Here is a 57671-nt window from a genome sequence, read left to right on the forward strand (position 1 = left end):
TCGGGTTCGGCTCGCTGCTCGGCTTCCGCTTCCAGACCGGCGTGTGGCAGGTGCTCGCGGCGTGCGGCCTCGCGGTGGGGTTTGCGGTGGCGCTGTCGTGGGTGTGGGTGCTGCTCGGCCTGGTGATGAAGGACGCGCAGACCGTGCAGGGGCTGGGTGCGCTGGTGATCTTCCCGCTCGCGTTCGCCAGCAACATCTTCGTCGACCCGGCGACGATGCCGGGCTGGCTGCGCGCGTTCGTCGCGGTCAACCCGATCCGCCACCTCATGGACGCCATGCGCGGACTCATGCTCGGCGGGCCGGTCGCCCGGCCGGTGCTGTGGACGGTGCTCTGGATGGCCGGCTTCGTGGCGGTTTTCGCGCCGCTGGCCCTGACCGCGTACCGCCGCCGATGAGCGCCCTGCGGACCGTCACCGCCTACGAGTCGGCGATGTGGCGCGGGCTGTACCGGTGGATCACCCGGCGCCCCCTCAGGCTCGCGCCCGGCGACGTGGCCTTCGGGCACGCGGGCCCGGTCAAGCCCATCTTCGTGGTCTTCATCGTCCTGTCCGCGCTGGAGATCCCGATCCTCGACCTGATCATCACCCGGCTCGTGGCGTGGCCGGCGGTCCGCTACGTCGCGCTCGCCGCCGGCGTCTACGGCCTCGTCTGGATGATCGGCCTTCTCGGCGCGCTGCTGACCAGCCCGCACCTCGTCGGCGATGCCGGCATCCGGATCCGCAACGGCACCTCGGTCGACGTGACGATCCCGTGGGAGGCGGTCGACCGGGTCGGCCACCGCTACCGCTCGCTCCCCTCCAGCCGCGCCCTGCAGGTCGAGGACGGGGTGCTGCACCTCGGCACGGGCGGCCAGACCAGCGTCGACGTCGCCCTGCGCGAGCCGCTCACGCTGCTGGCGCACACGGTGCGTGAGGTCCGCTTCTACGCCGACGACCCGAAGGCGCTGGTCGCCCTGGCCAGGGAGCGCTGAGCCTCGGGAGGAGCCGCCCCGCTAGGCGGCCAGTTGGACGGTGAGCGCGGCGGCCGCGAGCAGCAGGAACATCGCGGGCGCGGGAATGTGTGAGTACCAGCGGGCCCGCACGACCGTGACCACCGCGGCGGCGAAGTAGACGAGCAGGGCGACCGACGCGGCCACGCCGATCGCCGGCAGCGCGATGCCCAGCAGGAGGCCCGCGGCGCCGGCGGCCTTGGCGAGGCCGAGCGCGGGCAGCCATGAGGCTGGCACCCCGTAGCGGCTCATGTTCTCCAGGACGAAGCGGGCGCGCAGGAAGTCGACGGCGGCCGCGGCGGTGTTGGCGGCGGCGGCGACGGCCGTGACCGCGAGGTAGGTGGCAGACACACCAATAGGGACGACGGGCGGGCTGAAAAGGGGACCGCCGCGCCGCGCCGGCTGATGGACGTCGCTGTCCGCCGGTGGGAACATCGGCTGGCCAGCCGCCGAGAGGAGCCGCGCCATGCGCCGACGTCACGTGTCCCGCGCCGCCGTTGGCGTCGCCGCCGCCATGACCTCGCTGGTCGTGGCCGCGCCCGCCACCGCGACGCCCGGTGCCGGGTCGGCGGGGCTCGGCGACCCGTACTTCCCGCTCGCCGGCAACGGCGGCTACGACGTGCGGCACTACTCCCTCGACCTCGACTACGTGCGCGCGGACAACTTCCTCGACGCCTCCACCACGATCACCGCGCGGGCCACGCAGGACCTGCGGCGCTTCAACCTCGACCTGCGCGGCTTCACGGTCACCCGGGTGACGGTCAACCTGCTGCCCGCCACGTTCACCCGCGAGCAGGAGCAGGAGCTGGTGATCACGCCGCGGGTTCCGCTGCGGCGGGGCAAGCCGTTCGTGGTGAAGGTGGAGTACCGGGGCGAGCCGACCGAGGTGATCGACCCGGACGGCAGCAGCGAGGGGTGGGTGCCGACCGCGGACGGCGCGTTCGTGGTCAACGAGCCGCAGGGCTCCCCCGGCTGGTACCCGGCCAACGACAACCCGCGCGACAAGGCCACGTACGACATGGCGATCACGGTGCCGAAGGGCATCACCGCGATCGGCAACGGGCGGCTGCTGTCCAAGCGGGACCACGGCGGCAAGACGACCTGGCGGTGGTACGAGGACTCGCCGATGGCCCCCTACCTCGCCACCGCCACCAACGGCGTCTTCGAGCTGCGGGTCAGCAAGGCCGGGCGCATCCCGCTGTACCACGCGGTCGACCCCGCCGAGGCACCCAACGGCGCCTTCGACGTGCTGGCCATCGAGGCGGAGGTCATCGAGTTCTTCTCCGACCTGTACGGGCCGTACCCGTTCAGCAGCGGCGGCGGCGTGGTCGACCACGCGCCCGAGGTGGGGTACGCGCTGGAGTCGCAGACCAAGTCGCAGTACGACAGCACGCCCGGCGAGGGCACGGTGGTGCACGAGATCTCGCACCAGTGGTTCGGCAACGCGGTGAGCCTCACGGTGTGGCCGGACATCTGGCTGAACGAGGGCTTCGCGACGTTCTCCGAGTGGATCTACGACGAGAAGCACGGCGGCCAGAGCGCGCAGGCCTCGTTCGACCAGGTGTACGCGCGGCCGCCGACGAGCTCCATCTGGACCCGGCCGCCGGGCAACGTGGGCGGGCCGGCGTTCCTGTTCAGCGGCACGGTGTACGACCGCGGCGCGGCGACGCTCCAGGCGCTGCGGGTCAAGGTCGGCGACCGGACGTTCTTTCGGATCCTGCGAGAGTGGTACGCACGGGGCCGCGACGGCAACGTCACCACCGCCGACTTCGTGCGCCTGGCCGAAAAGCGCAGCGGCCGGCAGCTCGACGCGTTCTTCGACACCTGGCTGTACCAGCCGTCGAAGCCGACCACCTGGTAGCGGCCCGGCGCCGATTGTCCTCCCCCACGGCGTGACGCGCGGCGGCTTCCCACGTTTCCGGCCACCGCCCGCCCCGCCCGGCGGACGCTCGGGGTTATGTCCGCCATCAGGTACAGCGCGGCCGCGCTGCTCGCCTCCGCCCTCGTCGCGCCCGGCGGCACCGCCCACGCGCCGGTCGGCGTCGGCACCGTCACCCACATCTCCGACGGCGACACCATCGTCGTCTCCACCGTCGCCGAACCCGTGCGGCTGCTCGGCATCGACGCGCCGGAGGACCCCGCCGACTGCGGCGGCCCCGACGCGACCCACTTCGCCACGATCACGCTCGAAGGGCGCGAGGTCACGCTCACCACCGACCCGACGCAGGCCAGCCACGACAGGTACGGGCGGCTGCTCGCGTACGCGACGCTCACCGACGGCACCAACTACTCGGTCGCCGCGGCGGAGGTCGGCGTCGTGCGGGCGTACACGTTCGAGAAGCCGGTCCAGCTCGCCGGCGAGATCGCCGCCGCGGAACAGCGCGCGAAATCCGGCGGCCTGGGGATCTGGGGTCCACCCTGCTACGCGGAATGACCGATCGCCTGGTCGAGGATCTCCAGGCCGAGCGCCAGCTCCTCCGGCGTCGCGGTCAGCGGCGGTGCGATGCGGAAGGTGCCGCCCATGCCGGGCAGCTGCACCACGTTCAGGTGGAGGCCCAGCTCAAGGCAGCGGCGGGTGATGCGGCCGCCGAGCGCGTCGGCGCCGCCATCCACTGTGGACAGCTCCAGGCCCTGCATGAGGCCACGGCCGCGGACGTCGCCCACGGCGGCGTGGCGGTCCTTTATGGACAGCAGGCCGGCGCGCAGGTGGTCGCCCAGCTCGCGGGCGCGGGCGTCCAGCTTGTCGCGTTCCAGCACGTCGAGCACGGTGTTGCCGACCGCGGCGACGAGCGGGTCGCTGACGTGGGTGGTGTAGAAGAGGTACCCGCGCTCGTGCGCCCGCCGCTCGATCTCCTCGCTGGTCACGACGGCGGCCAGCGGCAGGCCGGCGCCGAGGGTCTTGGAGAGGGTGATGATGTCCGGGACGATGCCGTCGCGCTCGAAGGCGTACCACGTTCCGGTGCGGCACAGTCCGGTCTGCGCCTCGTCGACGATCAGCAGCATGCCCCGCTCGCGGCACTTGCCGGCCAGCGCGGCGAAGTAGCCCGGCGGCGGCTCGATCACGCCGCCGGAGCTGAGGATCGGCTCGACGATGCACGCGGCGAGGCTGCCGGTTGACTGCGCGTCGACCATCGCGAAGCCGTAGTCGAGCTGCCGCCGCCAGTCGAACGCGCCGTCCGGCGTGGTGAAGTCCGGCCGGTACGGGTTCGGCGCCGGGATCGCGAGGTTGCCCGGCGGCGTCGGCCCGTACCCCTGGTGGCCGGCGCTGTAGGTGGCGGCCGCCGCGGCCTGCGTCATGCCGTGCCAGGATCGGGCGAACGCCACCACCTCGTGCTTGCCGGTGACGAGCTTGGCCATGCGGATCGCGGCCTCGTTGGACTCGGCGCCGGTGGTGAGCAGCATCGCCTTGGTGAGCGGGTCGGGCAGAGACTCGGCGAGGCGGCGGGCGAGGTCGACGACCGGGCGGGAGAGCATGCCGCTGAAGAGGTGGTCGAGGGTGCCGATCTGGCGGCGCACCGTGGCGACGATCTCCGGGTGGCTGTGCCCGAGGATCGCGCTCATCTGGCCGGAGGTGAAGTCGAGGATGCGGCGGCCGCTCTCGGTGTAGACGAAGCTCCCCTCGGCCCGCTCGATGATCTCGGGTGTCCACCCGCCGCCGTACCGGATCAGGTGGCGCTCGGCGTCGGCCCAGAAAGTCATGACCCCACGCTAGGGGCGTCACGGCTGTGCGGAACAGCTCCGGTTTGCGGCTAGGCTGTGCGGAGATCATGCACAAGGAACCCCGGCTGCACACCGGCCGCCTCCAGATGCTGAGCCTGCTCGACAGCCTCGGCACGGTGCGTGCCGTCGCCGCCGCCCTGCACATGAGCCCGTCGGCGGTGTCGGCGCAGCTCGCCGTCCTGGAGTCCGAGGCGGGGGTCGAGCTGCTGCGGCGCTCGGGCCGCCGGGTGCGGCTCACCACCGCGGGCCGCGCGCTCACCCGCCACGCGCGGGTCATCCTCGACCAGGTCAAGGCCGCGGAGGCCGAGCTCGACGGGCTGGCCGGGCGGCCGACCGGGCCGGTGCGGCTCGCCGCGTTCTCCAGCGCCGTGCGCCGCCTCGCCATCCCGCTCGCCACCCGCCTGCGCGAGACGCACCCCGGGATCGCGCTGGAGATCAGCGAGCTGGACCCGGGCGCCAGCCACCCGGCGCTGCGGCGGGGCGACTTCGACATCGTCGTGACCGCCGACTTCGCCGACGGCTCGCTGCCGGTCGACCCGGACGTCCGCGCGGTGCCCCTGTTCGCCGACGCGATCGTGCTGGTGACCGCCGCGGACCGGGCCGAGACCGGCCCCGCCGACCTCGCCGACCACGCGCACGCGGCCTGGGCGCTCGACCTGCCCGGCACCTACCTGTCCAACCTGATCCTGGCCACCTGCCGCCGCGCCGGCTTCGAGCCGTCGGTCGCCGGCCGCTTCGCCAGCTACGAGCTGCTGCTCGCGCACGTCGAGGAAGGGCTCTCGGTCTCACTGCTGCCCGGCCTGGCCGTCGACCCGCGCTACAAGGTGACCGCGCGTCCCCTCAAAGAGCCGATGACCCGCCAGGTGTACGCGGCGGTCCGCGGCCGCGCTCCCCTCACCGCCGCCACCCGCGCGGTGCTGGACGAGCTTTGCGACCTGGCCGCGCGTAATTTTCCCGGCCCGGCCGGACAGTACCTGGTGTGAACGAAACCGAAGAGCGGTTCGTGGCGCTGTGGCAGGGCTACTCCCACCGCGTCATGGCGTACGCGCTGCGACACCTGGACGCCGACACCGCGCAGGACGTGGTGTCGGAGACGTTCCTGGTCGCCTGGCGACGGCTGGCGACCGTACCGGACGATCCCCTCCCCTGGCTGCTGGTGGTCGCCCGCAACACCATCGCCAACCTGCGCCGCTCCGGCCACCGCCAGGCGCGCCTCGCCGCCGAGCTGGAACGCCTCCGGCAGGTCGCCGAACCGGCGGCCGCCGCCGACGTGCTCGCCACCGAGCGGGCCGCCGTGCTGGCCGGGTTGGCCGCGCTCACCCCGAAGGAGCGGGAGGCGCTGCTGCTGGTGGCGTGGGACGGCCTGACACCCGAGCAGGCGGCGAAGGTTGCCGGCTGCTCGCTGCCCACCTTCCACGTACGCCTCTACCGCGCGCGGCGGCGCCTGCGCACCGGCGGCGAGCCGGACGCACCGGCGCCCGCCACCCATCCGCTTCCGGCCCCTGGAGGTGCCCGATGAGCAGGGAAACGACGATCCTCGAGAAGCTGCGGCCGGTGAGCGCTGTCGACACGGCGTGGCCCGCCGAAGCCCGCGCCGCCGCACTGGAGAAGCTTCTGCGCGACGGCACCGCCGAGCCCGCGGCGGCGCCGCGACGGCCGGGCCGCCGGCGGCTCGTGCTCACCGCCGCGCTGACCACGGGCATCATCGCCGCCGGTGCAGGGGTGGCCACGGCGGGCGGGCTGCTGCCGGAGTCGTTCACCGGACCGCTCTCGTTCTGGACGAGCGAGACGGGCGGCGAGGTCGACGTACAGACCGCACGGCGGGTGGCGCAGGGACCGGGCCCGGACGGCACGGTGCTGTCGGTGTGGACGGGACGGAGCCCGGCGGGCACCGTCTGCGTCGCGCCGATGTTCGAGGCACCGGGCCCGATCGACCGGCCGGCGCCAGGGGACTTCCGCCTCGCCGGGGGCCAGTGCGCGCCTCCGGGCGCGCGGCCGCAGCCGTTCGGCTCGCTCGGCGGGTCGTCGACGCCGGACGGGGTGCACACCACGTGGGCCACCGCCGGCGACGCGGTGCGGGCCGAGCTGCGACTGCCCGGCGGGTCCGTCCGCCCGGCGCTGTTCGCCGAGGGTCTGTTCTTCTTCTGGTACGAGGCCATCCCGGACGTGGCGCCACCGACGCTGGTCGGCTACGACGCGGCCGGCGCGGTGGTCGCCGAGCGGCAGCTGCCGGACTGGGACAGGCTCGGCAAGTAACCGCGTGACGGGCGGCGCCACCCGGGGGCTGGGGGCGCCGCCCGTCACGCTGGGCGCTCGACGTCAGTCGACGTCGCCGTTGATGCGCCGCTGTACCCATTCGTAGGCCAGGTCGCCGAACTGCGTACCGAACTCGATCGACCGCTCGATCGTCTTCCTGAAGTGCACGCCGCCCCACACACGGCTGATGGCACACGTCCGCACGAACTCGTCCCAGGTGGCGTAGCTCAGCTCGAGGTCGGTGGCGGGGGTGAGCCCGGGCTCCACCGCCGTGGAGCCGGCGCGGACGGGCCACGTCAGCTGGAGGACGTCGTCGCCGAGGTACCGCCGTGCCGCCTGCGCCTCCGCGGAGCAGAGCGTGGTGGAGCCGGACGGGTACTCGGGATGGTCTCCCACATTGAGGTAGCTGGCCCACTGGTCGGCGGGTATGTCGTGCACAGTGCCGACGCCGGGTCCGCCCCAGGCGGTCACCCGCCGGCTGCCGTACACGTGCCGGACCGCACTGAACGGCCGCACGGCGTCGTACTTCGCCTTCTGGTGCCAGGCGGCGATCAGCGCGTCGAAGATCGCTACCGAACTGGTGAAGAGCACGTGGATCCAGTCGTTCAGGTCCAGCTGTGCGTCGTGGGCCTGTGCCGCGTAGCCCACCGACACCCCGATGCCCAGGATCTTGTTGTCGAAGAACTCCGCCGTTGCCTTCTGCACGTCGGTGAGCGCGGCCGACGCCTCCAGGATCTCGTCCACCGAGCGCTTGTAGTCCCTGGCCCGCGTGTGGTCGCTGAACTGGGGCGGGGCGAGCTTGAGCTGACCCGGGTCCCGGTAGGTGTGCGCCTTGATGAGCCGCATCTGCGGCGTGACGAACTGCTGGACCGTGTAGATGCCGAGGTCGCCCCCACCGCCGCCGTGACGGCGGTTGTGCGTGGTCAGCTGCGGCTGCCAGCGCGACGGGTTGGTGAGGGAGAAGGCGGTGTTGACGGGCCGGTAACCGGTGTAGTCGCCATAGGGCCGGGGGTTGTAGCGGCGCCCCACGGTGCCGAGCTGGTTGAGGCCGTCCCGCAGGGCGGCGGCGGCGACCGCCTTGCCGGCCAGGTTGCCGATGCCGACCGGGCTCGTCGGGTCCTCCGACTCGTCGTCGGGGTCCAGGCCGACCGAGATCAGCAGGTCCCGGAAGGCCGGCCCCCGTCCCAGCGGCTCCACGCGCTTCACGACCTGGTAGTTGGCGTGAAGGGCGGCGATGGTCTTGTTCCGGTTGGTGGCGGCCTCGCTGGAGGGACGGCGCCCGAGCCGCGAGTGGACCCCCACAGCGGTCGGGTGGTACGGCGCCGTCGCGTCGAACCAGGAGGTGATCGAGTAGTGGATGAACCGGTGCAGCAGCGTCACATCCATGTTGGCGAAGACGTCCCGCGGCGGATGGAACGGGCCGATCAGCTCCTTGATGAAGTTGCCGGAGTCGAGGTCGAAGGCGACCGGCGCCACCTCGGCCGCCGGAGCCGCGGCGGCCGCTCCGCCGTGCCCCAGGGTGGCCAGCGCCGTGGCCGACGCACCGCCGAGACCACCGAGCAACAACGATCTTCGACGCGTCGAGAACTCCGCGATCGGACCTCTTTCGCCGCTTGTCATAACTGTTCCTCCTCGCCAAAAAAGCCGGAACTGGTCACATCGCACTGACACACGAGGGACCGGAATGCGTTTCTCAAAAATGAGGCTAGTGAATTTAAACGTCCCGTCCACTACTCACGCGAGTAGTCGACAGCGGTCGCCGAGCGGGCTTACTCTCCCGCGCTACCTGCGTTTTCGCGCCCGAGAGAGCGAAGGCGACTATTAGGGTTCACAATCCCGCGAGAGCGGCGAGAAAGGGACAGACCAGCGCGAGCTAATCGCAATATCTCCAGAATGGAGTCGAGCAGAGAAAAGCGGTGAGTCCACCGGCCCCGAGGGCTGCCGGCGGAGGGCGACGCGCCGAAGAAACACCCGTTGGACGTTTGGGCCACCGGATTGCGGCCATCCCGTGCGAGACCGGGCGACCAGAGGGACGTGGGTGATGTTGGAGGAATCGGCACGGGTAACCGCCGCGACCGCGACCGCTGCGGACCGGGTCGTGTGCCCGGACAGCCTCACCCGGGTGCTCGTGACCGCCGCCGCCCGGGCGCTGCACGGCCGTGACTGCGGTGACGTCGGGCGGCAGCCGATGCTGGCCCGCTACGGCGGTGTGCTGCCGCCCGGGGCGCGCCGGGCCGCCGCACGCAACGCCAGCCAGGCGGCGGTGCCCCTGGCTGCCACCGGGAGCGTCGACGCGGACGAGGTGGCCCGGTGGGTGGTCGGGCAGTACCCGCGGCGCGAGTACCCCGCGGTCGTCATCGGCTCCGCGCACGGAGCCGCGGTGCACCTCGCGGCCGCGACCGGCGTGCCGTGGCTGCCCTCGGGTTTCGAGATGGCGGTGCAGTGGCCGGACGGCTCGCCCGACGACCCCGGCGCGGCGCTCACCCACGGCGCGGCGGTCGCCGCCCGCCTGCTCGCCGCCAACCCGTCGCTCGCCGTCCGCCAGGTGCACGACCCGGTGCTGCGCGGCGTCCTCGCCGGTTCCACCATCTCGCTGCACCCGCGGTGGCAGCAGCTGCCCGACCCGTACCGCGAGTTCCTGTCCGCGCACCTGGCCCGGGGCGCCGCCGTGATCGTCGTGCGCGACATGCGGACCTGGCCGGTGCTCGACGTGAGCGCCGGCCACACGTTCCAGTTGGGCAGCCCGGCCAGCGGGCTTGTCGCGGGCGAGTTTCGCACCGCCGGCCCGCAGCTGTGCCAGGCGCTGCGCTATCTGGACGCGGACCGCACGAGGTGGCAGCCACCCACCACCTCGTGCCCCGAGCGGTACACCGAGAGCGGTGTCGACGCCGGCTTCGAGGAGAGCGTGCGCTCGTGGGCGCGTACCCGCCGGCTCCACCTGCACCGCGTGCTCTTCGCCGCGCCCGAGGCGTTCAGCGCGGCCGTCGCCGACCTGTACCGCCAGTGGTTGCGCGGCGCCGGCAAGACCGGCAACCGGCTCGTCGTGGAGAGCGGGCGGCTGCTCGACCCCGCGCAGGTGCTGCGCGCCGGGCTCGTGCCGTACTGGTGCGAGACGCCGTCCAGCCGCGCCGCGAACGCGCTGTCGTGGTGGCTGGCCGGCAGCACCACGTTCAGCTCGGTCGACGTGCTCGTCGACGGCTTCGGCGTGCCGACGGCCTCGACCGCCAACCCGTCCCAGTGGCACGCGGCGGCCCGCTTCGGCTCCCGGCGCGCGCACGTCGACCCCGCCGCCTCCAACCTCGGCATGTTTCCGCTGCCGGTCAAGCACGCCACCGGCGTACTGCGCGGCCAGGCGGCCGACCTTCCCCCACCCGCGCCGCTGGGGGCGGAGGCCGCGATGGAGGCGATCGGCGGGTGCGCGGCCACTCCCGCCATCCTCGTCTGCTGAGCGGGCCCCCGAACAGGTCGGATAAACCCGCCGCGCCTGGGTAGGAAACCGGCATGAGCGACGAGTACCCGCACCTGCTCTCCGACCCCGAGGCGCTCGGCATCCCCGACGTCGCCGACGACGACTCCACCGCGCGCGACGAGGTGGAGACCGTCCGCGAGGCGGACGGGCCGGCGCCGGCCGCGATACCGCTGGACCGCGACGACCGTCCCGAGGGCATCGACGCCTTCGGCAACACGGCCGAGGAGCAGCGTGAAGGCGAGTCGCTGGACGACAAGCTCACCCGGGAGACCGCCGACCCGGCGCTGCGCAACGTCGACGAACGCCGCGACGTCACACCCTCCCCGATCGCGGTGGAGGCGTTCGACCCCGAGCCGCTGACCGAGGACCTCGACCGCGTCGACGGCGAGACACCGCTCGACGACACCGGCCCCGTCGACCCGCACACAGGCTCGCCCGTCTCGCTCTACGACACCGGGCCAGCCGGCGGCGAGGTGGGGCGCCTCGTCGAGCCGGACGAGGGCGTCCGCGCGGATACCGAGGCCTCGTCGATCGCCCGGGACGCCGGCGCCGCCGGTGGCGCCCCGAGCGCCGAGGAGGCCGCCATGCACGAGGTCGAGGAGCCGTAGCCCCCATCCGCGTTGATCAGGGACTTCGTGGGTGGACACGCCGGCCGGCACGCCCACCAACTCCCTGGTCAACCGCTCAGGGGCGGACCTCGCCTTGTGGGGGTGTGTAGGGGGCGTTGTTCGTGATGCCTATGTGGTGGAGGGTGGGGGTGCGGCCGGGGCGGACTGTGGTCAGGTCCACGCGGTACTGGATGTAGCGGGAGTTGGACTTGATGCGGCCGCCTTGCGCGACCGGGGTCCACGCTGACCAGGAGGCGTCCGGGGTCGACGTGCTGCCGGTGCGGACGCTGATCCGGACCGAGCAGCCGATCGGGACCGTCGCACCGTAGGTCAGGCGGTCCCAGGTGACCATCTGCCCGGCGTCGAGCACCCGGGACACGCGGCTGCCGGAGCGGTTGCCCGGTGCCAGCGCCAGCGCGCCGAGCCCGCCGGGGCGTACGGCCGTGCCACCGCCCTTGCCGGTGCGGAACTGCGCGGCCGTGCGGTCGGCCACCCCGACCGGCGCGGAGACGAAGCTGGCCGGCTCGCGCCCGGCCGGCGGCCACACGACCGCGTTGCCGGCCGCGTCGACGCCGCGGATCCGGTAGTGGTACGTCGCGTCGGGCCGCAGGCCGGTGGCGACCACCGTGTGGTCGGTCCCCGTGCCGCTGGCGGACAGCGGCGCCAGCGTGTCCGGCGTGGACCCGATCAGGAGCGTCCCGCTGGTCCGCGTGCCGGTCCGCCAGGACACCCCGGCGGTGCCGTCCGGCAGCGGGCTGACCTCCACATTGGACACCAGCGGTGCGGTGAGCGCCGCCGTCGCCGGCTGGGGCGGAGCCAGCGCGGTGCGGGCCGCCGCGCCGCCGCCCGCGGCGTAGGTCGCGGTGTAGGTGCCGGGCGCGGCGAGGAACATCGCGTACTCGACGCCCTTGACGGTGGTCCTGGTGAACGCGACCGGGCCGCCGCCCACCGCCAGGCCGCTCAGCGTGGTACCGCCGGTGCCCGCGGTCGGCACCATGCCGGTGAGGCCGTTGGCGCCGGCACCCACGTTCACGGTGAAGGTGAGCGTGTTGCCGCTGCGCGTGATCCCGGCGAAGGACGAGCCGTTGCGGCCGTTGAGCCAGGTGAGCAGCTGCCGCGCGGTGATGATCGGCACGCCGCGGGCCTGCGCCGAGGCGAGGACCTGGTCGCTCGGGAAGGTCGTGGCCTGGTCGGTGTGCATGTTGGCGGTGAACGCGCCGTAGTAGCCCAGCGGGCCGAGCGCGTTGTCCAGCAGCGTGTCCGGCGTGAACGGGTAGCTCTGGCCGGACTCGTCGGTCAGCTGCGTGGCCGCCTGGTACGCGTCCAGCAGCGTGCCGGTCCTGCCGGCGAACCGCATCGGCATGCCGGAGCCGGTCATGAAGCCCGGCCGGTCGGACACCCAGGAGCCCGGCCAGTAGTAGTAGTTGGTGTCCAGCCGGATCCCGTTGGCGGCGGCGGTGCTCGCCTGCGACGACCAGTCGGACCAGACGATGCAGTGGGTGCGGTTGGTGACCGGCGCGGGCAGGCTGCTGTACTTCTGCCGCCACTGGCTCAGCTGCGTGGAGTACGTCGAGGCGATCGAGCTCGCCGTGTAGTTGGCGCAGTTGGTGTTGACGTGCAGGCCGATCTCGAAGCCGCTGGCGTTGTACGACGCGGCCTGCGCGTTGCTCAGCGGCGTGCTCGTGTACACATAGGACGTGAAGCGGGGGCACTGCCAGTTGTCCACGACGCAGCCGGGCGGGCTGTTGGCGAGGTACTGGTTGAACCGGCCGGCCGTACCGCCGTTGCCGTGGTCGTCGCCGGTGGCCACCACGACCGCCTTGAGGCTGCGCGGAAAGTACCAGAACCGGGGCAGCGGCGTGCGGTCGAGGTTCATCGCGCCGATCAGGTTGGCCAGCAGCCGCTGCTGCTCGTCGGCCTGCGGGATGGCCACCTTGCCGAGGTCGACCCAGTCGGCGCTGGAGCCGCCGAAGTAGAGGTCGTCCGAGCGGATCGGTGCGGCGCCGTCCCGTTCCTGCCCGTCCCAGGCCGGGTTGCCCTGCCGGGTCTGTACCAGCGACTGGGGCAGGTCGTAGGTGAAGGCCGCCGCCTGCCCGCCGCTGGCGCCCACGTTCACCAGCGTGACCGCCGGGTTTGCCGTCGCGGCGGTCGCGGTGGAGTAGAGCGTCGCCACGGCCCGCGCGCCGGCCAGCGTGTACCGGTCGGCCGTGCCGTGGAACTGGATGGTCTGCCCGGTGATGCCGGCACCGGGTGCGCTCGACGTGTCCACCCGCAGGTAGCCGTTGGCCAGCGTGCCGGTGGTGCTGACGAGGCCCAGGAGGGTGGCCAGCTGCTTGTCCGGGCGGAACGCGACGAGGTTTCCGCCGCCGGTGACCCAGGTGGTGAACATCGTGACCTGCGCCGGGGTGAGCGTCGTGGCGCCGAGCAGGACCACGTGGTACTGGTCCAGCACCGCGCTTGTCACTGTGGACAGTTCGGCGGTGGCGAACGCGTTGAGGCCCTCGGCCCGCAGCACCTCCGCGGCGAAGCCGGTGAACCCGGCGCCGTTCTTGATGACCAGCACAGGGCCGCCGGGGCCCTGGTCCGGCGGCGGCGGTGGCGGGGCGGCCGTGGTGAAGGACCAGGTGACCGGCGACATGACGTTGCCGGCGGCGTCCCGGGCCCCGCTGACGGACGCCGTGTAGGAGGTCGAGTTGGCCAGTGCGGCGGCCGGCGTGAAGGTCGCGGTGTTGGTCGCCGCGTCGTACGCGGTGGAGCCGGCGACGGCGGCGCCGCCCGGTCCGGCCAGCGACATCGCGACGCTGGACGCGGTCACCGGCTCGCTGAACGTGGCGGTGACGGGGGCGGTCGTGGCCACACCGGAGGCGCCGGGCGCGGGCGTGCGGGCGGCGATCGCGGGCGGGGTGCTGTCGGCCGCGGTCTGGTTGAAGACGACGTCCACCCAGTAGTTGGTCGCCTGATACGAGCCGGTCGGGAAGCCGCCGGCGCCGTACGCGTAGACGCCGTTGCCGCCCGTGCTCCCGCTCGCGAGGGCGGTGAGCGGGCCGCGGGTGACCGCCGAGGCGAGCCCGTTTCCGGTGGCCGAGTAGAAGCCGGTGCCGGTGTGGTACGAGGCGACGTACGTGGTGTTGGCGGTGACCGGTACCGGCGAGGGCAGGGTGGCCGTCTGCCAACCGGACGCGCTCTCGCCGCTGAAGGTGACCGTGCCGAGGCGGGCGCCGCCGCTGGACCAGAGCGAGCCGACGTGCGTGCCGGTGTTCGCGCTGCCCTTGTAGAACCTCAGGCCGGTGACGAACCCGGCCTGGTTGGCGCGGAACTTGACGCCCACCTCGACCGCCGAGTTGTCGTTGACGCTTGCCGTCGCGGGTGTCGCGGTGTCCGGCCAGATCGTGCAGGGGCAGCCGGCGGTCGCCGCCGCGGTCGTGAACGACCAGGTGAACGGCGACATCGTGTTGCCGCTGGGATCTCGCGCGCCGCTGGCCGTGGCGGTGTACGCGGTCGACGCCGCCAGGGCCGCCGACGGCGTGAAGGTGACCGTCCGGTTGGTCGCGTCGTACGAGGTCGTGCCGGCGACCGGGCCGCCGGCCGAGGTCACGGCGAGGCTCGCGGTGCCGGCCTGGACGGTCTCGCTGAGGGTCGCGGCGACAGCGGTGCCGACCGGTACGCCGGTGGCGTTCGCGGCCGGGTTCGTCGCCGTCACGGTCGGCGGCGTCGTGTCCGCGACGGAGGTGTCGAAGACCACGTCCACCCAGTAGTTGGCCGCCTCCCAGGTGTTGGTCGGGAAGCCGCCGCCGGTGCCGTACCGGTAGACGCCGTTGGCGCCGTCCACCCCGTCCGCCAGCGCGTGCAGGGGCGCGTTGTCCACTCCGGACGACGCGAAGTAGCCGGTGTCGCCCGCGTACCGGCCGTTTGGCGCGTAGTAGGACACGACATAGGTGGTGTTCGCGGCGACGGAGACCGGCGTGGCGAACGTGGCCTGCTGCCAGCCGCTCGCCGTCTCGCCGGTGAACGTGACCGTCGCCAGCAGCGTCCCCGAGAGCGTCCACAGGTGACCGACGTGCGTACCGGTGTTTCCGGTCCCCTTGTAGAACCGGACCCCGGTGACCGCGCCGTCCACATCGGAACGGAACTTCATGCCGACCTCGACCGCGGTGGTGTCCGGATCGGACGGTGTCGCGGGCGTGGCCGAGGCGGGCCAGATCGAGCAGGGGCAGGTGGCGGCGGAGGCGGGCGCGGCCGGCTGGAGCACGGCCAGCGCCGTGAACGCCAGCACGAGACAGATGGCCGGTGCGAACAGCCGACGCCAGCGGACGGTGCCGGACATGGGGGCTCCTCAGCTGGTGACGAAGATCAGGTCGACCCAGTAGTTGCTCGACTCCCAGGTGTTGGACGGGAATCCCCCACCCGCCCCGTAGCGGTAGACGCCGTTGCCGCCGTCCACCCCGTTCTGCAACGCCCGCAGGGGCCCGTTGGTCACGCCGGTTCCACCGAAGTAGTTGTTGTCGGCGGAGTAGCGCCCGACCGGCGCGTAGTACGACACGACGTAGGTGGTGTTGGCGCTGATGGCCACCGGCGTGGCGAAGGTCGCCTGCTGCCAGCCGCTCGCCGTCTCGCCGCTGAACGTCACCGTTCCGAGCAGCGTCCCACCGGCCGTCCACAGGTGACCGACGTGCGTGCCGGTGTTGCCCGGTCCCTTGTAGAACCGGACGCCGGTGACCTGCCCGGCCACGTCCGAGCGGAACTTGACGCCCAGTTCGACGGGGTCGGTGTCCGGGTCGGCGAGCGTGCCCGGCGTGGCCGAGGACGACCAGATCGAGCACGGGCACCCGGTCGGCGGCGGCGTGCCGGCCGCCGTCGTGAACGTCCACGAGACCGGCGCCATCACGTTTCCGCTGGTGTCGGCCGCGCCGCTCACCGCGGCGGTGTACGCGGTCGAGGCGGCCAGCGCCGCGGACGGCGTGAACGTGGCCCGGCGGGCGGCGCTGTCGTAGGCCACGGCACCCGGCACCGCGACCCCGCCCGGGTCGCGCAGCGCCATGGCGACGGTGCCGCCCTGCACGGGCTCGTCGAACGTCGCGGTCACCGTGGTCGTGGTCGCGACACCGGTGGCCCCGGCGGCGGGGGTACGGGTGGTCACCGCGGGCGGCGTGGTGTCCGGTGTGGACCCGGACGGGCTGAAGACCACGTCGACCCAGTAGTTCGCCGACTCCCAGGCGAGGGTCGGGAAGCCGGTGCCGATGCGGTACACGCCGTTCGGGCCGTCGACGCCGTCGCGGAGGGCGTGCAGTGGCGCGGCGTCCCGCCCGGCCGTGGCGAAGTATCCCGCGTCGCCGGCGTAGTGCCCGTTCGGCGCGTAGTAGGACGCGACGTACGTGGTGTTCGCGGCCACCGCGACCGGCGGCGACAGCGTCGCCTGCTGCCAGCCGCTCGCCGTCTCGCCGCTGAACGTGACCGTGGACAGCAGGGTGCCGCTCGCCGTCCAGATGTGCCCGACGTGGGTGCCCGTGTTGGTGCTGCTCTTGTAGAAGCGCAGGGCCGTGAGCTGGCCGGCCACGTCGGTGCGGAACTTGACGCCGACCTCGGTCGGCGAGGAGTCGGGGTCGGCCGGCGTGGTGGGTACCGCCGTGGTGCCCCAGATGTCGCACGGGCAGGTCCGCGCGCCCACCGTCACCGAGCCGGTCGCGTCGGCGCCGAGGTTGCCGCTGTCGTCGGTCGCCCGCGCCCGGAGCGTGACCGGGCCGGTCGCCTGCGGGGTCCAGGTGTACGACCAGGCGGCCCGGCCGCTGGCCGGATGCCAGGTGGCACCGCCGTCGGTGGACACCTCGACACCGCCCACGACGCCGCCGGTGTCGCTGGCGGTACCGGAGATGGTCGCGGCCGCGCCGACCTGGAAGGTGGAGCCGGCCGGCGGCGGGGTGATCGACGCGCTCGGCCCGGTCGTGTCCGTGGACGCGGGCGTGGCGGTCAGCCCGGACACGATGGTGGCGGGCTGCGCGCCCATGTCCGCGAAGAGGTTGACGGTCGCCTGGCGCATGGGGGTGCTGGCAGCACCGGAGCCGCGGTCGTGGTTGCTGTCCAGGCCCCAGGCCCACTGCACGGTCCCGGCGCCGAAGACGAGGGCGCCGCTGGGCGCGCGGTAGAGCGTCAGGTGGTGGGTGGCGCTGCCGCTGGCGTACGTGCTGCCGTAATCCTGGAGCAGGTCGAGGCCGCTCGCGGTCGTGGTGGACAGGCGGATCAGGCCGCGCGGGCGGAACCCGTTGTCGGCGTCCACGTCCCACTCGTAGCCGAGCGTGCCGGTGCCGAGCGTCGCCGTGGCACCGGCGGCCTGCGTCGCGACGGTGGTGCCGCGCCAGAAGCGCATCTTCCCGTCGGCCGCCGGCACCTGCAGGTTGACCGTGCCGGCGTTCACCTTGAAGATCGTGCCGGTCAACGCGTTTTCCGGCCGGCCGCCGTCGCCCGGCGGGCTCCACCGCGGATCGCGCCAGGTGCCCGTCCACATCGACGGGCCCAGCGGGTCGATCTTGCTGTTGGCGTGCGTCTCCTTGTACGTGACAAGCGTCCGGTACGCGGTCGACGAGCCGTCGACGCTGGGCTCCCACCGCGTCTTCCAGAACACCTCGTTGCCGCTGAAGAACGCCAGGTGCACGCCGGCGTCCCGGGCCGCCTCGACGTTCGCCCGCTGCGGCCCAGACCAGTACTCGTCGTGCCCCACCGACAGGAACGCCTTGTGGTTGCGCAGCAGCGCGCCCCGGCGGTCGGTGTCCACGCCGGTGGTGTAGCTGACGTCGTAGCCGTTGGACTCCAGGAAGCGCACCATCGGGTACTCCGCGTTGAAGACGAAGTCCTCCGGACTGGCGCCGCGGGTGCTGAACGGCCGGTTGTAGCTCACCTTGTAAGCCCGCCCCACCGGCGCGCCCACGTACAGGCTGTTGCCGCCGTACGTGTTGTACGCCTGCCAAGTGGTGTCGGAGGTCTGGAAGAGCAGGTCCGAGTGGCTGGCGTCGTCGCGCACCACGAAGAAGACGTGGCTCGCGCCGCTGGTCCCGTCGGTGCGCACAAGGCGCGCGAAGTAGATGCCGGACACCGCGGTCGGCGGGACCGTCCACGTCGCCGAGACGGCCCAGTTTCCACAGTCGACGAGCCCGGTGCTGGCCTGGGTGAGGCAGTTCGGCTGGCTCTGCGCGCCGCTGCGGGTGACGGACCCGATCAGCCGCGCGCCGTTGCCGGCGTAGTACCCCATCCGGTAGATGTCCAGCCGGTACGACGTGGCGGTCGTCTTCACCTTGAAGCTCTGGGTCTCGCCGACGTTGACGCTGATCTGGGTCGCGAAGCCCTGTATGGCGGCGGTGCCCGCGCCGGACACGTCCCAGGTGCTCTTCGGCGTGCCCGCCTTGCTGTTTTCGCAGGCGATCGGGTTGAGCAGCGGCGCGCACGGGTCGGCCGCGGCGGCCGGCTCCGCGCCGAACGTCACGGCCGCGGCGGTGAGCAGCACGGCTCCGGCTACCGCGAGGCGACGAGTAGTGGTCCTGACAGTCTTCATGACGCACCGCCTCCCGACCGCGGGTCTCCCAGCGGCTTCGCGAGTCAACCGGGTGCCGGATTCTCGGTTCCGCAATCATGGGGCCGCTCCCCCGGCCGAACTGTCGGAAAAGCGACGGACGGGGCTGAGCGGGTCGATCGGCTGTCACCCGCCGGCCGTCCGCCTGTCCGGGCGTGGCTGTCCGTCCGGCTGCGCCTCGCCGCATCGGCCGGTCCGGCGGGTCGCGGTTTGCGTTTTATCCCACAAGTTCGTTTGACCCCACCCCTTCGCGGGCAACCACGCCGCGACATTCGGGGGGTTGATCATGGGATGGGTGATGAACGACAGTCTCCACGCCGACCGGCGCCGGCACGCGGCGGGTGACGCCTACGGTGAGCTGGGGCTCTCCGTCGACCTGGAGGAACGCGGCAACGTCACGGTCGCGGTCGCGCGCGGAGTGATCGACTTCTGGAACGTCGGGCCGATGCAGGAGCGGCTCAACGACGCCCTGCTGCACAGCCCGCGCGTCGTACTCGACCTGCGCGACGTGTCGTTCGTCGACTCGACCGGGCTCGGACTGCTCCTCTCGGTGCACGACCGGGCGGCGGCCGAGGGCGGCTGGCTCCGGCTCGCCGCGCTCAACCCGCTCGTGCGGCGGCTCCTGCACACGACCGAGCTGGAACGCCGCTTCGACGTGTACCCGACGCTCACGGCCGCCGTCGCCTCACTTGGCTGATCCCCCGCCGGCGACTCGGCAGAACCGTACGACCACTGTCGGTAATCCTGGTGGGACACGGCTCTACGCCGGCCGCCATCCGTCATATGTTGTGGGGGCTTCCTCGCATCGGCGGTGAATGGATGGATCAGCACCCGGAGCCGGCTGCCCAGCCGTGGCCGTACTGGATGCTGCGCTTCATCGCCGCAAACGGCGATGAGCAGGCCTATTCGGACCTTGTCTGGTCGGTCGGCGCCTCCCCGCCGTACGGGGACGTCGCCGTGGACGAGGCGGACGCGGTGTTCGAGCTGCTGGAGGCCTACGTCGGGCCGGGTGTGGCGGGCAGCGGCCTCTACGACCGGGCCGCCGCGCTCGTCGGCGGGCGCCCGGACGCCGTCCTGGCGCTTTCGGCGTTCCGCATCCACGACCGGATCGCCAGCGACCCCGAGGGCTTCGGCAGCGCGGACGTGGCGGCGGGGCGGACGCTCGCCGCGCAGGCTGGTCACAGCGGCCTGGCCATCTACTTCGAGGTGCTGGCCGCGGAGATCGCGCTCCGGGACAACCACGTCCGGGTGGCCAAGGACGTGCTGCTCGGCGCGCTGCCCCGGCTGACCGCGCTGGCCGCCGCCGACCGGGTGTACGTGGGGCAGGCCCGGGTCGCCGCGCAGAACGCCGCCGCGGTGGCGGCCATGGACGGCGACGACGACCGCGCCCGCATCGCCGGCGCGGTGATGGAGGTCCTCGGCGCCGACCCGGCGCTGGCCGCGCGGTACGCGACCGACCTCACCCGGCCGCGGGGGTTCGTCCCCGCAGCCCCGCCGCCCCGCTTCGACGAGCTGGCCCGCCACGGTTCGGACCTGCTGCACGCCGGTGACCTGGCCGGCGCGCTCGACAGGTTCGCGCAGGCCGAGGCGGCGGCGCGGATGGAGGGGCGGGAGGCGGGGCTCTGCGAGGTGCTGGGCGAAAAGGCGGTCGCGCTCGACCGGGCCGGCGACCCGCGGGCCGCGATCGACGCGTACGACCGGGCGATCGAGCTCTGCCTGCGGCACGGCGAGGTGCTCAGCCTCAGCCGGTGGACGGCCAACCTCGTCGGCCTCCTCGTCGCCCGGGACGAGCTCGACGAGGCCGAGCGCATCCTCGCCACGATGCTGGACGCGGCGGCGCGCACGGGCCGCACCGACCGGCTGGCGATAGCCGAGACGCACGCCGCGGCGTACCTCGCGGCGCGGCGGCGCTTTCCGGAGGCGGTCGACCGGCTGGTGCAGGCCGGGCAGTACGCGGGCGACGACAGGTACCTGGCCGACGCCATCCGGCGGGACACCGTGATCACCCACCTCGCCTGGGCGGAGGCGCTGCTGGAGGCGGACCGCGCGGCGGCGGCCGGTCCGCTGCGGGCGGTGGTGCGCCTGGCCGACGCGACGAACGCCGACGAGGTCCGGCTCTCCGTGCGCGCGCACCTGTTGCTGGCCCAGCTCCACGAACGCGACCCCGAGCCCTTGGCCGCCGCGCCGGAGACCCTCGATCCGCCGCAGGCCGAGGAGCCGCAAACCGAGGACCCGCAGGCCGACGAGCCGCAGGCCGACGAGCCGCGGGCCGAGGAGCCACCCGCGGCCGAGGACGAGCCGCCGGTACCGGAAGAGGCCGACGAGCTCGCCGCGCTGCTCGCGATGCGCCGCGACGACTTGGACGCCCTGCTCGGCGCGTGGGTCGCCGGTGCCGCGGAGGGTCCGCCCGCCGAGGCCGCGACCCCGTTCCTCACCTGGCTGGACGGCATCCAGGATCGGCTCGACCGCGGTCGTGCGGACCCGGCGCCGGCCACGTCCGAAGGTGGCGCCGCCGGCCTGCTCCACCTGGGCGAGCAGGTGGCGGAGGGGCAGCGGGAGTACGAGACCGCCCGCGAGACCACCGCCGCGCTCGCCCTCGACCCGGACGTGGCGACGGCGGTCTGCCTGTACGTGGCGCAGGGCGACGGCGTGGTCGCCGGTACCGTGATCCAGCTCGTGGCCGACACCACCCCGGACGACGTGTTCGCCGCGCGCCTGTACCGGCTGCTGCTCGCCTTCGTCGACTCCGCCGAGGACGACCGGCGGTACCTGGACCTGATCGAGGTCGGCCTCGCCCGGCTCGGCGCCGGCGGCGACGAGGCGCTCCGGGCGGAGCTGCTCAACGAGGGCGCGGCACACCTCGCCCGGCTGGGCCGGCAGGAGGAGTCGCTGCGGTACGCGCGGGAGGCCCGCGAGGTGGCCGGCGGCGAGGGCTACGGGCGGCTGGCCCAGGTGGCGGCCGGCAACGAGGGCGCCGCGCTGATGGCCCTCGACCGGGCCGACGAGGCGATCGCCGCACTCGACCCCTCGGCTCTTGCCCCGGGGGCCGACGCGGCCGATGCGGCAGGCGCGGCGGACATGGCAGGCGTGGCGGACATGGCAGGCGTGGCGGACATGGCAGGCGTGGCGGACATGGCAGGCGTGGCGGACATGGCAGGCGTGGCCGGCGCGGACGAGGCGGCCGAAGCGGACGGCGGTGCTGGCGAGGCCGAGGAAGCTGGTCCGGAGACGGCGCTTCAGCGGCTGGAGCGGGGCTGGCTGGAGACCGCCGAGCCGGCGACCGGCGTGGCGCTGGCCCGGGAGTACGTCCTGGCCGCGCGCCCGTCCGCGGCCCTGACCGTGCTCAACGCGGTGCGCGGGCGGATCGAGTCCGGCGCTGACACCGAGCTGCGGATCGAGTGCCTCACGGTGGAGGGCCTCGCCCACGGCGCCGCCAACGACACCTCCGCCATGCTCGCGAGCCTGGGGCGCGCCCACGAGCTCGCCGTGGCGGACGACCCGTCGGCCGCCGGCGTGGACGCCACCCGCGAGTGGGGCGTCGCGCTGGCTGGTGCCGGGCGGGCCGCCGAAGCCGTCGAGGTGCTCGAGGCGTGCCTGCCCCGGGCGCGCGCGCTGGACGGCGATCCGACCGCCGAGGCGCACCTCCGCCAGGCCCTGGCCGGTGCGCTCGAGGCGACCGGCGACGCGGCCGGGGCCGACCGGATGCTCCAGCGGGCCGGCGAGGTCTTCCGCGACGCCGGCGACGTGGGCGGGGCGGCCCGGACGGCCACGGCCCGCGGCGACGCGGCGCTGGCCCGCGACGACCTCGACGCCGCGCGCCGCCACCTGGTAACGGCGGTCGAGCTCGCCGAGGAGGCCGGCGACGGCTGGGTACACGCCGCCGCGCTCGCCTCCCTCGGCACCGTCCACATGCGAGCCGGCGACCTGGCGGAGGCGGCGGCGTGCCACGAGCGGGCCGCCGGCGGGTACCAGGCGCTCGGCGCCGCGGAGCGGGAGCGGGCCACCCGGCTCGACCTCGTGGAGTGCCTGCTGCGGCTCGGTGAGGCCGGTGCTGCCGACGCCGCGCTGCAGCGCATGCTCGCGGCGGACGCGCCGGTGTTCATCTCGCTCGCCAGCCGGACGTACTTCCTCGCCGCGCTGGCCCGGGCGCACCTCGGCGACTGGTCCGGAGCCCGGCCGGCGGTCCGCCAGTGCCTCGACGCGGTGGCCCGCGGCAGCGACAGCGGCCGGGAGTACCAGCTTGCCGTCGCGGCGGCGGTGCGGGCCGGCGACGCGACGTTCGCCGTGGAGGTCGCCGAAGGCCGGGCCGTCTCCTCGCGGGGCGCGCTGCCGGCGCTGGAGGAGATGACCGCGGCGCTGCCGCCGGGAGTGGTCGCGGCGTACGTCGACCTGGCACCCACGCTCACCATCCTGTGCGCCGGGCACGGCGGCTGGAGCGCGATCATCGAGCGCCCCGCCGCCGGCGTGGACGACCTCCCGGCGGCCACCGGATCGGCGCTGCCGGCGGGGCGGCTGGACGCGATGGGCCGGCTGCTCGGGCGCGAGCTGTGGGCGCCGCTGCTCGACCGGGCGCCCACCGGTACCAGCGGTGTGGTGCTGCTGCCGTCGCCGCGCCTGGCCGGGCTGCCGCTGGCCGCGGCGCGGCTGCCCGACGGCGGGTACCTCGCCGAGCGGATCCGGGTCGGCTACGCGCCGAGCCTCGCCCAGCTGCGGCGGCCGGACGGCGAGTCCACGCTGCCGCGGCGCGGGCTGGGCCAGGCCGCCGTGCTCCCCTTCGGCCGGCGGCAGGCGGCGAGCCTCGCGGCGCAGGCGACCGGGCCGGTCACGACGCTCGCCGGTGCCGAGGTGACCGCCGAGGCCGTGGTCAAGCTGCTGCTTACCCGCGACGTGGTGCACCTGGCCGCCGTCGACGGCCCGCTCAGCCTCCCGCGGCAGATCGGCACGTCACTGGTCATCCTCTCCGGCGCGGCGGCGGCCGGCCTGCCCGAGACACTGCTCGCGGCCGGCGCCAAGCGCGTGATAGCTACACATTGGACGGTAGGCGACCTGGAGGGTGCGCTGCTCGTCGGCGAGTTCTTCCGCTGCTGGCGGGGCGGCACCGTGCCCGCCGCCCGGGCGCTGGCCGAGGCGCAGAAGGCGTTCCGCGCCGAGATGACAAACGCGGACGTGGTGAAGATCCTGCGCGAGTGGTCGGCCGACGCCCCAGCGGACGAGACGGTCGGTGCGGCGCTGGAGCACTGGGAAGACCGCACCGAAGACGCGCCCGCCTTCGCCGGCTCGGTCGACTGGGCCGCGTTCCACCTGGTCGGCGCGCCGTAGCGGTCAGCGCTGCAGTACGCGAGGACGGCCCGCACCCGGCGGTGGCCGCCGTCGTCCGCTGCCAGGCCCCGCTTGGCGAAGATGCTGCCGATGTGCTTGTGCACCGCGTTGCCGCTGACGAACAGGCGCGCCGCGATCGTGTCGTTGTCGCGGCCCTCGGCCGTCAGCGCCAGCACCTCCCGCTCGCGCGGGGTCAGCCCGGCCCGCCGGGTCGGCGGCGTGGGCCAGGACGCCCAGCAGGCACACCGGCGCGCAGGCCTGCCTGGTCACCGAGGACGGCCGGCACCACGTGGCGACGAGCGGCTCCGGCGACCTCGCCACCGGGACGGCCGGTACCGCCGGACGGGCGCTTCCGGGTGGCCAGCACTGGCAAGACGTTCTCCCGCCCGGCGAGGGACGGGGGTACTCCAGCACCGGCCTACCTGCTGGTCGACCTGGTCATTGAGCGGGTCACCGGCAACTCGTCGTGGGCCGAGGCGAAGCGCCGCATCGTGCGGCCGCTGGGCGTGACCGGCACCTCCTGGCCGGGCCTCTCGCCGGACGTGCCGCGGCCGCGCGGCCGACGACCTTGTCGAGGGCGCGCTGTGCGGGCGGGACGGCGCAGGTACCACTCGACCACGGCAAGGTTGATCAGCCAGCCGGCGAGCATCAGCCCGGCGCGCGCGTTGGCGCCGGGCTGCTCGCCGCCGCTCGCGATCAGGTACGGCGCGTGCGTGAACGCCTGCGTACCGGCGCCGAGCCCGATCGCGTAGCCGCGCGCCATCCACGCGCGGTGCCGGGCGAAGTCGCGGCGCAGGACGGCGGCCACACCGAGCACGATGGACAGTGCCATGGCGGAGCCGAAGGCGACCCGGAACACGCTCGTGAGAGCGTTGTCGTGGGCCGGCAGGTCGTACGCGAAGTTCATCCACAGGCCGGTGAGCGCCACAGTCAGTCCACAAGGGACGAGGATCCGGCCGGCGCGCCGGTGCCAGCGGTTGCGGCGCAGGCTCGGTACGAACTGGAACGCGCCGAGGATCGAGTAGACGACCGCGCCGACGATGTGCAGCACCACCGGCAGCGGGTCGCCGACGAAGCGGGCGTTGGCGTCGGTCACCTCGGGGCCGCCGCTCAGCTCGGACACCCGCGCCGCACCGGCGACCACCGGCACGAGGCTCAGCAGGATCAACGCGGCCGGTAGCCGCCACTCGCGCATCGTCATGCCGTCGATGGTGGCCGGCGGGACCGGTGTGACTCATCGGAACATGGGCCGCGATCCACCCCGCCCATGGTCGGGGCCGCCGCTCGTACTTTCAGCGGTCGCCGCTGACCATCCACTCCTCGCCGGCCTTGTCGACCCGCAGGATCGTGATGCCGAGCGGGTTGGCGCCGACCGCCAGCGCGTGGCCGTCGTCGCTCGGCGTGAGGCGCGCGTCGCCGACCCGCTCGCGCTGCTCGCCCGAGAGGCCGCCGAGCATCGCGTCGACGCCGGCCGGGCAGTCGCCTACCGAGTGGCGGGTGGCCAGCTCCCGCGCGAACGGCTCGGTGACCAGCGTGCAGGCCAGCTCGGCGTCATCGGCGGCGAGGGCCTTGAGGTAGTTGCGGGCGGCGCCTTCGGCGGGGTCGGTGCGCTGCCACACGTACCCGAGGCAGCCCGTGACGGCGACCACGGCGGCGATGGCGGCCCCGACGAACACGGCCCGCCCGCGGCGTGGGGACGCCGTCACCCGCGCGTCCGGGTGCGGTTGGTCTCGTAGGCCCACATCGCGATCTCCACCCGGTTTCGCACGCCGAGCTTGGTCATCAGGCTGGTGATGTGCGACTTGACCGTGCTGAGCGTGATGAAGAGCTCGTCGGCGATCTCCTTGTTGGTGCGGCCTCGCGCGACCGCCACGAGCACCTGCTCCTCCCGGTCGGTGAGCGCCTCGATCGGCTGCTTCGGCGGGGCGGCCGGCCCCGCGTCGGCGAACGCCTTCAGCAGCCGCGTCGTGACGCTCGGCGCGATCAGCGCGTCGCCGGCGGCGGCCGCGTGCACGGCCTGTGCGAGCAGCGCCGGGCCGGCCTCCTTGAGCAGGAAGCCGCGGGCGCCGGCGCGCAACGCCGCGTACACGTAGTCGTCGAGGTCGAAGGTCGTGATGACGACCACCGCGAGCGGGTCCGCGACCGACGGCCCGGCGACCGCGCGGGTCGCCTCGATGCCGTCCATGCCGGGCATGCGGATGTCGAACAGGCACACGTCCGGGCGCAGGCGCCGGGCAAGCTCGACCGCCCGCCGCCCGTCGGCAGCCTCGCCGACCACCTCGATGCCGGGCTGCGCGTTCAGGATCATGGTGAGGCCGGTGCGGACGATCTCCTGGTCGTCGGCGACCAGCACCCGCACCGTCACGCGGGTGCCCCCGCCCGTGGCAGCACCGCGGTGACCGTCCACCCGCGGTCGGGGTTGGGGCCGGCCGCGCACGTGCCGCCGAGCAGGTCGGCGCGCTCCATCATGCCCATGAGACCGAACCCGGGCGCGCTGGACGGTCGCGCCGCGCCGGACTCGCCGTCGTCGCTGACCCGCAGGTGTACCGACGTGTCGTCGGTCGCCACGCTGACCTCGATGCGGGTGGCGTGGCGGGCGTGGCGGCGGGCGTTGGTGACCGACTCCTGGGCCAGGCGGTAGAGCGCGGAGCCGACCGAGGGCGGCAGATCTTCCACGTCGCCCCGGATCTCCACGGCGACGTCCGGCCCAGCCCGGAACCGGCCGGCGAGCCCCTCGATGTCCGCGACGCGCGGGCTGGGCGCGAGGTCGGCCGGCTGGTCGCGGCGCAGCACGCGCACCATCGCCCGCATCTCGGCCAGCGCGCGCGACGCCTCCGCCTCGATCACCCGGAGGGCGTCGACCGCCGCACCCGGCTGGGTGGCCGAGGCGGCGATGCCCGCCTGCGCCCGGATGGCCATCGCGGACACGTGGTGCGCGACGGTGTCGTGCAGGTCGCGGGCGAGCCGCTCGCGCTCCAGCAGCTTGACCCGGTCGAGCTCGCGGGCCCGCGCGCTGGCCCGGAAGCGGACCGCGACGCCCAGCGCGGAGACGCCGAACATCACCGCGAAGCCGGCGATCACCTCGACCACGCTGATCGTGCCGGCCACACCGGACAGGACGAGCTTGGCCGCGATGAACACCGAGCCGACCACCGCGTCGCGGCCGCTGCCCCAGCGGAACAGCGCGTAGGTCAGCAGCAGCACGTACATCGCGGCGACCATGTCGCAGGGATCGCCGGGCAGCACGAACGGCACGACCGTCGTCACCCCGAACGCGATCGCCACCATCGCGAGCGGGTGGGTGCGCCGCCACAGGAGCGTGGGCAGCAGGGCGAGCGCGATGGCGGCGGCGCCGACCCGCCACGGCAGGTCGGGCCGGAGGATCCCCTCCAGCACGAGCGCGGGGGCGAACACGGCGAGCAGCAGCCAGTCACGCCACACCCGGGCCGGGGCGTGTGGGGCCCGCGGCTCATCGAGCACCGAGCGGAGACGAGCGAGCACGAAACCATCGTACGAACGGCGGCCCGACTTTCAGATCGGCCCAAAGTACGACCGATTCGTCCCTGAGTACCCTGTTCAGATGCGTCCATACGTTGTCGCCCACGTTGCCGTCTCCGTCGAGGGCGCGACCGACGGCTTCGCACCCGACCTCGCCCAGTTCTACGGCCTGGCCGCCACGTGGTCGGAGGACGTGACGCTGGTCGGCGCCGACACGATCCTCGCCCAGGAGCCCGCGCTGGCCGCGACCCCGGACCGGGTCCGGCGCCCGGAGGCCCGCTGCTCGCCGTCGTGGACTCCCAGGCGCGGGTACAGCAGTGGGCCGCCCTCCGCGACGCCGGCCACTGGTCGGGCGTGCTCGCCCTGTACGCCGCGTCGACTCCCCCACGCCCAGCCGGCGCCGACGTGACCGAGCTGGTCACCGGCGACGACCGCGTAGACCTGTCGGCCACACTCTCCACCCTCGCCGACCGCGGCGCGCGGGTGGTCCGCGTGGACAGCGGCGGCACGCTGATCGGCGCGCTGCTGCACCGCGGCCTGCTGGACGAGCTGAGCCTGCTGGTACACCCCGTCCTGGCCGGCGCCGCGGGCACCCGCCACTGGCACGGCGCGGCACCCCCACCGGAAGGCCCGCTCGAGCCGGCCGGCGCCCAACCCTTGGACGGCGGCCTGGTCTGGCTCCGCTACCGCACGCCGGGTGCCACCCCGCCGCGGTAGCCCGCCTCCCCCACGGTCGCGACCGCCGTCACCCTCCGCGCTGGGCGCATCGCTGCTCCCAGCTCCATAGCGTCCCGCAGCGCCACACCCGGCCGCAGGCCATGCGCGGCAGGCGTGTCTGGCCGCTACGCCGCCTGGAGGACGCGGTCGAAGAGGGGCCGGACCTCGGGGGCGAGCCGCTCGTGGAGGTCGCGGTCCAGGTTGAGGTCGAGCTGGCCGTAGTTGTGCGTGAGGCGGTCGCGGAAGTAGCAGATCGCGAGCATCGTGCGGGGGCGGTCGGTGTGGTTGACGGTGCCGCGGTGCATCAGGGCCGGGTCGCGGATCAGCAGGTCGCCGGGCTCCAGCACGACGCGCCGGGAAGGGAACATCGCGGCCAGTGCCTCGAAGTCCGGGTTGCGTCCATCTTGGACGGTGTCGTCGTAGCCCAGGCCGCGTAGGACGTCGTCGCGCCAGAGGTGGCTGCCGCAGGGCCAGACCTCCAGCGGGCCGTTGTCCAGGCCGCAGCGGTGCAGTGGGATGTTGACGATGTAGCCGCGCGGCTCCCAGGACAAGCCCGGGTCCAGCTCGCGGTGTGGCGACTGGATGGCGGCGCCGGCTAAGCAGGTGTCGCTGGAGACGAACTTGCAGTGGAAGTCGTCGCGGAGCGCGCCGCGGATCAGGCCCATCGCGAGGGGGTTGGCCAGCAGCCACGGGCTGTCGAACGGCGCGGCCAGCCGCGGGAAGATGCGCCACCGGTGGTTTCGCTCCCAGAAGACGGCGCGCGACTCGCGGCCGACGCGGCACGTGATGCCGGCCATCTCCAAGGTCTCGCCGTCGCCGCTGGCCACGCAGTCGGCGAAGACGCGATCGAAGGCCGCGTCGGCCGCATTGACCACTGTGGACGGCAGTGCGCCGCGCAGGATCACGCAGCCGCGCGTGTGCAGCAGGAGGGTGGCCAGGCGCGCCTGCTCGGGTGCGAGCGCGCCGGCGGCCAGCTCCGCGGGGGAAACGACGACGTCAACGTCCTGCCCAGGCGTTTCCGTGTGCACTGTGACCTCCATCCATAGGAGACGGTCCACGCTAGCCGCAACGCCTTGGAGGTCGGTGGAAGCTCACTCGCGACGGGCGTACGTCACCACGGCCGCGCCGGAGTCGAACGGCCCGGAGCCGCGCGAGACGCTCACCAAGGTCTTCCGGGCCAACCTGGACGACAGCATCCGCTTCCACCTGGACGCCGGCCTGCCCGGCGACGAGGTCACGGTGGTGGTCCTCTACCTGGCGATGAGCGGCCTGCTGGTCGACGACATCACGGTGCCCGACGTGCTCTCGGCGTACCCCGACGGCGAGCTCGTCGCCGACCTTGTCGACCGCATCCTGCCGCCATCGCCGGAGTAGGTCACCCGGGCGGCTGCGAGGATCTAGGCTCCCGTGCCATGACGCGTACGCGGTGGCGGGACGGCGGCGGCGAACCGGCCGGGCGGGTGACGACGGTCGAGGTCTTCTTCGACGTGGTGTTCGTCCTCACGCTCACCCAGCTCACGCGGAGCCTGGAGGAGCACCTGACGCTCACCACGGTGGGGCAGGTGCTGCTGCTGTTCGGGATCCTGTGGTGGATGTTCGACGGGTACGTGTGGCTGGCCAACCACGTACCGCCCCGGCAGCCGGTGCAGAAGCTGCTGATGCTCGTCGGCATGGCCGGCTTCCTCATCGCGGCGGTCGGCATCCCGCACGCGTTCGACGGCACCGGGTGGGTCTTCGGGGTCGGCTACCTGGTGGCGATCTGCGTACACCTGCTGCTGTTCACCCAGGCCGGCGTCGGCCGGGCGCTGACGCTGCTCGCGGTCTACAACCTCGCCGCCGCGCTGCTGGTCCTCGCCGGCGGCTTCGCGGACGGCGCCGTGCGCACCGGGCTGTGGGTGGCCGCGCTCGCGCTGCAGATGGTCGTGCCGTACCTGGTGCCGCGGCGGTCGTGGATGGGCACGGTGCGCTCGTTCCACCTGGTGGCCGAGCATTTCGTGGAGCGGCACGGGCTCCTGGTGATCATCGCGCTGGGCGAGTCGGTGGTGGCGATCGGCGCCGGGGTCGACGTCGACCACCTGACGGCCGCCACGGTCGCGGTGGTCGTGCTGGCGCTGGCGCTGCCGGCCGGGCTGTGGTGGACGTACTTCACCGACACTCACGCCGCCGAGGTGACGCTGGCCCGCACCACGGGCGGCCCGGGCACGCGCCTCGCGCTGCGGCTGGGGATCACGCACATCCCGCTGCTGCTCGGGATCGTGATCACCGCGGCCGGCATCCACGCCGCGGTCGCCCACCCCGGCGACCACGCGCACTGGCCGGAGGCGATGGCACTGGCCGGCGGCGTCGCGGCGTACCTGTGCGGGATCGCGGCGATCCGGTCGGCGCTGCACCTGCGCGCGGTCTGGCGGCGCCTGCTGACCGCCGCCGTGGTGCTGGCGACGGTGCCGGTCGGTACCGAGGTCAACGCCGCGACCCAGCTCGCGGCCCTCGTCTTGGTCGTCGCGATCCCGCTGGTCCTGGAGCGCGGACGGCACACGGCCCCCGCGCCCTCCACTATGGAGCGAGCGGAAGCCTGACCCGCTCGGCGTCCACCCACTCGTGCAGGCTGCCCTTGCCGAGCAGGTAGCGGGTGCGCTGGTCGCCGTCGGTGAGCACCGCGAGCACCCGCCAGCCGCCCTCGTCGCTGCCCGGCTTGCCGGTGTGCTCGACGACGATGCCGGGCAGGAAGCCCATCAGGAAGCCGTCGGCCCGCGCGGCCGCGACCTGCGTGGCGGCGGCCCGCGAGTGCGCCTGCTCGGCGGCGCGCACGAACGCCTCCGCGACGCTGGCCCGCGCCCGCACCGTCTCGGTCGCCACCGCCGCCCGGCCGCGCAGGTCCGAGCCGAGCAGGTAGGCGATGCCGAGGATGGCGGCGGCGGTCACGACCGCGCCGACCCAGAGCGCCACGTGCTGGTTGTCCGGATTGGACGACCACCAGCCGCGGATGAGCGCCCACGCGGCGACGACGAGTCCGCTGAGCCCGGCCGCCCACCACTTGCTCGCCGCGGTCGCGCCGGCCTCGATGAGCGCCACGCTCTCCGGCGGACCGGAGAACGCGGACGACAGGCCGCGCGCCTTGCTCAGTTCACCTTCGGCGGGCAGGAGCTTGAGCCCGCGCAGCAGCGCGATCGACGGCTCGGCGATGTCGTCACCGGCGACGGCCTCGGACGGTACCCGCACCTCACTGGCGGTCATGAGGGACACACCCTTCGGGAGAAGCCACAGTGGAGCGAACGGTCACCGATCATGGTGGAAAGCTCCAGCGCTGGCAAACCCGGGTCGGCTATGTGTCAGCTGTGGACGGCAGCGCCGCGAGCAGGTCGTCGAGCGCGCGCTGCGCGGCGCCCAGATGGGCGATCGTGTCGGCGATGCGGGCGCGCTCGCGGCTCAGGTGGTCGACCATGCCGGGGCACGCCTCCGGGACCAGGCGGCCGCCCACGTCGTGGACGCAGCCGAGCACCTGGGCGATGACCGCGGTGGGCAGGCCGGCGGCGAGCAGCGCGCGGATGTGGCCGACGGCGGCGACGTCGGAGTCGCGGTACTGGCGGTAGCCGTTGGGCCGCCGCTGCGGGTGCAGCAGTCCCTGCTCCTCGTAGTACCGCAGCAGCCACTCGCTCACGCCGGTGCGGCGGGACAGCGCGCCGATCCGCATGTGACTCTCCGCATCCACCGTTGACCTTCACACCGGTGTCAAAGTTTAGCGTCGGTCCCATGGCTGGAGCGGTGGTGATCGGGGCGGGCCCGGGGATCGGGCGTGCGGTGGCGGTGCGGCTGGCACGGGAGGGCTTGGCGGTCGCGGTGATGGCTCGTACCAAGGAATCGGTCGAGGCGGCGGCCCGCGCGGTCGCCGCGGCGGGTGGGAAGGCACTGCCGCTGGTCGCCGACGCCACCGACGAGGTGGCGTCGCGCGCGGCGCTGGATGCCGCGGAGGCCGCGCTCGGCCCGCGGACCTGGTGGTCTACAACGCGGCGCTGATCCGGCCGGACGCGGTCGGCGACCTGCCGGCGCGGGCCCACCTCGACGCGTGGGCGGTCAACGTGGTCGGCGCGATCACCGCCGCGGCCCGCGTGCTGCCGGGGATGGCCGCGCGGGGCGCCGGCACGTTCATCGTGACGGGCGGGATGCCCGAGCCGAAGCCCGGCTACGTCTCGCTGTCGCTCGGCAAGGCCGGGGTGCGTAGCCTGGTGGACCTGCTCGACCGGCAGTACGCCGCGGCCGGCGTCCACGTGGCGACGGTGACCGTGACAGGCGCGGTCGCGCCCGGTACCGCGTTCGACCCCGACGAGATCGCCGCGCACTACTGGCGGCTGCACACGCAGCGCCCGGAGGCGTGGGAGCGGGAGATCACGCACTGATCCATCGGGGGACTTGGATTTACCGGAAATCTTTCGTAACCTGAGCTGGATCCGGGCCGGTGGCCCGGACAGTCGTGCGGATTGAGCACCACGGGCCTGGCGGAGTGGCACCCCGGCCGATGTCGCCGTCCCCTGGCGCGGGCAAACGCGCCCCGGGACGGTCCCCTCCACCCCCACGTGCGAAAGAGGCAACGATGACAAAGCAACTCCGGCGCCGCAAGGCAAGGGTCGTGGGCACCTGGTCCGCGCTCTTCGCCGGCGTGGCCGCCGCGGCCGCGATGACGACGGTCATGGCGGGCACCGCCACGGCGGCCACCACCCTGGGCGCCTCCGCGGCCGAGCGCGGCCGCTACTTCGGCACCGCCGTCGCGGCGAACAAGCTGAGCGACTCGGCGTACACGACGATCCTCAACCGCGAGTTCAACTCGGTCACGCCCGAAAACGAAATGAAGATCGACGCGACCGAGCCGAACCAGAACCAGTTCAACTACGCGAACGCGGACCGGATCGTGCAGCACGCCCGCTCGCAGGGCATGCAGGTGCGCGGCCACACCCTCGCGTGGCACTCGCAGCAGCCCGGCTGGATGCAGAACATGTCCGGCACCGCGCTGCGCAACGCCATGCTCAACCACGTCACCCAGGTCGCCACGCACTTCCGCGGCCAGGTCGTGGCGTGGGACGTGGTGAACGAGGCGTTCGCCGACGGCTCCACCGGCGCCCGCCGCGACTCCAACCTGCAGCGCACCGGCAACGACTGGATCGAGGCCGCCTTCCGCGCCGCGCGGGCCGCGGACCCGAACGCCAAGCTCTGCTACAACGACTACAACACCGACGACTGGACGCACGCGAAGACCCAGGCCGTGTACCGCATGGTCCAGGACTTCAAGCAGCGCGGTGTGCCGATCGACTGTGTCGGCCTCCAATCGCACATGAACAACCAGTCGCCGTACCCGAGCAACTACCGCACCACGCTGTCCAGCTTCGCGGCGCTCGGCGTGGACGTGCAGATCACCGAGCTGGACATCGAGGGTGCGAACGCCACCTGGTACCGCAACGTGGTCAACGACTGCCTCGCCGTCGCCCGCTGCAACGGCATCACCGTGTGGGGCATCCGCGACTCGGACTCGTGGCGCGCCTCGCAGACCCCGTTGCTGTTCAACAGCAGCGGCGCCAAGAAGCCGGCGTACGACGCGGTGCTCCAGGCGCTGAACAACGGCGTCGTCCCGACCACCGGCCCGACCACCGGCGGGCCGACCAGCCCGCCGCCGGTCAGCACTCCCCGCCGGTGACGACGCCGCCGCCGGGTACGGGTGGCTGCACCGCGACCGTGTCGCTCAACTCGTGGACCGGCGGCTTCGTCGCCACGGTGCGGGTGACCGCCGGCTCCAGCGGGACCAACGGCTGGCGGGTCGCGATGACCCTGCCGTCCGGCGCCACGATCACCAACGCGTGGAACACGACACGCAGCGGCAACAGCGGCGCGGTCACGTTCACCAACGTGAGCTACAACGGCCGGATCGCCGCCGGGCAGTCGACCGAGTTCGGCTTCCAGGGCAACGGGAGCGGCACCGGCATGACGCCCACCTGCACCGCCACCTGAGCCACCGCACGTCCCGGCGCGGAGGGGTCACCCTCCGCGCCGGTTCCTTTTCCAAGCAGGCGTGCCCCGGTCCGCGTCACCTGCGGACCGCATGCGCGGGCCCCGGGGGAAACGTGGAGCGCAGCGGAGCGTTTTCTTTGGGTGCTTTCCCGCGGGCACCGCGCAGGTCGGCGGCTCGCAGGGCTCGCCGGGATCCCCGACCTCCGCTGCCGGGTCCGCGACACAAGCCCGGCGGTACCGCGCTCGTGCCCGCGTCGCCCTTGATCGGCGGAGGCAACCCGTCCACAACCGAGCGGGGTGGTCGCCGTTGCCGATGCCGATCTGGGCGACCGCAGGGGTGAACAACGGTCTGGACCACACTGGGTCCTTGATCGGTGTAAACAAAGGCCCATAGAGCAGATCGTGGTCGTTCACTGCCCCTATAGGGGCAGTGAACGACCACGATCTCAACGGCAACCGGGGGTTGGGGGTGAGCTCGCCCACCGCGGAGGGTGAGGCCGCGGGAGCAACGGTCCGGACCACGACGGACGTCGCGGTAGCCCGGATCTGTTCAAATTGGACCTTTTGAAACGGCTACCAGGATCGCACCCCACCCTGACGCCGGAGGATGCTCTATTCGGCGGCTCGGGGGCCGGGCTGGGCGGGCACGGCGCCGCCGTTGCGCTCCGGGTGTCCGTGGCCGTTTTCGTGCTGCTCCGGCTGGCCGTTGCGCGGGCTGGGATCGAAGAGGCTTCGGGCGGGGGCCGGCACCTGCGCGGGCTCGGGCACGTACGCCGGCTCGGGCACCTGCGCCGCCTCCGGTGCGGGCGCCTCCTCCGCCGCCGGGGCGGGCTTCTGGCGCGGCGGCCCGACCTGCGGGTACTCGCCCGTCTGCACATTGGACGCCGCGGCCGCCATCACCGCGGCGGCGGCGAGGTCGGCGACCCGCTTCGCCTCCCGCTGCACGCGGGCGCGCACCTCCTTGGCGTGCCGCTCGGCCGAGTCGGCGGCGGTGCGGGTCTGCTCCAGCCGGTCGATCTCGCCGGCCAGGTCCTGCCGTACCGCGCCGAGCTGCTGCAACAGCTCCGCCACCTCGCGCTCGGCGACGTCGCCGTCGTGGCGCACCTGGGTCAGCTGCTGCTGCCCGGTGTCCAGCTCGCTCTGCAGCTGGGCCAGCGCCTGCCGGCGCATCTGGATCTCCTGCTGCACGAGCTGGAGCTGCTGCTGGTGGGAGGCCTGCTGCTCGTCCGCGCGCCGCCGGATCTCGGCCGCGTGCTGCTGCGCCTCGGCCAGCAGCGTGGCCGCGCTCTGCTCGGCGTGCGACCGCTCGTCGGTCATCTTGGCCTGCGCGGCGGTCAGCTGCTCGTTGAGCTCGCGCTCGGCGGCCGCCCGCCGGTCGGAGATCTCCCGCTCCACCGAGGCCTGCCACTGCTGCAGCTCCTGGTGGGTGCTGGCCCGCGCGGTCTCGGTCTCCTGCTGCGCCTGCGCCCGCGCCGCCTCGATCAGCGCCTCGGCGTCCGCGCGCGCCTGCTCGGCCCGCTGGGCGGCCTCCTCGTCGACCTGGTTGGCCGCCTGCACGCTGCGGTCGTGGGCGGCTTCACCCGCCGCCCGTACCCGCTCGGCGAGGTCGCGCGCGTCGGCGAGCGCCTTCTCCGCCTGCGCCTCGAGCGCGGCGGCCCGCTCGGCGGCCGCGTTGACCAGCAGCTCGCCCTGCTTTTCGGAAAGCTCCAGGATCTGGTCGACCATCGTGCCGAGATCGCGGAACGACGCCTTCTCCAGCTGCCGCGGCCGGTCCCGCAGCTCGGTCAGCTCGGCGTGCAGGTCGGCGAACTCGGCCCGCGTCTGGTGCAGCTGCCCGGCCAGGTCGCGGATCTGGGCGAGCGCCTGGTCACGCTCCCTCGTGGCCGCGGCCATCCCGCTCTCCGCCTGGGCGACGAACCTGTCGACCTGGCCTTTGTCGTAACCACGCAGGGTGATCTGGAACCGCTGGGACGCCGCGCCCTCGGGCGCCGCAACCGCCTCACCACGCTGGGACATGCGCATCCTCCAAACCGACGGGCAGCGAGCCGGGCCGCCGGCTGAGGGGGTGGCGGCCCGCCGCCCGCAAACGCTACCGTCACCGCGCCGCGAGCCATAGTGGGGTATCCGGGGCTGTCACGGTCAGACGTTTGATGACCTGATCCGCCAGTCCGCGCTGCCCGATCGGCGACCGTTCCCGACGGGTGGGTGACGACCCGCAGGACCCGGCCGACTTGATCGGCGGCGTATTGATCGGCGGCATAGCCCTGGCCGACGCCTAGGCGCAGGGTGGCGGCGGCGCGTCCTGGGCGAACGGGGCGCCGGCCGGCAGGAGGTAGGTCACCTCCAGCACCAGCGGGGTCCGGCCCTCGTTGCGTCCGATGTGGACGTTGTGGGGGCCGGCCGGCTCGTGGACGAGGTCGCCGGCCTGGTAGACGTGGTCCACCTGGCAGTCCGCGCCGTAGTGGGTGAGCGTGCCGGCCGTCACCACGGCGTGGAGCGGGCCGTCGTGGTAGTGGTAGCCGGTGTCGCCGCCGGGCGCGATCGTGATCCGGCGCACCGCGACACGCGTGCCGCCGACCGTCTCGTCGTAGGTCAGCGTGGCGGTCACGCCGGTGGGCGGCGTGGCGCGGGCCGGAGCGCCGGCGATGAGCAGCGTGGCGACACATGCCGCGGCCGCGGCGACCTGGAAAGGCTTCACCGACGTCCAACGGGCGGCCGGCGCCGCCGTGACGCCCCGCGGGCGGGCACGCCCCGGTCCGCGGGGTCGAGGACGACCCGGGTCAGGTCCTATGGTGCGGGGCGTGCTGGCGATCGACGGGGAGAAGATGGCGTCCCATGCGGGCGGTCAGGACTGGCTCGTTTCGTGGCATCCGCCGGGTGACGAGCCGACCGGCCACCCGCACGGGGCGTCGGGTGTCTGCGTGGCCGGGGCGCACCTGGTGCTCATCAGCCACGACGGCGTGCACTGGGGCTTTCCCGGCGGCCGCCCCGAGGAGGGCGAGACGTTCGAGGAGACCCTGCGGCGCGAGGTCTGGGAGGAGGCCTGCGTCAAGGTGGTGTCGGCGCGGCTGCTCGGCTTCGTCCGCAGCCAGTGCGTGGCCGGCCACGAGCTCGGGCTGGTGCTGGTCCGCTCGATCTGGCGCGCCGAGGTCGAGGTCCGCCCGTGGCGGCCGGAGTTCGAGGTCGCCCACCGCCGGATCGTCCCGGCCTCGGAGGCCGCCGCCCACGTGTGCGACCCCGACGAGGCCAGCGGCCGGATCACCCACCGGGCCCTCGCCGAGGCCGGCCTGCGCGGGTCGGCGTGATCGACGAGTGGCGCGAATCGCACCGGTGTTAAGGACTACTTGACGAATCTGAGCGGATGTGGCGGTAACCTACACTCGACATCCGGTCCGGGGCGTGCCCGGCGGTCAGCGTGCGGGAGGTGGTCGTGGCGTCGCCAGCGGTGCCCCCGATCGGCGCGCGGCTGCGGGCCGAGCGCGTCCGCCGGGGTGTCAGCATCCGCGGCCTGGCCCGCGACATCGGCGTCTCGGCGAGCCTGATCTCCCAGATCGAGACGGAAAAGAGCAGCCCGTCCGTCAGCACGCTGTACGCGATCTCCACCGCCCTCGGCATCTCCATAGAGGAGCTGTTCGGCCCCTCGACGACCGAGGAGGCCGCGACCGAGGGCGAGGGTGAGCCCGCCGGCGCCGGCGAGCCGGCCGACGTGCGGGTCGTGCGGCTGCCCGCGTTCTCGCCGGCCGGTGACGGCGCGCTCCGCGAGGGTCCGGCGGCGGCCGCGCTGCTGACCGCCGCGCTCACCGCCGCGGGCACGGGCGAGCGGGTCGGCCCGGTCATCACGCCGGGCGAGCGCGAGGTGCTGACGCTGGACTCGGGCGTGACCTGGGAGCTGCTCGGCCGGATGCCGCACAAGCACGTGGAGTTCCTGCTCATCACGTACCAGCCGGGTGGCACCTCGTCGAGCTCCGGCCTGCTGATGCGCCACACGGGCATCGAGTTCGGCTTCGTGATCAGCGGTGAGCTGACGCTGTCGCTGGGCTTCGAGACGCACAAGCTGACGGCGGGCGACGCGGTCTCCTTCGACTCGTCCAACCCGCACGCCTACCGCAACGAGAGCACCGAGCCCGCCGTCGGCGTGTGGTTCGTGCTCGAGCGCTGGGCCTGAGTCACCACTCAGTCGATCACGTGGCCGCCGCGTGCGCCACGGTGTACACAGCTGCGTTCACGAGGTCCCGAGTGTGTAAGTGGTATTGCACACGTGTGAACTAACAGCTTACACTCCGGCCCTAAGACAGCTCTGAAATACCGCTGACCCCCACGCGAAACACACGCCGACACCCACCCCAAAGCCGCGTCGTGACCCGTGAGAGGACGGTGTCCAGTGACCCAGGCTGACCAGGAAGGCGTCCCCCGAAGAACGATATTTCGCACCGGCGCGGCGGTCGGTGCCGCCGGCGCGATCGGCGCGGTCGCGGGCGCACCGCCGGCCGGCGCGCACGGCAGGCCGTCGGAGCGGGACCTCGTCCTGCACAACGGCGCGATCCACACGATGAACCGCCGCCACGACGTGGTACGCGCCCTGGCCATCCGGGACGGGCGGGTCGCGTACACCGGCAACAGCCTCGGCGCCGCCCTCCGCGCCGTGCCCGAACGACCGAGGGTGGTCGACCTGCGCGGGCGGGTCGCGATCCCGGGCATCATCGACAACCACAACCACATCGTGCTGATGGGCAACCGCCCCGGCCGCCACACTCCACTGGAGAACGCGTACTCGGTCGCCGACGTGCAGCAGACGTACCGGGCGCGGGCCAGGGGCGTGCCGGCCGGCGAGTTCGTCACCACGATCGGCGGCTTCCACTTCAACCAGTTCCGCGAGGTGCGCCTGCCCACCCTCGCCGAGCTCGACGCCGCGCTGCCGCACCACCCGGCGTACGTCTCGGTCGGCTTCAGCGGCCCGTCGGCGACAAACAGCCTCGGCAAGGCGTTCTTCGAGGCGGCCGGCGTCACCGTCGGCGCGGACGGCTCGATCGCCTCGGGCACGCAGACCGGCCGGGCCACGCTCGCGCTGCGCCAAGGGCTCACCCCCGAGCTGCGGCGGCGCGGTGCGCGGGACGCGATGGCGTACGCGCTCAGCGTCGGCGTCACCACGCACCTCGACCAGGGCGCGTTCCAGGCCACGGGCACGCCGGCCGACGGTGCCGCGCACGAGGACAACTACACGATGCACCTGCCGTTCCTGGAGCTGTACGACCGGGGCGAGGCGCCGGTGCGGCTGCGCATCAACTTCCTGCACATGGACACCGACGCGGCCCTGCCCACGCTGGAGCAGCGGCTGCGCAACGCGTTCCCGTTCTTCGGCGACGACATGGTGCGCACGGGCGGGATCGGCGAGTTCATCGCCAGCGGCCTCGGCCCCAACTGGCTGGAGGCGGCCAAGCGGGTGGCGCGCGCCGGCTGGCGGGCGGAGGTGCACTCGCTGTCCCCCACCGACTTCCGCACCGAGATCGAGGGCTTCGAGGCGGTCGACGCCGAGGTGTCCATCAAGGACCTGCGGTGGGTGGTGGCGCACGTCCCGTTCATCACCGAGGACTACGTCGACCGGCTCAAGGCGCTCGGCGGCGGCCTCTCGCTGACCGGCTGGCGCTACCTGGCCGGCACCGGCACGGCCGCGGGGCCGCCGTTCCGCATGATCGTGGACAACGGCATCCACGCGGGCATGAGCTCCGACGGCATGCAGATCGCCCCGATGAACCCGTTCATCCACGCGTACTACGCCGTCACCGGCCGCAACGCGCTCGGCGCGGTCGTCAACGACGGCCAGCAGATCACCCGCCGCGAGGTCCTCGACCTCTACACCCGCGACAACACCTGGTTTCTCGGCAAGGCCGACGAGGACCAGCTCGGGGTGCTGGAGGACGACCGGCTCGGCGACGTCGTGGTCCTGGACCGCGACTACTTCCGCGTACCCGAGGACGAGATCCGCCACGTGCGGTCCGTGCTGACCGTCGTCGGCGGATCCGTCGTGCACGACACCGGGAAGGTGCATTGAGCATGTTCAGGAAAGGGATAGTCGCCGCGGCCGCTCTGCTCCTCCTGGCCACCGCGGCCTGCGAGTCCAAGTCGCCGTCCGAGGACGCGGGCGCGGCCGGGCCGTCGGCGGCCAGCGGCGACCCGATCGTCGTCGGCTCGACGCTCTCGCTCAGCGGCGCGTTCGCCGCCACCGGCGCCATCCACAAGATCGCCGGCGAGCTGTTCGTGGAGCGGCTGAACGCCTCGGGCGGCCTGCTCGGCCGGCCGGTGCGGTGGACCGTGCGGGACGACGAGTCCGACCAGGCCAAGGTGAGCACGCTGTACGAGCAGCTGATCAGCCAGGACAAGGTGGACCTGATCATCGGCCCGTACGCCACGCCGAACATCCTGAGCGCGATGGCCGTGGCCGCCCGCCACCGGTACACGATGCCGCAGCACACCGCCGTCATCGCACCGCTGCTGACGTACGAGTGCCAGTTCCCGGCCTGGTCGATCGGCCCGACACCGAACGAGTTCGTGCCGAACCAGCTCTTCGAGGCGACCGCCAGCCTGGCCACGCCGCCGAAGCGGATCGCGGTCCTGACCAACCAGAACGGGTCGACGGACTTCGTGTCGTACGGCTCCGGCGACAACAAGACCGGCGCCGTCTCCGTCACCAAGCAGAAGGGCCTGGACCTGGTGCTGGAGGTGCGGTACCCGCCGACCACCACCGACTGGGCGCCGATCGCGGCCCGGGTGCGGGACGCCAAGCCCGACCTCGTCATCAACAACGGCCTCGGCGTCGACCCGGTCAACCTGCTGCAGGCGATGGCCCAGCTCGGCTACAAGCCGCCGATGATGTTCAGCCTCTTCCCCGCGCCCGGCCCGCCGCTAGGCCTCGGCGCGACCTCGGACGGGCTGCTGTCGGTCAGCATCTTCGAGCCGAACAAGTCCACACTGGACAAGCTCGGCGGCGACGCGACCACGATCGTCAACGACTTCAAGACGCGCGCCACCGCCGCCAAGCTGCCGTACACGGTCTTCGAGACACAGGCGGCCGCCTCCTGGAACGCCTGGGAGATCCTGGTCGCCGGCGTCAAGGCGGCCGGCGGCACCGACCAGGCCAAGATGTGCGACGCGCTGCACTCGGGTGGCGCGGACACCACGTTCAGCGGCCACCTGACCTTCGACCCGGCGCAGAACAACTTCTGGCCCACGACGCAGACCATCAAGCAGATCCAGAACGGCGACTGGGTGACGGTCTGGCCGAAGGACCGGGCGGCCGGCGAGCTTCGCGGCCCCACACCATGACCACTGTCCAAGCCGCGCTGAGCGGGATCCTGCTGGGTGGGCTGTACGCCCTGATGGCCGCCGGCGTCTCGGTGACCTGGGGCGTGCTGCGGATCATCAACCTGGCCCACTTCGGCATGATCCTGCTCGGCGCGTACCTGACCTTCGAGCTGGCCACCGCGTGGCGGGTCAACCCGCTCGTCACGCTGGTGGTCAGCGTGCCGGCGATGTTCGTGCTCGGCGGCGCGCTGCAGTGGGCGTTCGACGCCCTGCGCGTCTCCGAGCTCAACTCGCTGCTGATCACGTTCGGCGTGCTGATCGTCGTGGTCCAGTCGGTCTCCAACATCTGGAGCGCCGACTTCCAGCGGATGGCGGCGGAGGTCAACCCGTACGCCACCGAGTCGGTGCGGCTCGGCCGCTTCGTCTTCCCGGTTCCGACGCTCCTCGCGTTCGGCATCGCGCTGCTGGTCATCCTCGGCGCGCACCTTGTGCTGCGGCGCACGTTCATCGGCCGGGCGCTGCGGGCCTACGCCGAGGACCGGCCGATCGCGGCCGCGTTCGGGATCGACCACCGCAGGATCGGGGTACTGCTCGCGGCGGTCACCGGCGCCACCGCCGCGGTCGCCGGCATGCTCTTCTCACTCGCCAACTCGCTCACCCCGGCGACCGCGTTCGAGTGGTTCGGCACGGTGTTCGCGGTGGTCATCCTCGGCGGCATCGGCCACCTGGTCGGCACGCTCGCCGCCGGGGTACTCGTCGGGCTGCTGTCCAGCGTCGTGTCGGTGGTGCTCTCCCCCGCCACGGCGCCGTTCGTGCTCTTCTCCGCGATCGTCCTCGCCCTGATCCTGCGACCGCAGGGCCTGTTCACCACGGCGGGAGCACACCGATGACCCGGCGCTTCGCGATCGGCTTCCCGCTCGTGGTAGCCGTGCTCGCCTGCCTCTCGCTGTACCGGGTGACGCTCGGCTTCCCGCTGTTCTACCTCGCGCTGCTCACGCTCATGCTCTTCTGGGTCACGCAGGCGACGAGCTGGAACATCCTGTCCGGCTACAGCGGGTACTTCAGCTTCGGCCAGGCGGCGTACGTGGGAATCGGCGCCTACAGCACGGCTGTCCTCTTCGGACGCCACGGGGTCAGCTTCTACCTGACGATCCTCGTGGCGGCCGGGCTCAGCGCGGTGCTCGCGCTGGCGATCGGGGCCATCGCCTTCCGCCTGCGCTCGCTGCGCGGGGAGATCTTCGCGCTGCTCACGCTCGCCGTGCCGTTCATCCTCGCGGCCCTCGCCCGGATCAACTCGTCGATCGACGGCGGGCAGGGCATCATCGTCGCCGTCCCGCCCTTCCCCGAGGGGCTCGGGCTCTTTCAGGACTTCCTCTACCTGCTCAACCTGCTCGTCGCCGCGCTCGCGGTGCTTGTCGCGTACCTGATGCAGAAGTCCCGCTTCGGCTGGGCGCTGTCGGCGGTGCGGGACGCCGAGGACGTGGCCGAAGGGCTGGGTGTGCCGACCTTCCGGTACAAGCTGCTGGCGCTGGTGGCCAGCGCGGTCATCGGCGGCGTGGGCGGCAGCCTCTTCGCGCTGCAGATCGGCTTCGTGGCGGTGGACAGCATCTTCCACCTGACCGTGCCGCTGTTCGTCATCGTGATGAGCGTCCTCGGTGGACGGACGCACTGGCTCGGCCCGGTCGTGGGCGTGGTGCTCGTCGTGCTCCTGCAGGACCGGCTCACCGCGTCCGGGCTCGGCGAGTGGCAGCTCATCGTGCTGGGCGCGATGCTCGTCCTGCTGGTCGTGCTGGCTCCCGAGGGTTTGTACGCGCGGCTCCGCACGCGCCCGCTGGTCGCGCTCGTCACCGCGGCCGTGGTGGTCGCGGTCGTGTGGCTGCCCGGCGAGCCGCTCGACGCGATGCTGGCCGGGCTGCTGGCGGCGACGGTGGTGGCCCTGGTCCCCTGGCGGCGCGCGGTCCCGCCGCCGCTGCCGGAGCCCGCGTCCCGCGGGCCCGTCGAAATCACTCCGGCGGCACCGGTCGCGCTCGGAGAGGTCCTGATCGAGTGCCGGAACGTGGCCCGCTACTTCGGCGGCGTCCGCGCGCTCGAGGACGTCTCGTTCACCGTGCGCGAGGGCGAGATCGTCGGGCTCGTCGGCCCGAACGGCTCCGGCAAGACCACCCTCGTCAGCATCCTCTCCGGCAACCTGCGCCCCACCCGGGGCAGTGTCCAGATCGCCGGCAACGACCTCGCCAAGCTCCCGCCGCACCGGGTCGCCCACGCGGGGGTCGCCCGCACCTACCAGATCCCCCGGCCGTTCACCTCGATGACCGTGCGCGACAACGTCGCGATGGCCATCATGTTCGGCCGCTCGCCGCGGTCGCTGGCCACCGCCCGGCGGGACGCCGCCGAGCCGCTCGACGTCGTCGGCCTCGGGCACCTCGCCGGCGCATACCCCGACAAGCTCAACCTCCACCAGCGCCAGCTGCTGGAGATCGCCCGTGCCCTCGCCGCCGACCCGAAGGTGCTGCTGCTGGACGAGGCGCTGGCCGGCCTCAACCCCGCCGAGATCGACAACGCGGTGGAGGTGATCCGGCGCGTGCACCGCTCCGGCGTCTCCATCGTGATCGTCGAGCACCTGCTGCGCGTGGTGAACCAGCTCGCCACCCGCATCGTCGTGCTCGACCGCGGTACCCGCCTCGCCGACGGCGACCCGCGCGAGGTGCTCACCGACCCGGCGGTCGTCCGGGCCTACCTGGGGAAGCGCGCTCATGCTTGAGATCCGGGACCTGGATGCCTTCTACGGCGACGCGCAAGCGCTGTGGGGCGTCACGATGGACGTCCACGATGGAGAGACCGTGGCCGTCCTCGGCACCAACGGTGCCGGCAAGTCCACTCTTGTCAACGCCGTCGCCGGGCTGCACGCCAAGCGGCGCGGCAGGGTGGCCGTGGGCGGTACCGACATCGCCCACCTGCCCGCACACAAGGTCTGCGGCCACGGCGTCGCCGTCGTGCCCGAGGGCCGCCGGGTCTTCCCGTCCATGTCCGTGTACGACAACCTCTGCCTCGGCGCGTACCGCCGCGCGGCCCGCGCCGGCTACCGCGGCAGCCTCGAGCGGGTGTACGACATCTTCCCCCGGCTGCGGCAGCGCACCGGGCAGCTCGCCGGCAGCCTGAGCGGCGGTGAGCAGCAGATGCTGGCGATCGGCCGGGCGCTCATGGCACAGCCGAAGCTGCTGCTGCTCGACGAGCCGTCGCTGGGGCTGGCCCCGGTGATGACCGACGAGGTGTTCGAGGCCATCGAGGCGGTGAACGCGCAGGGCGTCAGCGTGCTGCTGGTCGAGCAGGACGTCGACCGCGCGCTGGAGGCCGCCGGCCGTGGCTACCTGCTGGCCGAGGGGCGGGTGGCCGGCAGCGGCACCTCCGCCGAGCTCCGCGCCAGCGACACCGTCCAGCGCAGCGTGCTGGGCATCTGACTCTCTGACCGAGGAGTATCCACAATGCACAGAGATGGCGATACCACCATGCCTGGAATCGGCCGAAGAAACCTCCTGCTGACGGGCGCCGCCGCCGGTGTCGCCGGCGTCGTCGCGGCACCGACCGCCGCGTCGGCGCACGGCCAGGCCGACCGCACCGCGCTCGTCAACGGCCGCATCCACACCATGGACAAGCGAAGCTCGGTGGTGAACGCGGTCCTCGTGGAAGACGGCGTATTCACCGCGGTCGGCCGCGACGTCCCGCGCGGCGGTCCCGGCCTCAGGGTGATCGACCTGCGCGGCCGCACGGTCGTGCCCGGCATCATCGAGGGCCACGTCCACATCGTCAGCCTGGCCAACCGGCCCGGCTACCACGTGGTCATCGAAAACGCCCGGAACGTCCGCGAGATACAGGAGATGCTCGCCAAACGGCGGCGGGGCGTACCGCCGGGCGAGTTCGTCACGGCCATGGGCGGCTGGCACCCGAACATGTTCGCCGAGCGGCGCGTGCCTACGCTGGCCGAGCTCGACGAGGCGGTACCCGACCGGCCGGTGCTGCTCTTCCAGAACTTCAGCGGCCCGGCGCGGACGAACACGCTCGGCAAGGCGTTCCTGGAGACCGCGTCGATCCCGGTGGTGGTGGCCGCGGACGGCACGATCGCGGCCGGCGCGCAGTCCAACGCCGCGCTGTACCACCTGCGGGTGCGGCAGAGCTTCGAGGACAAGAAGCGCAGCACGCGGGACGCGATGGCGTACTCGGCGAGCGTCGGCCTCACCGCCTCCCTGGACCAGGTGCTTTTCCCGGCGCCCGGCCCGCTCGCGCCGACGCAGAGCCTGTCCAACCTGGACCACTACCGCATGTACGACCCGTGGCTCGCGGTGCACGCCGACGGCGACGCGATCGTGCGGCTGCAGACCAACTTCCTGCACAACCAGAACGACATCAACCTGCCCGAGCTGAAGGAGCGGCTGCGCAACGTCTTCCCGCTCTTCGGCGACGACCTGCTGATGACCGGCGCGATCGGCGAGTGGGGCGCGCCCGGCGACGGCTCCGGCGCGGCCTGGCTGGAGGCGCAGCGGGTCATCGCGCAGGCGCGGTGGCGCAACACGAACCGTGCGCTGAGCCTGGCCCAGTTTCAGAACATCGTCGCGGCGTACGAGGCGGTGGACGCGGAGTTCGGCATCAAGGACCTGCGGTGGACCGTCCACCACGTGCCGTTCGTGAGTCCGGACCTGCTGGCCCGGCTGGGCGCGCTCGGCGGCAGCGTGCAGGTCGGCACGTTCCGCTACCCCTCGGGCACGGCGGGCGCCAGCGGCTCACCGTTCCGGTCCATCCTGGACAGTGGCATCCCGCACGCCGGCATCCACATGGACGGCGTGCACATCGCGCCGCTCAACCCGTTCTTCGGCCTGTACTTCGCGGTCACCGGCCGCAACGCGGTCGGCGACCTCATCAACGACGGCGAGCAGGTCACGCGGGGCGAGGCGCTGCGGATGTTCACCATCAACAACGCCTGGCACCTGAGCATGGAGGACAAGATCGGCTCGATCGAGAAGGGCAAGCTGGCCGATCTCGTGGTCCTCGACCGGGACTACTTCTCCGTGCCGGCCGAGGACATCAAGCACCTCCGCCCCGTGCTGACGATGGTCGGCGGCAAGGTCGTGCACGAGCGCTGAGTCGACGGGCCACCACGCGAGCGCGGGCGGGCGTACGGCGAGTCCGCCCCGCGCCGAGCCCTGGGACCTGTACGACGGCCCGGGGAGCCTAGCGGCGTGCCTTCACCAGCGAGGCGTACACGACGACGTTGTCGGCGTAGCCGGTGGCACCGCCCACCCAGCGCCCGCCGCAGGTGATCAGGCGCAACCCGGGGCGGCTGAAGTCGCCGAACACCTCATCCGCCGGCAGCTCGTCGCGGTCGTAGCGCTTGACCGAGTTCACCTCGAAGACCGCTACCGAACCGTCCGCGCGGTCGACCTCCACGCGGTTGCCCGGCCGCAGGCGGGACAGCTTGTGGAAGACCGACGGACCCGCGCCGTTGTCCACGTGGCCGACGATGACCGCGGGCCCGTACTCGCCGGGCGTGGGCCCCTTGTCGTACCAGCCGGCCTCGTCGAACCGCTCGCCGCGCGGCACGTCGATCGCGCCGCCCGTGGTGTTGCCGACGCCGTGCACCGGCGCGTCGATCCGGACCGACCTCGCCCGGATACTCACCGGCAGGCTGCGCGCCAGCACCGGAAAGTCGCGCGGCGCGGGCCAGAAGCGGGCGGCCGGCCCGTCGGGAAGCACGTCGACGCCGGTGAGCCGCTCGAACGCGAAGCCGGTCACGGTCAGCAGCATCACCGCGATGATCAGCGACATCGCCAGCCGTATCCCCCAGTCCGGCCCGCCCACCCGCCACGCCGCACGCCGGAGCCGGCCACTGCGCCGGCGGACGAAGTCGCGCGTCCGGTCCGGTGGCCGCCGTGGCGCGCGCCGGTCGGCGTACCGGGGCGGTGCCGGCACGGTCGCCGCTCGCGCGGGTGCCCGTGGCGGTGCGTCCGCAGCGGCGGGTCGCGACCGGTCGGTGCCGGGCCGCTGCGGCTCCTCGACGCCCGCCGCCTGCTGACGGGCGGCGATGGCGGCACGGGACACCGGCGACGCCTGGCGGCGCACGGCGACGGCCGCGCGTTCCGGGCCCGGCGGTGCGGCTTCTAGCGCCCGGCGCGCCGCACCGCCCGGCGCGGGACCGCCCGCCGGCGGCTCGCCCTTCGCCGCGCGAGCACGCGGCCGCTCCGGTGGCACGTCCTTCGCGAGAGGGCGCGGCCGCTCCTGTGGCACGTCCTTCGCGGGAGCGCGCGGCCGCTCCGGTGGCGCGTCCTTCGAGGGACCGCGTGGCCCCTTGGGCCGGTGACGTCCCGGCGGTGAGGAGGCCACGCTCGCGCGGGCGACCTCGCGGGCGATGCCCACCGCCGCGGCCGCCACCGCCTCGGCGCCCGGCCAGCGCCGGTCCTGGCTTGCGGCCATGCCGTCGCGGCTCAGCCGCCGGATCCGGCGCCGCGGCGGCTCCGGACGGCCAGTGCCACGCCGGCGCCAACGGCGACGACGCCGAGGCCGCCGGTCAGGACGAGCGGGCTGACCGTGCCGCCCGAGGTGCCGCCGGCGCCGGTGGCGGGGCCACGGGTTGCCTTACTCATGTTGACGACGGTGAGGGTGGTGCTGGCCGTGGCGCGGTTGGGGCAGGTGAGGACGACGTCGTAGGTGTTGGGCGGCTTGCGGTCCTGCACGGTGGCGGTACCGGTGAGCAGGCCGTTGTCCGGGCGGACCGCGACCCGGCCGAAGGCGTCGGAACGCACGTTCGCCGCCTGGTCGTTGCCGTCGCAGCTGGCCTGGATGTCGACCTGCTCGCCGGCCTGCACGGTGCGCGGCGTGACCTCCACGAAGACCTCAGCACCGCGGGCCGCGGACGCGGCCGAACCGGACACGAGCGCGGTGGGTCCGGCGAGCACGGCGGCGGACGTGGCGACGACGAACATGGCACGAGCGACGAGGTTGTTGCTCATCGCGTCGGGTTTCCCAGCCGCCCGGGACACAAACGGCGGCCGTTGGGGTCAGAGGTCGGACTCGAACGTCTTGTCGCGCCACCAGTCCGGATCCGCCCACGGCCCGCCGGGTCGCTGCTCGCGCACGCCGTCCACGTCCAGGTCGACCCGCTCGTTGAAGAACGCGACCCGGTCCTTGGCGAGCGCGGCGTCGTGGCGGGGCTCGGTGTACGTCCACGCGAGGTTGACGTGCGGCGTGTCCCCCACCACGACCGACCAGTACGACGCCTCGCCCTTGTACGCGCAGCGCGAGCTGTAGGTGCTCGGCTCCAGCGCGACGCGCACGTCGGAGCGGGGGAAGTACCAGCGCGGCACCAGCCCCGTCTCGTAGATGACGACGGCCTCCTCCGACTCGGCAAGCGTCACGCCGTCGAGGCTCACCCGCACGTGGCGGGAGGATGGGAGCGCGTCCACCCGGTGGTACGGGTCGCGCACGTGCGCCACGGCCGGCATGTCCTCCTCGAACCACTGGTCCATCGCCCGCCAGTAGAGCGCGATTTGACCGGCGATCCGCTCGGCTCCCGGCGGCGGGGCCGGGTAGGCGATCGCGGCCCGCTCGACGAGCCGGTCGCCGACCCGCAGGTCCCACACCTGGCTCTCGCCCAGCGCCGCCGACGGTACGCCCGCGGGGCCTGCCACGAGCAGGTCGGTGCGGACGTCGGAGGGCGGGAAGAAGCAGCGCGGCAGCCGCCCGGGCTCGTGCACGAGCTGGCCGTGCGTGGAGTCGACGACCGTCTCGCCGGCGAGGACGCCCCGCATGCGGCGCGGGTACGGGTCGATGAGCACGTTGCCGGGCGCGAACACGCCCGCCGGCACGTGGCCGAACGGGCCGCTCCCCATCGTCAGTGACATCGCACCAGCGTGGCACGGCGGCGGGCGCCAGTCAGTAGTTCCGCCACTCCTGGCGCGCGTACTCCAGTACCCGCGGATGGAGCAGGGTCGACGCCTCCACCGCGACCCGCCCGCGGTCCGGTGGGAAGACGGTGGCCGCGCGGAGCACGTCGGCGGTGAGGAAGCGCAGCGGCGGGGCGTCCGCCGGGATGGCGGGCGCGGCGCCGGTGAGGACGAAGCCCCAGTCGCCGAAGGACGGGACGTCGACGTGGTACGGCTCGGTCGCGAAGCCTGCCTCGCGCAGGGACGCCTCGATGCACCAGAACGAGCGGGGTGCGAAGTACGGCGAGCCGGACTGCACCACCATCCGCGCGCCGGGGGCGAGCACGTTGTGCAGCAGCGTGTAGAACTCGACCGAGTACAGCTTCGCGGTCGCCGTCTCGTCCGGGTCGGGCAGGTCGACGATCACGGCGTCGAAGCGGGACGGCGCGGCGCGCAGCCAGGCGAACGCGTCCTCGTGCACCAGCCGCACCCTCGGGTCGTCGAACGCGCCGCCGTTCAGCGCCCGCAGCGCCGGCCACGTGCGGGCCAGCGCGACCACCGCCGGGTCGAGCTCGACGACCGTCACCGACCGCACGTCCGGGTAGCGCAGCGCCTCGCGTACCGCCAGCCCGTCACCGGCGCCGAGCACGAGCAGGTCCGTGCGCGGGCCCGCGAGCACGGGGTGCACGAGCGCCTCGTGGTAGCGGTACTCGTCGACGGAGCTGAACTGCAGGTCGCCGTTGAGGTAGAGCCGCAGATCGGTGGAGCCGAGCGCCTTCGTGAGCACGATCTCCTGGTAGCGGCTGCGCTCGGCGTGCACGACCGGGTCGCGGTACAGCTGCTGGCGGGCGGTCACCTCGAAGTCGTGCGCCACCACGTACGCGTACCCGAGAAGCAGCCCGACCGCGACGGCGCCGCCGGTGAGCGCGGCGCGTGACCGGCGGGTCAGGTCACGCCGGAAGAGCGTGAAGACCAGCGCGGTACCGGCGACGGCGTTGACCGCGCCGACCACGAGCGCGCCGCGGAGCTGGCCGAAGACGGGCAGCAGCAGGAAGGGGAACGCGAGCCCGCCGAGCAGCGCGCCCACGTAGTCGGCGGCGAAGAGGTCGGCCACCGCGCTGCCGGCCGCCTGCTCACGGATCCGCTGGAGCAGCACCATGAGCAGCGGGATCTCCGCGCCGATGAGGGCGCCGAGCACGAACGCGGTGGCGACGAGCGCCGGCGCGTAGAGGTCGAGCCACGCGAACGCGGCGTAGAGGGCGAGCACCGAGAGGCCGCCGAGCAGGGCGAGCGCCATCTCGATGACCGCGAACGAGACCGCGGCGCGGCTCTGCAACGGCTTGGCGGCGAGCGCGCCGATGCCCATCGCGAACACCATCACGCCGAGCACGATCGACGCCTGGCCGGCGGTGTCGCCGATCAGGTAGCTGCCGAGCGTGACGAGTGCCAGCTCGTACACAAGGCCGCAGGCCGCGCAGACGAAGACCGCCGCGAGCACCGCGCTGCGGGCGAACCTCATGTCGGCGCGGCTGCCTTGGCGGGCGGCTTCGGCTTGCCGCCCGTGGTGCGGGTGCGCTCGTGCCGGCGCTCGAACCAGCCGATGCCGATGGTCAGGACCGCCAGGGCGAGCAGGACGGCGGCGCCGCTCACATACATCCAGCGGTCGCGCCAGAAGTCGCTGCCGGCGCTCGGCGGCGGACCGGCGGCAGCGCCCGGTGCGAGCGTGCCGACCGGTGCCGGCGGGACCGACCCGTCCTCGGCGAGCAGCAGCGGCAGGGCGAGCGCGCCCTGGCAGACGGCCCAGTCCGGCTCGTCGATGAACGCGCTCTTGGTGAGCCCGAAGCGGTCCAGCCGGCCGGCCGGTGGCGCGGGCACGCCGGCCGAGGCGATCGAGATGTACGCGCTGTCGGCGGCCTCGCTGCTCGAACTCGTCCAGGTGACGTCGGCGCGCACCTCGACCCACTTCGGGCAGCGGACCGGGTCGCTGCCGACCGCCACGCCCGGCCCGAGGTTGGAGCCGGTGGTGGCGCCGCTGATCGGGCCGTCGAGCTTCCAGCCGTAGCAGACCCCGTGCGCCGCGGCCGCCTTCGCCAGCTGCTCGACGGTCGCGGCCGCCATCTGCGTGTCCGGCGCCGGCACGGTCGTGGTGCTGTCGAAGCTCGGCGGGGCGACGATGAGCCAGGTCGCCACGCCGGCCGCGGCGAAGCCGAGGAAGCCGAAGATCTTCAGCCGCCTGGCGATGCGCTTCGCCGGCGTGGTCATCAGCTGATCGCCGCGGCGATGATGCCGCCGGTCGCGAGGTGCACGACACCGGAGACCCAGACCGCCGGGTGCGGCTCGGGGTCGACGAGGATCTCGCCGAGCTTGCCCGGCGACGCGAGGTCGAGCAGCACGAACGCGGCCGCCATGATGAGCAGGCCGAGCAGCCCGTACGCACCCGCGCCGACGATGCCGTCGACGAAGTCGTCCTCGCTGGAGACGATCGCGGCGACCACGATGATGCCGACGCCGGCGAGGTTGGAGGCGAGCAGCAGCGCGGCGTTGCGGTTGCGCTCGACCCAGATCAGCTCGCGCAGCCGGCCCGGCGTCGCGACGTCGACGAGCACGTAGCCGATCGCCATCAGCACCACGCCGACCGCGCCGTACGCGAGGGTGACCAGCAGGTCGGTGACCAGGTCCATGGTGCGTGCCTCCTATTTCCCGGCCCCGGGACCGCCGCCGCGCACGCTGGTGCCGCGACCCCAACCCCAGTAGTTGCCAACCGTGCCGTAGTAGCGGGGGTACGCGGTGGTCATCTTCTCCACGAGGATCAGCGAGCCCACCGCGGCGAGCGGCAGGATGACCACCGCGTCGTCGTCGTAGCGCAGGTAGACACCGCTGCCGTCCACGTACCGGTCGGCCGGCTCCCACACGCCGGTGATCTGGTCGGCCACCGCGCTGGGCGCCTTCGACGAGGTGTACGCGAGCGCGTCACGGCCGATGTCCTGGCCGGTGGCGCGGGCGTAGTTGTCCGAGACGTAGCCGCGCGGCGAGAAGCTGCCGGTCAGCAGGCCGACGCCGGCCACCAGCACGCCGACAAGCGCAAGGCCGATGCCGATGACAAACCATCTGCGGTACGCCATTCAGCACTCCCCCAACCATGTCCGGGTGGTCACGAGCTCGCCGGTCTGCGGGTACGCGTGCCAGGTGCGCCAGCCGCGCTCCTCGGCGCGCAGCGCGGTCACCGCGTTCGGGTCGCCGGGAAAGACGCCGACGAGCGCGTGCGGGTCGGCGGCCAGCTCCTGCCACGGCGGCGCCGCCCCCAGCGGCTCCACAGTGGACTCGAACCGGTAGCCGGCACCGTCCATGCTGGACGGCAGGTGCGGGTCGCGGCCGGGCAGGCAGGCCACCGTCTCGACGAGCCGCTCGCCGCCCGCCGCGGTCCACACCACCTGGTGCGACGCGCCGAGCAGGCGCAGCTCCAGGCCGGGAAGGCGGAGCACGTGCAGCGCGGGCAGCTCGGGCAGGCCGAGCGCGAAGCTCAGGTCGCCCGCGGTCGTGTCCGCGTACGGCGTTTCCAGGCGCACGAGCACGGCGCTCAGCCGGCCTGCGGGTAGATGAGCACCTCGGCGCGGTGCAGCTTTTCGCCGCGCCCGACCTCCCACTTGCCGCTGTCCCCGTACGACTCGAACGACAGCAGCGCACCGTCCGGCGCGGCGTAGTCCTCGTACCGCACGGTGCCCGTCGGGTTGAGCCCGGTCGTGCCGGTGGCGGTGTAACGGGCGTGCCCGCCCTCGTCCCGCGTGTACCGCCGGCCGTCGAAGTCGACGGTGGGCGCGCCGGGGGTGACGGTGGCGCTCGGCACCTCGTGCCACAGCACGAGCTCCAGGTCGGGGTCTTCCTCGACGGAGAGCCACACCTTGCCGCCGGCCGCGTCGTCGAGCAGATGCTCCGCCCAGCCCCAGTCCCCCTCGGTGAACTTGAGCGTGCCGCGCACCGCGTACGACTTCGTGCGGATCTCCACGATGTCGCCGGGCTTCAGCGCGCGGGGTCACCGCGGAGCGCGTCGGTGTCGCCGGTCTGGAACGGGTCGACCGACGCCGGCGGCGGCACGGGTGCCTCCCGCTGCCGCCGCGCCCGGCTGAGCGCGACCACGGCGATCACCGCGCCCGCGACCGCCGCCAGACAGCCCAGCCCCACTACGAGGAACGCTTCGCCACCTACCACGCGTGTCCTCCCCAAGCCACGTCGTCCTGGCCGCCGAGATTAGCAAGCCCGATCAAGCCATCTCCGCAGGTGGTGACGCTGTTAGCGGCCTGTATCGGTGCGTGCGCGCACCGTGTTCAGGAGGGCAGTGGCGTGGCCGTGAAGACGCCGTCCGGGTCGTAGCGGACCTTCACCTCGCGGAGGCGGCCGGCGTTGGCGCCGTAGGCGTGCGCGACCTGCTCGCGGTCGTCGGGGCGCAGCAGGTTGGGGTAGCCGCCGGGCAGCGCCACCGGCGCCAGCGCCGACCACACGTCGTCCGTCCACGCCCGGTGCGGCCCGGCCGGCTCGTGCGGCTGCCACACCGCGCCGATCTCCACCATGAGGTGGTCGCGCCGCTCGCCGACCGCCGTGGCGTCGCCGGCCACCCGGGTGGCGGCGCCGTGGAAGTGGTGCACGACGACGCCGGACAGCGGCGAGGTGCGGGACCGCCCGGCGGCGAGCAGCGCCTCGACCACCTCCGGGGTGTGCGCGGGCACGCTGCGCGTGCGCATCGCGTGGTGGCGGCCACCGGCGGCGTACTGGTCGAACTGCGCGAGCAGCTCCGGGTAGGTCACACTGGCCACAGTGGACAGCCCCAGCGCGCCGAGCGCGTCGCGCCCCTCCGCCTCGTCGCCGCACCAGACCGGTGCCAGGAAGGCGGCCGGCTCACCGTCCGGGCCGGAGCCCACTCCACTGGGGACGGTCAGCTCGTCGGGCGCGGCGGCCAGCAGCTCGCGCAGGCGGCCCAGCACGGCGGCGGCGTCCGCCAAGGGGTACATGGCGAAGCCGGTCAGCAGCCTCCGCACCGGGTGCAGCGCGATCCGCATCGCGGTGACGACGCCGAAGTTTCCGCCACCCCCGCGCAGCGCCCAGAGCAGGTCGGGCCCGGCGGTCACCACGCTGCCGTCGGCGAGCACCACCTCGGCACCGAGCAGGTTGTCGGCGGCCAGCCCGAAGCGGCCCAGCAGCGGCCCGTACCCACCGCCGAGGGTGAGCCCGGCCATGCCCACCCCGCCGACGGTGCCGGCCGCCGCGACAAGCCCGTGCGGCGCCGCCGCGGCGATCACGTCCCGCACGGTGGCGCCACCCTCCACTGTGGCGACACCGGCGGCGGCGTCCACGGTGACCCGCCGCATGCCGGCGAGGTCGATCACGAGGCCACCGTCCCGCACCGCCCGACCGAGCCAGTCGTGCCCGCCGCCCCGCACCGACAGCGGCAGCCCCTGCTCGCGCGCGGCGAGGACCGCGGCCGCCACCCCGGCGGCGTCCAGCGGGCGGACGACCGCGACCGGCCGGTGGCGCACCGCGTCGTTCCACACGAGGGCGGCCGCCTCGAACGCCGGCCCGGACACCAGCACCCGCTCGTAGCCGAGCCGCGCGGACAGGTCACGCACCACCGGCGGCATCGTCGTCATGACGCCAAAGGGTAGACGTCGGATCGACGCGGGACTGACCCGATGGCGGACCGGCGGTGGCGGCGTCCAGGACCCCAATTCGAAATCATCTGAGCTACCGCGACGCCCGCGGTGGTCCGGACCGTCGCTCCCGCGGCCTCACCCTCCGCGGTCGCCCAGGTCAACCCATGAACTACGGGCGGACCCGCGTACTCCCGCCTCGCCCGCGGACGCGCGCATCCCGAGCCCGCGAGGTTCTAGCCGGTGGCCAGCTGCCAGACGGCGTACGTGGTGGCGATCAGGGCCACGGCTCCCAGCATCAGCCGGAACATGGAGATGTCGCCCAGCGGCTCGTGGTCGAGCGGCTCCAGCTTGCCGGCCAGCTCCGGCAGCGAGGAAGGGCGGTAGACGAGCGTGGCGATCCCGCCAACGGGGACCGTGACCGTGTGGCTGACGCGGCGGCCCCCGCCTCCATCGAGCCGGCAGAGCCAGGCCACGACCTCGGTGTCGCCGCTGCTGACCGCCACGTCGACCGGCTCCCAGGTGGCCAGCGGGTGCTCGGCGCCGCCGACGGTGACGACCGCCGTGGTCTCCTCGCCGAAGGCGGGGTCGTGCCACCACTCGGGCCTGACCGGGATCAGCCGCAGGACGCCCTGGCCCGGGGCGACCGGGACGGTGGCGGCGGCGTCCACCTCGGCCTGAAACCTGGCCCGCAGCTCCTCCCGCGCGGCGATCGCGCGCTTGTCGTGGACGAAGAACAGGCGGGCCGTCATCCTCAGCCCCAGCAGGCCGGCGAAGAGCAGGAAGGTGACAACCAGCACGGTGGCGACAAGCAGGACGCGCCCGACACTGCCGGCAACCCAGGCGATGAGCGGGTTGTCCGCGAAGTAGAACGCGACCGCGAAGAAGCCGATGGCCGGCACACCGGCCACGACGACGACGGCCAGGATGGTGAGGAGGGCGAGGCCCAGACCAGTGAGGTACTCCCGGACCGCCTTCACCCGCGCGATCGTATCGACGGCGGGCAACCGGGCGCGACGGGTGTCCTATCTGGACGGTGCCGGCGTCAGGCGGACTCGCGGAGGACCAGCTCGGTGGGGAGGAGGCGGGACGAGGCGGGTTCGCGGCGGATGAGGCGCAGGAGGACGTCGACCATGTCGGCGGCGACGCGTTCCAGTGGCTGGCGGATCGTGGTCAGCGGCGGGTCGGTCTCGCGGGCGATGCGGGAGTCGTCGAAGCCGCCCACCGCGACGTCGTCCGGCACCCGGCGGCCGGCGCGGCGCAGCTCGGCGAGGGCGCCGGCGGCGAGCAGGTCGGACGCGGCGAACACGGCGTCGATGTCCGGGCTCTCCGACAGCAGCTCGCGCATCGCGGCCGCGCCGGCGGCGAAGCTGTAGTCGGAGGTGTGCACGACGAGCCGCTTCGTCGCCCGGCGGCCGAGCACGTCCCGGTACCCCTGGAGCCGCTCCGGACCACCGACCACCTGCGGGCAGGCGATCATGCCGATCCGCTTGCGGCCCTGCGCCACGAGGTGGCGGGTCATCTGCCGGGCACCCTCGGTGTCCTCGGCCGCGACGTACGGGATGGTGGCCTCCGGGCCGCCCGGCTTGCCGCAGGCCACCGCGGGCACGACGCCGCTGGCCAGGTCGGCGATCAGCGGGTCGCCGGAGTGCGCGGAGATCAGCAGCACCCCGTCGACGTGGCCGCCGCGCACGTACCGCAGGACGCGGTCGCGCTCGGCGTCGCTGGACTCCAGCATCAGGATGAGGCTGATGTCGTGCTCGGCGAGCGCCTGGGTGCAGCAGCGCAGCAGCACGCTGAAGTTGGGGTCCTCGAAGAGGCGCTCCTGCGGCTCCGACAGCACGAACGCGACCGCGTTGGACTGCTTGGTGACCAGGCTGCGGGCGCTCTGGTTCACCGTGTACCCCGTGGTGCGCACCGCCCGCTCGACCGCCTTGAGCGCGGCCGGGCTCACGTACCGTGCGCCGTTGAGCACCCGGGAGACCGTGCCCCGGGAGACCCCGGCGACCTCCGCCACGTCGTCGATCGTCGGGCCGCGCCGCATGGCGCGCCGGGCCGCGCCGCGCGACTTGGGGTGTGGCTGGGCCGTCTCGCTACTCATCGGCCTCAGTTTTCCACGCGGCCTCCTGCCGCCGTTGTGGAACCGCGCCGGTGCGGGCCACCTGTCCGTACCAATGGGCACTCGTCTTCGGCCGGCGGGTCTGGTCGGCATGGTCGACATGGACGATGCCGAACCGCTTGGCGAAGCCCTCGGCCCACTCGAAGTTGTCCAGCAGCGTCCAGAGGAAGTAGCCACGCACGTCGGCGCCGTCCTGGATCGCCTCGTGCAGGGCGAGCAGGTGGCTGTGCAGGTACGCCACGCGCAGCGGGTCGTCGACCCACCCGTCCGGGCCGACCTCGTCGTCGAACGCGGCGCCGTTCTCTGTGATGTAGAGCGGCGGCAGGTCCGGGTACGTGGCGCGGAGGCCGAGCAGCAGGTCGCGCAGGCCGGACGGGACGACGGGCCAGCCCACGGCAGTCACCGGCAGCTCGGGCGGCACCCGCGGGACGTAGAGCGGCCGGTAGTAGTTGACGCCGAGGTAGTCGATCGGCGCGCTGATCAGGTCGAGGTCGCCGTCGTGCACGACGTCGTCGCCGAGCCGGGTCCGCCCGCGCATGATCGGCTCCAGGAACATGCCGTGGTTGTCGTAGTCGTG

Annotated in this window: 49 protein-coding genes and 4 pseudogenes (2 of these 53 only partly in view); 25 read left to right on the forward strand and 28 right to left on the reverse strand. The window is 73.3% G+C overall.

The genetic code is table 11. The features are described from left to right. Window positions 1–395 carry the 3' portion of an ABC transporter permease gene (locus tag Phou_RS01560; protein WP_173052880.1) on the forward strand. Its footprint begins 361 nt before the window's first position, so the window shows 395 of its 756 coding nt (coding positions 362–756); its start codon lies off the left edge, out of view; its stop codon occupies window positions 393–395. Beyond that, on the forward strand, window positions 392–970 hold the full coding sequence (locus Phou_RS01565) for a hypothetical protein (protein WP_173052882.1): 579 nt from the start codon (window positions 392–394) through the stop codon (window positions 968–970). Before Phou_RS01560 ends, Phou_RS01565 begins: the two co-directional genes overlap by 4 nt. 21 nt (window positions 971–991) lie before the next feature. Here the strand turns inward: Phou_RS01565 and Phou_RS01570 are convergent, their stop codons facing one another. Continuing rightward, window positions 992–1339, reverse strand: a complete 348-nt coding sequence (locus tag Phou_RS01570) for a DoxX family protein (RefSeq protein WP_173052884.1) — start codon at window positions 1337–1339, stop codon at window positions 992–994. A gap of 115 nt (window positions 1340–1454) precedes the next feature. Here Phou_RS01570 and Phou_RS01575 point away from each other — a divergent pair, with 115 nt between their 5' ends. Further along, entirely contained in the window at window positions 1455–2849 is a 1395-nt protein-coding gene (locus Phou_RS01575) for a M1 family metallopeptidase (RefSeq protein WP_173052886.1), read from the forward strand. A gap of 96 nt (window positions 2850–2945) precedes the next feature. Then, complete coding sequence (locus Phou_RS01580; RefSeq protein ID WP_173052889.1) at window positions 2946–3422, forward strand: thermonuclease family protein; 477 nt, start codon at window positions 2946–2948, stop codon at window positions 3420–3422. On the opposite strand, the gene Phou_RS01585 is transcribed toward Phou_RS01580, so the two are convergent. Continuing rightward, the gene (locus tag Phou_RS01585; RefSeq protein WP_173052891.1) at window positions 3410–4687 is read right to left on the reverse strand and encodes an aspartate aminotransferase family protein; all 1278 of its coding nucleotides are present in this window, start codon (window positions 4685–4687) and stop codon (window positions 3410–3412) included. The genes Phou_RS01580 and Phou_RS01585 overlap by 13 nt on opposite strands. A gap of 68 nt (window positions 4688–4755) precedes the next feature. Here Phou_RS01585 and Phou_RS01590 point away from each other — a divergent pair, with 68 nt between their 5' ends. From Phou_RS01590 to Phou_RS01600, 3 genes are read left to right on the forward strand one after another with little or no spacing between them, the layout of a single operon-like run. After that, window positions 4756–5691, forward strand: a complete 936-nt coding sequence (locus Phou_RS01590; protein WP_173052893.1) for a LysR family transcriptional regulator — start codon at window positions 4756–4758, stop codon at window positions 5689–5691. After that, the gene (locus Phou_RS01595; RefSeq protein ID WP_218578626.1) at window positions 5688–6227 is read left to right on the forward strand and encodes an RNA polymerase sigma factor; all 540 of its coding nucleotides are present in this window, start codon (window positions 5688–5690) and stop codon (window positions 6225–6227) included. The genes Phou_RS01590 and Phou_RS01595 overlap by 4 nt, the downstream gene beginning before the upstream one ends. Further along, entirely contained in the window at window positions 6224–6964 is a 741-nt protein-coding gene (locus tag Phou_RS01600) for a hypothetical protein (protein WP_173052895.1), read from the forward strand. The genes Phou_RS01595 and Phou_RS01600 overlap by 4 nt, the downstream gene beginning before the upstream one ends. 63 nt (window positions 6965–7027) lie before the next feature. On the opposite strand, the gene Phou_RS01605 is transcribed toward Phou_RS01600, so the two are convergent. Next, a complete protein-coding gene (locus tag Phou_RS01605) occupies window positions 7028–8584 on the reverse strand; it encodes a DUF6851 domain-containing protein (RefSeq protein WP_218578634.1) in 1557 nt (518 codons plus the stop codon). A gap of 421 nt (window positions 8585–9005) precedes the next feature. Between Phou_RS01605 and Phou_RS01610 the strand changes: the two genes are divergently transcribed. Both Phou_RS01610 and Phou_RS01615 read left to right on the forward strand, forming a co-directional pair. Beyond that, window positions 9006–10412: a hypothetical protein gene (locus Phou_RS01610; protein ID WP_173052897.1), complete on the forward strand. Its 1407-nt coding sequence runs from the start codon at window positions 9006–9008 to the stop codon at window positions 10410–10412. Window positions 10413–10465: 53 nt separating this feature from the next. Further along, entirely contained in the window at window positions 10466–11041 is a 576-nt protein-coding gene (locus Phou_RS01615; RefSeq protein WP_173052899.1) for a DUF5709 domain-containing protein, read from the forward strand. Window positions 11042–11117: 76 nt separating this feature from the next. Here Phou_RS01615 and Phou_RS01620 read toward each other — a convergent pair whose 3' ends face one another. After that, on the reverse strand, window positions 11118–15365 hold the full coding sequence (locus Phou_RS01620) for a DUF4082 domain-containing protein (RefSeq protein ID WP_173052901.1): 4248 nt from the start codon (window positions 15363–15365) through the stop codon (window positions 11118–11120). A gap of 9 nt (window positions 15366–15374) precedes the next feature. Beyond that, window positions 15375–18581: a N,N-dimethylformamidase beta subunit family domain-containing protein gene (locus tag Phou_RS01625; protein ID WP_173052903.1), complete on the reverse strand. Its 3207-nt coding sequence runs from the start codon at window positions 18579–18581 to the stop codon at window positions 15375–15377. 316 nt (window positions 18582–18897) lie between these two features. Here Phou_RS01625 and Phou_RS01630 point away from each other — a divergent pair, with 316 nt between their 5' ends. Both Phou_RS01630 and Phou_RS01635 read left to right on the forward strand, forming a co-directional pair. Then, window positions 18898–19296 (forward strand): STAS domain-containing protein, encoded by a 399-nt coding sequence (locus Phou_RS01630; RefSeq protein ID WP_173052906.1) that lies wholly within the window; start codon window positions 18898–18900, stop codon window positions 19294–19296. A 122-nt stretch (window positions 19297–19418) separates the two neighbouring features. Continuing rightward, window positions 19419–23918: a CHAT domain-containing protein gene (locus tag Phou_RS01635; RefSeq protein WP_173052908.1), complete on the forward strand. Its 4500-nt coding sequence runs from the start codon at window positions 19419–19421 to the stop codon at window positions 23916–23918. A gap of 131 nt (window positions 23919–24049) precedes the next feature. Here Phou_RS01635 and Phou_RS55255 read toward each other — a convergent pair. The 5 genes and pseudogenes from Phou_RS55255 to Phou_RS01660 form a co-directional block, all read right to left on the reverse strand. Next, window positions 24050–24094 (reverse strand): annotated as a pseudogene (locus tag Phou_RS55255) (hypothetical protein); the annotation flags it as partial. Window positions 24095–24336: 242 nt separating this feature from the next. Beyond that, on the reverse strand, window positions 24337–25119 hold the full coding sequence (locus Phou_RS01645) for a DUF2306 domain-containing protein (protein WP_178134950.1): 783 nt from the start codon (window positions 25117–25119) through the stop codon (window positions 24337–24339). 91 nt (window positions 25120–25210) lie between these two features. After that, on the reverse strand, window positions 25211–25624 hold the full coding sequence (locus tag Phou_RS01650) for a hypothetical protein (protein WP_173052910.1): 414 nt from the start codon (window positions 25622–25624) through the stop codon (window positions 25211–25213). Next, entirely contained in the window at window positions 25621–26283 is a 663-nt protein-coding gene (locus Phou_RS01655) for a response regulator transcription factor (RefSeq protein ID WP_173052912.1), read from the reverse strand. Before Phou_RS01655 ends, Phou_RS01650 begins: the two co-directional genes overlap by 4 nt. After that, entirely contained in the window at window positions 26280–27419 is a 1140-nt protein-coding gene (locus Phou_RS01660) for a sensor histidine kinase (RefSeq protein WP_173052914.1), read from the reverse strand. The genes Phou_RS01655 and Phou_RS01660 overlap by 4 nt, the downstream gene beginning before the upstream one ends. Before the next feature lie 79 nt (window positions 27420–27498). Between Phou_RS01660 and Phou_RS50835 the strand changes: the two genes are divergently transcribed. Next, complete coding sequence (locus Phou_RS50835; protein ID WP_218578636.1) at window positions 27499–27825, forward strand: hypothetical protein; 327 nt, start codon at window positions 27499–27501, stop codon at window positions 27823–27825. Then, window positions 27708–28133: a dihydrofolate reductase family protein gene (locus Phou_RS01665; protein ID WP_218578638.1), complete on the forward strand. Its 426-nt coding sequence runs from the start codon at window positions 27708–27710 to the stop codon at window positions 28131–28133. Before Phou_RS50835 ends, Phou_RS01665 begins: the two co-directional genes overlap by 118 nt. Before the next feature lie 125 nt (window positions 28134–28258). Here Phou_RS01665 and Phou_RS01670 read toward each other — a convergent pair whose 3' ends face one another. Then, window positions 28259–29161: a phytanoyl-CoA dioxygenase family protein gene (locus Phou_RS01670; protein WP_173052916.1), complete on the reverse strand. Its 903-nt coding sequence runs from the start codon at window positions 29159–29161 to the stop codon at window positions 28259–28261. Between the two features lie 55 nt (window positions 29162–29216). Between Phou_RS01670 and Phou_RS01675 the strand changes: the two genes are divergently transcribed. Together Phou_RS01675 and Phou_RS01680 are read left to right on the forward strand one after the other, a co-directional pair. Continuing rightward, window positions 29217–29507, forward strand: coding sequence for a hypothetical protein (locus Phou_RS01675; RefSeq protein WP_173052918.1), 291 nt, complete (start codon window positions 29217–29219; stop codon window positions 29505–29507). A gap of 38 nt (window positions 29508–29545) precedes the next feature. Then, a complete protein-coding gene (locus tag Phou_RS01680; protein WP_173052920.1) occupies window positions 29546–30709 on the forward strand; it encodes a low temperature requirement protein A in 1164 nt (387 codons plus the stop codon). Here the strand turns inward: Phou_RS01680 and Phou_RS01685 are convergent. Together Phou_RS01685 and Phou_RS01690 are read right to left on the reverse strand one after the other, a co-directional pair. Next, window positions 30687–31367 carry a tudor domain-containing protein gene (locus Phou_RS01685; protein ID WP_173052922.1) on the reverse strand — a complete coding sequence of 227 codons (681 nt, stop codon included), beginning with the start codon at window positions 31365–31367 and terminating at the stop codon, window positions 30687–30689. The genes Phou_RS01680 and Phou_RS01685 overlap by 23 nt on opposite strands. Before the next feature lie 88 nt (window positions 31368–31455). After that, window positions 31456–31824, reverse strand: coding sequence for a MerR family transcriptional regulator (locus tag Phou_RS01690; RefSeq protein ID WP_173052924.1), 369 nt, complete (start codon window positions 31822–31824; stop codon window positions 31456–31458). A gap of 59 nt (window positions 31825–31883) precedes the next feature. Here Phou_RS01690 and Phou_RS52045 point away from each other — a divergent pair. Then, window positions 31884–32527 (forward strand): annotated as a pseudogene (locus Phou_RS52045) (SDR family NAD(P)-dependent oxidoreductase). A 194-nt stretch (window positions 32528–32721) separates the two neighbouring features. Next, window positions 32722–34127 (forward strand): annotated as a pseudogene (locus Phou_RS01700) (glycoside hydrolase family 10 protein). A gap of 612 nt (window positions 34128–34739) precedes the next feature. Here Phou_RS01700 and Phou_RS01705 read toward each other — a convergent pair. Next, window positions 34740–36143, reverse strand: a complete 1404-nt coding sequence (locus Phou_RS01705; protein ID WP_173052926.1) for a DivIVA domain-containing protein — start codon at window positions 36141–36143, stop codon at window positions 34740–34742. A gap of 259 nt (window positions 36144–36402) precedes the next feature. Beyond that, window positions 36403–36825 carry a cupin domain-containing protein gene (locus Phou_RS01710; RefSeq protein ID WP_173052928.1) on the reverse strand — a complete coding sequence of 141 codons (423 nt, stop codon included), beginning with the start codon at window positions 36823–36825 and terminating at the stop codon, window positions 36403–36405. Window positions 36826–36928: 103 nt separating this feature from the next. On the opposite strand from Phou_RS01710, the gene Phou_RS01715 reads away from it, so the two are divergent. From Phou_RS01715 to Phou_RS01750, 8 genes are all read left to right on the forward strand, one after another. Then, the gene (locus Phou_RS01715; RefSeq protein WP_218578642.1) at window positions 36929–37432 is read left to right on the forward strand and encodes an NUDIX hydrolase; all 504 of its coding nucleotides are present in this window, start codon (window positions 36929–36931) and stop codon (window positions 37430–37432) included. Between the two features lie 125 nt (window positions 37433–37557). Beyond that, window positions 37558–38292 carry a helix-turn-helix domain-containing protein gene (locus tag Phou_RS01720; protein ID WP_173052930.1) on the forward strand — a complete coding sequence of 245 codons (735 nt, stop codon included), beginning with the start codon at window positions 37558–37560 and terminating at the stop codon, window positions 38290–38292. Window positions 38293–38508: 216 nt separating this feature from the next. After that, window positions 38509–40176: an amidohydrolase gene (locus Phou_RS01725; protein ID WP_173052933.1), complete on the forward strand. Its 1668-nt coding sequence runs from the start codon at window positions 38509–38511 to the stop codon at window positions 40174–40176. A gap of 2 nt (window positions 40177–40178) precedes the next feature. Further along, complete coding sequence (locus Phou_RS01730; protein ID WP_173052935.1) at window positions 40179–41447, forward strand: amino acid ABC transporter substrate-binding protein; 1269 nt, start codon at window positions 40179–40181, stop codon at window positions 41445–41447. Then, window positions 41444–42316, forward strand: a complete 873-nt coding sequence (locus Phou_RS01735; protein WP_173052937.1) for a branched-chain amino acid ABC transporter permease — start codon at window positions 41444–41446, stop codon at window positions 42314–42316. The genes Phou_RS01730 and Phou_RS01735 overlap by 4 nt, the downstream gene beginning before the upstream one ends. Next, window positions 42313–44187 carry a branched-chain amino acid ABC transporter ATP-binding protein/permease gene (locus Phou_RS01740; protein WP_173052939.1) on the forward strand — a complete coding sequence of 625 codons (1875 nt, stop codon included), beginning with the start codon at window positions 42313–42315 and terminating at the stop codon, window positions 44185–44187. The genes Phou_RS01735 and Phou_RS01740 overlap by 4 nt, the downstream gene beginning before the upstream one ends. Beyond that, window positions 44180–44884 (forward strand): ABC transporter ATP-binding protein, encoded by a 705-nt coding sequence (locus tag Phou_RS01745; protein WP_173052941.1) that lies wholly within the window; start codon window positions 44180–44182, stop codon window positions 44882–44884. Before Phou_RS01740 ends, Phou_RS01745 begins: the two co-directional genes overlap by 8 nt. A 48-nt stretch (window positions 44885–44932) precedes the next feature. Next, a complete protein-coding gene (locus tag Phou_RS01750) occupies window positions 44933–46561 on the forward strand; it encodes an amidohydrolase (RefSeq protein WP_173052943.1) in 1629 nt (542 codons plus the stop codon). A gap of 88 nt (window positions 46562–46649) precedes the next feature. On the opposite strand, the gene Phou_RS01755 is transcribed toward Phou_RS01750, so the two are convergent. From Phou_RS01755 to Phou_RS01815, 13 genes and pseudogenes are all read right to left on the reverse strand, one after another. After that, the gene (locus tag Phou_RS01755) at window positions 46650–47888 is read right to left on the reverse strand and encodes a class F sortase (protein WP_173052945.1); all 1239 of its coding nucleotides are present in this window, start codon (window positions 47886–47888) and stop codon (window positions 46650–46652) included. Between the two features lie 11 nt (window positions 47889–47899). After that, a complete protein-coding gene (locus Phou_RS01760) occupies window positions 47900–48424 on the reverse strand; it encodes a hypothetical protein (protein ID WP_246273123.1) in 525 nt (174 codons plus the stop codon). A 48-nt stretch (window positions 48425–48472) separates the two neighbouring features. Then, complete coding sequence (locus Phou_RS01765; RefSeq protein ID WP_173052947.1) at window positions 48473–49315, reverse strand: DUF427 domain-containing protein; 843 nt, start codon at window positions 49313–49315, stop codon at window positions 48473–48475. A 31-nt stretch (window positions 49316–49346) separates the two neighbouring features. Beyond that, window positions 49347–50855: a polyamine aminopropyltransferase gene (locus Phou_RS01770; protein ID WP_173052949.1), complete on the reverse strand. Its 1509-nt coding sequence runs from the start codon at window positions 50853–50855 to the stop codon at window positions 49347–49349. After that, window positions 50852–51598 (reverse strand): hypothetical protein, encoded by a 747-nt coding sequence (locus tag Phou_RS01775; protein ID WP_173052951.1) that lies wholly within the window; start codon window positions 51596–51598, stop codon window positions 50852–50854. Before Phou_RS01775 ends, Phou_RS01770 begins: the two co-directional genes overlap by 4 nt. Then, window positions 51598–52017 (reverse strand): DUF350 domain-containing protein, encoded by a 420-nt coding sequence (locus Phou_RS01780; protein ID WP_173052953.1) that lies wholly within the window; start codon window positions 52015–52017, stop codon window positions 51598–51600. The genes Phou_RS01775 and Phou_RS01780 overlap by 1 nt, the downstream gene beginning before the upstream one ends. Before the next feature lie 12 nt (window positions 52018–52029). Beyond that, entirely contained in the window at window positions 52030–52458 is a 429-nt protein-coding gene (locus Phou_RS01785) for a DUF4247 domain-containing protein (protein ID WP_173052955.1), read from the reverse strand. Then, window positions 52459–52908, reverse strand: a complete 450-nt coding sequence (locus Phou_RS01790; RefSeq protein ID WP_173052957.1) for a DUF2617 family protein — start codon at window positions 52906–52908, stop codon at window positions 52459–52461. A 5-nt stretch (window positions 52909–52913) separates the two neighbouring features. Further along, a pseudogene (locus Phou_RS01795) lies at window positions 52914–53542 on the reverse strand (DUF4178 domain-containing protein). 116 nt (window positions 53543–53658) lie between these two features. After that, window positions 53659–54975, reverse strand: coding sequence for an FAD-binding oxidoreductase (locus tag Phou_RS01800; RefSeq protein ID WP_173052960.1), 1317 nt, complete (start codon window positions 54973–54975; stop codon window positions 53659–53661). 236 nt (window positions 54976–55211) lie between these two features. Continuing rightward, on the reverse strand, window positions 55212–55955 hold the full coding sequence (locus Phou_RS01805) for a hypothetical protein (protein ID WP_173052962.1): 744 nt from the start codon (window positions 55953–55955) through the stop codon (window positions 55212–55214). A 65-nt stretch (window positions 55956–56020) separates the two neighbouring features. After that, window positions 56021–57076: a LacI family DNA-binding transcriptional regulator gene (locus tag Phou_RS01810; protein ID WP_218578644.1), complete on the reverse strand. Its 1056-nt coding sequence runs from the start codon at window positions 57074–57076 to the stop codon at window positions 56021–56023. Beyond that, window positions 57069–57671 carry the final stretch of a GH1 family beta-glucosidase gene (locus tag Phou_RS01815; RefSeq protein WP_173052964.1) on the reverse strand. 708 nt of this gene lie beyond the right edge of the window, so 603 of the gene's 1311 nt are visible here — the last part of the coding sequence; the start codon falls outside the window, past its right edge; it ends in the stop codon at window positions 57069–57071. Before Phou_RS01815 ends, Phou_RS01810 begins: the two co-directional genes overlap by 8 nt.

The organism is Phytohabitans houttuyneae, assembly GCF_011764425.1.
Lineage (GTDB): Bacteria > Actinomycetota > Actinomycetes > Mycobacteriales > Micromonosporaceae > Phytohabitans > Phytohabitans houttuyneae.

Excerpts from the sequence above, each read along its gene's own strand:
- Phou_RS01565 (WP_173052882.1), top strand. The coding sequence starts at position 392 with ATGAGCGCCCTGCGGACCGTCACCGCCTACGAGTCGGCGATGTGGCGC.
- Phou_RS01575 (WP_173052886.1), top strand. The coding sequence starts at position 1,455 with ATGCGCCGACGTCACGTGTCCCGCGCCGCCGTTGGCGTCGCCGCCGCC.
- Phou_RS01580 (WP_173052889.1), top strand. The coding sequence starts at position 2,946 with ATGTCCGCCATCAGGTACAGCGCGGCCGCGCTGCTCGCCTCCGCCCTC.
- Phou_RS01585 (WP_173052891.1), bottom strand. The coding sequence starts at position 4,687 with ATGACTTTCTGGGCCGACGCCGAGCGCCACCTGATCCGGTACGGCGGC.
- Phou_RS01590 (WP_173052893.1), top strand. The coding sequence starts at position 4,756 with ATGCACAAGGAACCCCGGCTGCACACCGGCCGCCTCCAGATGCTGAGC.
- Phou_RS01600 (WP_173052895.1), top strand. The coding sequence starts at position 6,224 with ATGAGCAGGGAAACGACGATCCTCGAGAAGCTGCGGCCGGTGAGCGCT.
- Phou_RS01605 (WP_218578634.1), bottom strand. The coding sequence starts at position 8,584 with ATGACAAGCGGCGAAAGAGGTCCGATCGCGGAGTTCTCGACGCGTCGA.
- Phou_RS01610 (WP_173052897.1), top strand. The coding sequence starts at position 9,006 with ATGTTGGAGGAATCGGCACGGGTAACCGCCGCGACCGCGACCGCTGCG.
- Phou_RS01615 (WP_173052899.1), top strand. The coding sequence starts at position 10,466 with ATGAGCGACGAGTACCCGCACCTGCTCTCCGACCCCGAGGCGCTCGGC.
- Phou_RS01620 (WP_173052901.1), bottom strand. The coding sequence starts at position 15,365 with ATGTCCGGCACCGTCCGCTGGCGTCGGCTGTTCGCACCGGCCATCTGT.
- Phou_RS01625 (WP_173052903.1), bottom strand. The coding sequence starts at position 18,581 with ATGAAGACTGTCAGGACCACTACTCGTCGCCTCGCGGTAGCCGGAGCC.
- Phou_RS01630 (WP_173052906.1), top strand. The coding sequence starts at position 18,898 with ATGAACGACAGTCTCCACGCCGACCGGCGCCGGCACGCGGCGGGTGAC.
- Phou_RS01635 (WP_173052908.1), top strand. The coding sequence starts at position 19,419 with ATGGATCAGCACCCGGAGCCGGCTGCCCAGCCGTGGCCGTACTGGATG.
- Phou_RS01645 (WP_178134950.1), bottom strand. The coding sequence starts at position 25,119 with ATGACGATGCGCGAGTGGCGGCTACCGGCCGCGTTGATCCTGCTGAGC.
- Phou_RS50835 (WP_218578636.1), top strand. The coding sequence starts at position 27,499 with ATGCGTCCATACGTTGTCGCCCACGTTGCCGTCTCCGTCGAGGGCGCG.
- Phou_RS01680 (WP_173052920.1), top strand. The coding sequence starts at position 29,546 with ATGACGCGTACGCGGTGGCGGGACGGCGGCGGCGAACCGGCCGGGCGG.
- Phou_RS01685 (WP_173052922.1), bottom strand. The coding sequence starts at position 31,367 with ATGACCGCCAGTGAGGTGCGGGTACCGTCCGAGGCCGTCGCCGGTGAC.
- Phou_RS01690 (WP_173052924.1), bottom strand. The coding sequence starts at position 31,824 with ATGCGGATCGGCGCGCTGTCCCGCCGCACCGGCGTGAGCGAGTGGCTG.
- Phou_RS01705 (WP_173052926.1), bottom strand. The coding sequence starts at position 36,143 with ATGTCCCAGCGTGGTGAGGCGGTTGCGGCGCCCGAGGGCGCGGCGTCC.
- Phou_RS01730 (WP_173052935.1), top strand. The coding sequence starts at position 40,179 with ATGTTCAGGAAAGGGATAGTCGCCGCGGCCGCTCTGCTCCTCCTGGCC.
- Phou_RS01735 (WP_173052937.1), top strand. The coding sequence starts at position 41,444 with ATGACCACTGTCCAAGCCGCGCTGAGCGGGATCCTGCTGGGTGGGCTG.
- Phou_RS01740 (WP_173052939.1), top strand. The coding sequence starts at position 42,313 with ATGACCCGGCGCTTCGCGATCGGCTTCCCGCTCGTGGTAGCCGTGCTC.
- Phou_RS01745 (WP_173052941.1), top strand. The coding sequence starts at position 44,180 with ATGCTTGAGATCCGGGACCTGGATGCCTTCTACGGCGACGCGCAAGCG.
- Phou_RS01750 (WP_173052943.1), top strand. The coding sequence starts at position 44,933 with ATGCCTGGAATCGGCCGAAGAAACCTCCTGCTGACGGGCGCCGCCGCC.
- Phou_RS01755 (WP_173052945.1), bottom strand. The coding sequence starts at position 47,888 with ATGGCCGCAAGCCAGGACCGGCGCTGGCCGGGCGCCGAGGCGGTGGCG.
- Phou_RS01760 (WP_246273123.1), bottom strand. The coding sequence starts at position 48,424 with ATGAGCAACAACCTCGTCGCTCGTGCCATGTTCGTCGTCGCCACGTCC.
- Phou_RS01765 (WP_173052947.1), bottom strand. The coding sequence starts at position 49,315 with ATGTCACTGACGATGGGGAGCGGCCCGTTCGGCCACGTGCCGGCGGGC.
- Phou_RS01770 (WP_173052949.1), bottom strand. The coding sequence starts at position 50,855 with ATGAGGTTCGCCCGCAGCGCGGTGCTCGCGGCGGTCTTCGTCTGCGCG.
- Phou_RS01775 (WP_173052951.1), bottom strand. The coding sequence starts at position 51,598 with ATGACCACGCCGGCGAAGCGCATCGCCAGGCGGCTGAAGATCTTCGGC.
- Phou_RS01780 (WP_173052953.1), bottom strand. The coding sequence starts at position 52,017 with ATGGACCTGGTCACCGACCTGCTGGTCACCCTCGCGTACGGCGCGGTC.
- Phou_RS01785 (WP_173052955.1), bottom strand. The coding sequence starts at position 52,458 with ATGGCGTACCGCAGATGGTTTGTCATCGGCATCGGCCTTGCGCTTGTC.
- Phou_RS01800 (WP_173052960.1), bottom strand. The coding sequence starts at position 54,975 with ATGACGACGATGCCGCCGGTGGTGCGTGACCTGTCCGCGCGGCTCGGC.
- Phou_RS01810 (WP_218578644.1), bottom strand. The coding sequence starts at position 57,076 with ATGAGTAGCGAGACGGCCCAGCCACACCCCAAGTCGCGCGGCGCGGCC.